This is a genomic window from Streptomyces coryli (genome assembly GCF_011044975.1).
Lineage (GTDB): Bacteria > Actinomycetota > Actinomycetes > Streptomycetales > Streptomycetaceae > Streptomyces > Streptomyces coryli.
Genome location: NZ_JAAKZV010000005.1, coordinates 1 through 56,703, shown reverse-complemented (window position 1 = coordinate 56,703; position 56,703 = coordinate 1). Strand labels below are relative to the sequence as shown.

Genomic DNA, 56,703 nt, shown 5'->3' with positions numbered 1-56,703 from the left:
TGGCGCACTTCGCGCTGATGCTCGTCACGCCGGTGCCGCTGCTGGCGGTGGCGGCGCTGATCCCGGCCATGCGCACCGCCGAGTCGGTGCAGGTGGACCTGCTGCTCTATCCCGGTGACCGGCCGCACCCGGACATCGCGAGGTCGCCGTCGCAGTCCTGGGGCGACAAGGTGCGGGTCTTCGGCTGGCTGGTGACGCGGCTGTGGCTGGGCTTCGTGACCGTCACGGTGACGGTCAACGGGGCCGCGGGCGTGGTCGGGATGCTCGTGCCGTCGGTGTGGGACGGGCTGACGGCGGAGCCGCTGGGGCTCCATGAGCACTGGCAGTGGTGGTATCGCCTGCTCGCCCCCGTCGCCGCGGTCCTGGTGTACGCCGCCTTGTGGGCCTCCGGTGCCGCCATGGCCGCGCTGGCCCCGAAGCTGCTCGGCCCCTCCCCCGCGGAGCGGCTGGCCAAGCTGGAGGAGCGCACCGAGCGGCTGCTGGAGCACAACCGGCTGGCGCGCGAGCTGCACGACACCATCGGGCACGCCCTCACGGTCGCGGTCGTGCAGGCGGGCGCGGCGCGGGCGGCGGGGTCGCCGGAGTTCACCGAGCGGGCCCTGGCGGCGATCGAGGACACCGGGCGGGAGGCGCTGAACGACCTCGACCGAGTGCTGAAGGTGCTGCGCGAGGACGCCGCCCCGGTCAGCCGGCGGCCGACGCTCGCGGACGCCGGGCGGCTGGTCGAGTCGGCGCGCGGAGCGGGGGCCGAGGTCCGTACGGACATCAGCGGGGACCTCGACGCCGTTCCCGGGCCCGTATCGCGGGAGGGCTATCGGATGCTGCAGGAGTGCCTGACCAATGTGCTGCGGCATGCCGGTCCGGTGCCGACCACGGTCCGGATCGCCGCGGGGGGCGGGCGGCTGGAGCTGGAGGTGCGCAGCAAGCTGCCCGCGGAGTCGGCGGCGGGCACCGGCGGATCCGGGCTGCGCGGGATCCGGGAGCGGGCCGAGCTGCTCGGCGGCGCGGCGGAGTGCGGGCCGTGTGACGGCGAGTGGCGGGTGCGGGTGGAGCTGCCGATAGCCGGGTGAGTCCGAGCCGACGGCGGGGGTTCGGACTCACCCGGCTACAGTGATCGCGTGCCGATCACCGTCCTGCTCGTCGACGACGACGCGCTTGTGCGCGCCGGGCTGCGCGCGATTCTGGAGGCGCAGCCGGACATTGAGGTCGTGGGCGAGGCGGCGGATGGGGCGGCGGTGATTCCGCTCGTACGGCAGCTGCGGCCGGATGTCGTCGCGATGGATGTGCGGATGCCGCTGATGGACGGCATCGAGGCGACGCGGGCGGTGCTGCGCACCGTTCCGGAGCCGCCGAAGATCCTCGTGGTGACGACGTTCGAGGAGGACGAGTACGTCTACGGGGCGCTGCGCGCCGGTGCCGACGGATTCCTGCTGAAGCGGGCCCGGCCCGCGGAGATCGTGCACGCGGTGCGGCTGGTCGCCGAGGGCGAGTCGCTGCTCTTCCCGGCGGCGCTACGGAATCTGGCCGCCGCGCACGGCAACGAGCAGGCCCGGCAGTCCTTCGACAAGGCGGCGCTCACCGAACGCGAGGGCGAGGTGCTGCGGCTGATCGCCCGAGGGCTCACCAACGCCGAGATCGCCGCGCGCCTTCACCTCGGCACCGAGACCGTGAAGACCCATGTCAGCGCCGTCCTGGCGAAGCTGGGCGCGCGGGACCGCACGCAGGCGGTGATCGCGGCGTACGAGTCGGGCTTCGTCGCTCCCGGGTCCGGCGAATAGCGGTTACCATCCCGGGCGTACATGATTCGTGAGGGAGGCGGGCGTTGGCGCAGCTCACGGGTGGGGATCCGTCCCTGCTGCGGCGCATCAACTCCGCCGTGGTGCTGCACGCGCTGCGCGGGGTGGACGCGGCCACGCTGACCGAACTCGTCGGCGTCACCGGGCTGTCGCGGCCGACGCTTGAGGGCGTCATCGAGGGGCTCGTCGACACGGGTGTGGTCGGGCCCGCGGCCGCTGACGCCGGATCCGAGCGCAAGCAGGGGCGGCCCGCGCGGCGGTTCCGCTTCCGCGCCGAGTCCGGGTATCTGCTCGGCATCGAGATCGGCCCGCACCGGGTCGCCGGACTGCTGTCGGACCTCGAGGGCCGCATGGTCGGCTCGGCCGCGCGCGAAGTCGACGAGGAGGCCCCGGCCGAGGAGCGTCTCGAGCGCACCCGTGCGGTCGTCGGCGAGGTGCTGCGGCATTCGGGCGTGCCCCGCGACGCGCTCCGCGCGGTCGGCGTCGGCAGCCCCGGGATCATCGAGGCCGACGGCACGGTGCGCCTGGGCACGGCGCTGCCCGGCTGGACCGGGCTCAAGCTCGGCGACCGCCTGCGCCGCTCCTTCCGCTGCCCGGTGCTGGTGGAGAACGACGCCAACGCGGCCGCCGTGGCCGAGCACTGGAAGGGCGCCGCCCGCGACTGTGACGACCTCGTGTTCGTCCTGGCCGGGCTGAGCCCCGGCGCCGGGTCGCTGATCGGCGGCCGGCTGCACCGCGGTTACGGCGGGGCCGCCGGCGAGATCGGGGCGCTGCACCTGCTGGGCCGGGAGGCGCTCCCGGAGAAGCTGCTGTCGACCACCGGCGAGCCGCTGCACAAGCTCGACGAGGCCGCGGTGGCGCGGGTGTTCGCGCTGGCGCGGGGCGGCGACGCGAAGGCGCGGGACGCGGTGCAGCGCTTCATCCAGCGCCTCGTCCACGACGTCGCCGCGCTGGTCCTGGCCCTGGACCCGCAGCGCGTGGTGGTCGGCGGCTGGGCGGCGGGCCTGGACGGCGTCCTCGACCCGCTGCGCACCGAACTGGCCCGCTACTGCCTGCGCCCACCACAGGTGAAGCTCTCCCTCCTGGGCGAGGCGGCAATCGCGACAGGCGCGCTGCGGCTGGCCCTCGACCACGTCGAGGAGGAGCTCTTCGCGGTGGAGTCGACGGTGACGGCGCGACGCTAGCCGCCCAGCTTCTCCCCCAGTTCGGCGGTGTCCGTCACGAACCAGGTCTGGCGGCCGCGGTTGCATTCGCGGACGAAGTCGCGCAGGGCGTCACTCGCTTCGATGTGCTGGGAGATGTCGCCGACGATGGCGAGGCCCATGCCGTACTGGACGAACTTCTGGATGATGTCGCCGGCTACGCGCGTGCGCAGCCGGAAGAAGTCCGCGCCGAAGCGCTCCGCGGGGACCGCGACCCAGCGGGCGCCCTGGTAACCCGCGTCGCCGATGAGGTCGAGGGCGTCGCGCTCGGCGGCGATCGGGTCGCCGTCGGCCGGGCACAGCAGGACTGGGACTCCGTTGATCTTCTCCAGGTTCATGGGAGCCAAGGTTAAGGGACGCCGCCCGTAATGATCTCAAGCTGCGATGTCGGCCTCGGGTTGCAGCGCAGGGCCGAGCAGCAGGCCGCCGTCCAGGACGAATTCCGAGCCCGTGGCGAAGGATGCGTCCTGGGAGGTGATGAAGAGCAGCAGGCGGGTGATGTCGGCAGGTTCGGCCAGGCGTGGGATGGCGAAGGGGGCGGGTGAGTAGAAGTCGGCGATGGCCGGCTGGCCGGCGAGGGTGGGTTCGTTGATCAGTGGTGTGGAGACGACGCCGGGGTGGATGGAGTTGACCCGGATGTTGTCCCGTCCCAGCTCCAGCGCGGCCGTCCTGGTCAGCCCGCGCACGGCCCATTTGCTGGCGGTGTAGGGGGCGTAGAAGGCCGTGCCGCCGTGGGCCATGGTCGAGGCGATGTTGACGATGCTTCCGCCACCGCCTTTGCGCATCGACGGAGCCACGGCCCTGATGCCGAGGAACTGGCCGGTGACATTGACGCTGAAGATGCGCTCCCAGGTGCCGAGTTCGGTGTGCTCGATAGGGGCCGCCGGGTTCTGGATGCCCGCGTTGTTCACCAGGATGGTGATCGGCCCGAAGTGGCCTTCGACGTCTCGCACCGCCGCCGCCCAGTCCTCCTCGCCGGCGACATCCAGGCGCACGGACAGAGCCCGATCACCGAGCTGTGCAGCGAGATCGCGGCCGGCGTCGTCGTCGCGGCCGGCGATGACGACGTTCGCCCCCTCGGCGTGGTAGCCCTGCACATGGCTGCTGCCCATGCCCCCGCTGCCGCCCGTGACCATGACGGTCTGGCCCTCAAAGCGCCCCATAATGCGTCCTTCCAGGTTTCCATTAATGGTGAGTCGAGCGACTCACCTCTTCCCTCAAGGTAAGAGCAGGACCAGAGGTGAGTCAAGTGACTCACCTCGTAGCAAGAGGCATACTGGAGCGCATGACGGCACAGCCTTCGGGATACCACCGGCGCGTAGCAGCGCAGAAGCGGACGGCCATCGTCGAGGCGGCGACGAAGCTGTTCCTCGACTCCGGCTACGATGGCACCTCGCTGGCCCGCATCGCCGAGGCGGCCGGGGTGTCGAGGGCGACTCTGTTCAAGCAGTTCGCCACCAAGGCGGCCCTGTTCGAGGCGATCGTCACCGAATACTGGAAGGTCGACGACGAGGAGGCGCCCCTCCCCGAGCCAGGGGACCTCCGCGCGGGGCTTGAGACCATCGCACGCCGGTACGTGGACCTTCTCACCCAGCCCGGCATGGCCGCCCTCTTCCGCATCGTCATCGCCGAGGTGCCACGCTTCCCCGAGCTCGGCGAGACCCAGTTCAAGCTCGGCAAGATGCCCTACTTCGAATCGGTCCGCCGCTACCTGGAAGCGGCAAACGACGCCGGCACAGCCCGGCTCGACGACGCCGAGATGGCGGCTACCCAATTCCTCGGGATGATCTCCAACTACGTGTTCTGGCCGCGGATGCTGCTCGCACGCTGGGAGCCCGACGACTCCGCCATCACCAACGCGGTCGACCAAGCGGTGCTGACCATGCTCGCCCGCTACGGCACACAGGCAGACCCTCGCCCCCGCTGAGTTCACCGTCGCTCACGCGCAAGTTCCCTGTGGTCATCCATTCGGCGCCGGGCGTATGCGGCACCTGCCCTGGGCGGGGGTGAATGGGGGGATGTACTACAGCAGCGGGAACTATGAGGCCTTCGCGCGGCCGCGCAAGCCGGAGGGCGCCGAGCGCAAGAGCGCCTGGTTCGTCGGCGCCGGGCTTGCCTCCCTGGCCGGGGCGGCCTTTCTCGTACGGGATGCGCAGGTGCCCGGCGAGCGGATCACCGTGCTGGAGCGGCTGCCGCTGCCCGGCGGCGCGCTGGACGGGATCAAGGAGCCGAAGAAGGGGTTCGTGATCCGGGGCGGGCGGGAGCTGGAGAACCACATGGAGTGCCTGTGGGATCTGTTCCGCTCGGTGCCGTCGCTGGAGGTCGAGGGAGCCTCCGTGCTGGACGAGTTCTACTGGCTCAACAAGGACGACCCCAACAGGTCGCTGCAGCGCGTCACCGAGCGGCGCGGGCAGGACGCCGGCACCGACGGGCTCTTCGCGCTCAGCGACCGGGCGCAGAAGGACATCGCGAAGCTCTTCCTCACCGGCCGGGAGGAGCTCGAGGGCAAGCGGATCAACGAGGTCGTCGGGCAGGACTTCCTGGACAGCAACTTCTGGCTGTACTGGCGCACCATGTTCGCCTTCGAGGAGTGGCACAGCGCTCTGGAGATGAAGCTGTATCTGCACCGCTTCATCCACCACGTCGGCGGGCTGCCCGACCTGTCCGCGCTGAAGTTCACCAAGTACAACCAGTACGAGTCGATGGTGCTGCCGCTCACCCGCTGGCTGATGGACCAGGGCGTGACCTTCCGCTTCGGCGTCGAGGTCACCGACATCGACTTCGACCTGGCGCCCGGGCGCAAGCAGGCGACCCGTATCCACTGGACCGAGGACGGGGCGGAGGGCGGCGTCGATCTGGGCGAGGACGAGCTGGTGCTCACGACCATCGGCTCGCTCACCGAGAATTCCGACAACGGCGACCAGCACACCCCGGCCCGGCTCAACGAAGGCCCGGCGCCCGCCTGGGACCTGTGGCGGCGGATCGCGGCGAAGGACCCGGCTTTCGGCCGGCCCGAGGTCTTCTGCGGCAACATCCCCGAGAGCAAGTGGGAGTCGGCCACCGTCACCACCCTCGATCCGCGCATCCCCGGCTACATCGAGCGGGTCTGCAAGCGCGACCCGTTCAGCGGCAAGGTCGTCACCGGCGGCATCGTCACCGCCCGCGACTCCAGCTGGCTGCTGAGCTGGACGGTGAACCGGCAGCCGCACTTCAAGCAGCAGCCGGCGGACCAGATCGTGGTGTGGGTCTATTCGCTGTTCGTCGACCGGCCCGGGGATTACGTCCGCAAGCCGATGCAGGAGTGCACCGGCGAGGAGATCACGCAGGAGTGGCTGTACCACCTCGGCGTGCCGGAGGACGAGATCGCCGGGCTGGCGGCGGAGGGCGCCCGGTGCGTGCCGGTGATGATGCCGTACGTGACCGCGTTCTTCCTGCCGCGGCGGGCGGGCGACCGGCCCGATGTGGTGCCGGAGGGGGCGGTGAACTTCGCGTTCATCGGCCAGTTCGCCGAGACCACCCGGGACACCATCTTCACGACCGAGTACTCGGCGCGCACCGGCATGGAGGCGGCGTACCGGCTGCTGGGTGTCGAGCGCGGGGTGCCCGAGGTCTTCAACTCCACCTACGACGTGCGCGAGCTGCTGGCCGCGGTCAGCCACCTACGGGACGGGGCCGAGCTGCGGCTGCCCGGGCCCGGGTTCGTACGGGAGCGGCTGCTGAAGCGGCTGGACGCGACCGAAGTGGGCGCGCTGCTGACGGAGTTCGGGCTGCTGGATGACGACCGGCGGGCCGGTTAGCCGGCCAGCAGGCCGCCGTCCTCGCCGAAGGTGAGGCGGCAGGTGTCGGCGCGATACGTGCCGACCGCGACGGCCGCGGTGGCGTCGCCGGAGGTGTAGCGCGCGGTGACGACCAGCACCGGGGCGCCCGGCAGCCGGTCCAGCTCCTTGGCGTCGTCGGCCGTGGCCGAGCCCAGCTCGACCGTGCGCTCCTGGCCCTGCAGCTCGAGGCGCTGCAGCTCGCGCAGCACGGCGCGGGCCAGGGCGGGGCCCTCGGCGTCTATGCGGGTGAGGCCGGGGACGGAAGCGGCCGGGACGTAGACGAGCTCGGCGGCGACCGGCTGGCCGTGGCGGGCGCGGACGCGGCGTACGACATGGACCTTGTCGTCGGCAGCCGCGCCCAGCAGGCGGGTCACGGCGGCGGGCGGCTGCTGCTCGACATATCCGACCGGCTCCCAGGCCTCGTCGCTGTCGCCGGGCCAGCGCGGCTCGGTGTCGCCGACCGCGACGCCCACCCGGGGCGGCGCGACCGTGGTGCCGACGCCGCGGCGGCGCTGCAGCCGGCCCTCCAGCTCGAGCTGGTCGAGCGCCTGCCTCAGGGTGGCGCGGGCGACGCCGAAGCGGGCGGCGAGGTCGCGCTCGTTCGGCAGGATCTCGCCGACCTCGAAGTCGCTCTCCAGCGCGTCGCTGAGCACGCTCTTCAGGTGCCAGTACTTCGGCTCCGGCACTGCAGCCGGCGTGGTCGTCCCCACCCTGTCCTCCGCGTGCGTCTTAAGTGCGTCTTAATCAGAGGTCTTTAAGAAAGGTTGTTGCAGTTTCACTGCGACCCTAGGACGGGGCCGGGACTTGGTCAAGACCAATGCCCGGGCAGGGGGTGTGAGCAGGGATAATGCGGAGCGATCAGCGAGAGATCAGCGGGCGACGCCGGCCAGCTTGTCCGGGTTGCGCTGGATCAGGATCCGCTGGATGCGGCCGTCCAGGATCTCCACGGTCAGGACGTTGTCGATCTTGTCGCCGTCGTACGTGACGAGCGCCGGGGCGCCGTTCACCTCGCGCATCTCCATGCGGATGTCCATCCGCTCCATGCTGGTCTCCGCGACCCCGAGGATGAAGCGGCCGACCTTGTCGGCGGTGACCAGCTCGCGCAGTGGCGCCCTGGACTTGCCGCCGCTGTCGCCGACCAGGGTGACGTCCGGGGCGAGCAGCTCCATCAGCCCCTGCATGTCGCCGCCGGTGGCGGCGGCGATGAAGCGCTCGGTGATGTCGCGGCGCGCGGCCGGGTCGACGTCGTAGCGCGGCTTGCGCTCCTCGACGTGCTTGCGGGCGCGGCCGGAGAGCTGGCGGACGGCCGCCTCGGAGCGCTCCAGCATGGCGGCGATGTCGGCGAACGGATAGCCGAAGGCCTCCCGCAGCACGAAGACGGCGCGCTCCAGCGGCGACAGCGACTCCAGCACGACGAGGACGGCGAGGCTCACCGAATCGGCAAGCACGGCCTGCTCGGCCGTGTCGGGCACCTCGCCGCCGAGGTCGGTGGCGAGCGGCTCCGGCAGCCACGGCCCGACATAGGCCTCGCGCCGGGACTGCACCTGCCGCAGCCGGTCGATGGCGAGGCGCGTGGTGATCCGTACGAGGAAGGCCCGCGGCTCGCGCACCTCGCTGCGGTCGGCGGCCGACCAGCGCAGCCAGGCGTCCTGGACGACATCCTCGGCGTCGGCGATGCGGCCCAGCATGCGGTAGGCCACCTGGGTCAGGAGCGGACGGTGCTCCTCGAAGGCGGCGGCGTCATCGGCTGCTTCGTCTGCTGTGTCGAGCGCGTCTGCGGGCACTCCGCCATCTCAGCCGATGAGGTGCGGCGTTGTCCAGCGAGCAGGCCGGAGCCGATGGCGACGCCGAGACCGACCAGCAGGCTGCCCGCCGCCTGCGGCAGCCCGTAGCCGCCGGTGCCGACGAGGGGGGCGGTCATGGCGGCGGAGACGGGGATCAGGCCCGAGAAGAGGGTGGCGCGCTCGGCGCCGATGCGCTGGATGCCGGAGTACCAGCAGACGAAGCCGATCACCGTGACGATCACGGTCTGCCAGGCGAGCGCCAGGGCCTCGCCGCCGTTGGGGAGTTGCAGGACGCCGGTGCCGCCGTGCACCAGTCCGGCGGCCATGGACTCCAGCGCGGCCAGGCCGGTCGCCGCGGTGGACAGCAGCTTGGGGCCGAGCGGGCGGATCAGCGGCACCGCGATCAGGGCGAAGCCGGTCTCGCCGAGCAGCGCGAGCACGGAGTAGATCATGCCGGCCAGGTCCGTACGCCCCAGGCCCTGGACGATCAGCGCCCCCATCGCGACCAGCAGGGCCCCGCCGAGCACCGCCCGGGTGGGGCGGCGCCCGGCCAGCAGCGGGCCGAGGACGGCGACCAGGATCGGGGCGCAGCCCACGACGACACCGGGCACGGCAGGCTCCGCGGTCCGCTCGGCCGCCAGCACCGCGAAGTTGAAGCCCGCCATGCCGACCGCGGCGAGCAGCGCGAGGCGCAGCCACTGCCGCGGCGCGAGGCGCTTCAGCGGCGCCAGGCCGCCGCGGCCCAGCAGCGGGAGCAGCAGCAGGCAGGCGCCGCCGTAGCGCAGCGCCTGCCCGGTGGCGTACGGGTAGTCGCCGAGCACGGAGTTGACCGTGAAGGACCCGCCGACGAGGAAGCAGGCGATGCCGGCGAGGAGCGCGCCCTGAGCTTGCGGTTTCATCATGTGAACGACGCTACGAGCGCGACCGGACCGCGATTAAGGTCCACCTCCATGACGCTATCGGGGACCAATTCGGCGGCGGAGAAAGCGGAGACGCCCGGCTGGACCGCCGCCTGGGAGCTGCTGCTGCCCGCCGCCGCCGCGCCCGCGCGCCGCCGCGGGCAGACGCTGCAGGCGGCGCTGCGGGACGCGGTGCGCTCCGGGCGGCTCGCGGCGGGCACCCGGCTGCCGGCGAGCCGGGAGCTGGCGGCGGACCTCGGGGTGTCGCGCGGGCTGGTCACGGACGCGTACGAGCAGCTGACGGCGGAGGGCTATCTGCGCGCCGGGCGCGGCTCGGGGACGTGGGTGAGCGAGATCGCCGGCGCGGCGCCGGCCCCGGCCGCGCCCGCACCGGGTCCCGCGCCCGCTCTGAGCTTCAAGCCCGGCACCCCGGACCTGTCGCTGTTTCCCCGCGCCACCTGGGGAGCCGCGCAGCGCCGGGTGCTGTCCGAGCTGCCGCACGGCGGGCTCGGCTACCCGGACCCGCGCGGCCTGCCCCGGCTGCGCACCGCGCTCGCCGCGCTGCTGGCCCGGCGGCGCGGGGTGGTCGCGGATCCGGAGCGGGTGCTGGTGTGCTCCGGGGTGTCCCAGGCGTTGACGCTGACCGGGATGGTGATGCGGGCGCGCGGGCACCGCACGATGGCGCTGGAGGATCCGGGGAGCCCGCCGCACGGGCTGCAGTTCGAGGCCACCGGCATAGCGGCGACGAGTGTCGCCATCGACGCGGAGGGCATCGACCTGCGTGCGCTGCGCCGCAGCGGCGCGCGGATCGCGGTGCTGACGCCGTCGCACCAGTTCCCGTCCGGGATCGCGTACTCGCCGGAGCGCCGGGCCGGACTGCTGCAGTGGCTGCGGGAAGGGGAGCACCTGGTCGTCGAGGACGACTACGACGGCGAGTTCCGCTACGACCGCGAGCCGGTCGGCGCGCTGCAGGGCCTGGACCCCGAGCGGGTCCTCTACACCGGCTCGGTCAGCAAGTCCCTCGCCCCCGGCCTGCGGCTGGGCTGGATGGTGGCGCCTTCGTGGCTGGCCGCGGAGCTGGCGGAGCGCAAGTTCCGCCTCGACCTCGGCAATTCCGTCCTCGACCAGGCCGCCTTCGCCGACCTCGTCGAGCGCGGCGAATACGACCGCCACCTGCGCCGCACCCGCCGCGAGTACAAGACCCGCAGGGACACCCTGGTGGCCGCCCTCGCCGAGCACTTCCCCGGCGCCGAGGTCTCCGGCATCGCCGCCGGGCTGCACGTGATCGCGGCGCTCCCCGAGGGATACGGCCCCGAGCGGGAGTTCACCGCCCGGGCGCTGCGGGCCGGCGTCGAGGTGCTGGGGCTGTCCTCGTACGGCAGCGCGTCCGCGGACGATCCGCGGGTGCGGCTGGTGCTCGGATACGCCCATCTGGCGCCCTCGGACATCGCACGCGGTGTCGAACGGCTCCGCACCGCGAGTGGCACTCGGGTACGGAACGACTGATTCCCACGCGCCGGACTTCCCCTGGAGTTGCGGGAGTTGTTCACTTGTCGTTCGCGTCCAGGGCACGGCCCTGTTGCGGACGCGGGGTCACGATGTGAGCCGCCGTCGCTAGAGAAGATGAGGTGCGGAGCTTGAACAGCAACGACCAGGCAGACCGGAGGCCGAGCAGACGAGCCCTGCTGCGCGGGAGCGCGGCCGCGTCCGCGGCGCTGGCGCTGCCCGGCGTCACCGGCCTCGCCCCGGCGCAGGCGCTGAGCGGCCGCCCGGCGGCGAAGTGGGGCGTGCAGGTGGGCGACGTCCGGGCCGGCTCCGGGCTGGTGTGGGTGCGCTCCGACCGGGCCGCGCGGATGATCGTGGAGACCTCGGCCACCGAGTCGTTCAAGAACGCCCGCCGCTGGCACGGGCCCATTGTTGGCCCGGACACCGACTTCACCGGCCGCACCCAGCTGCGCGGCCTGCCGCCGGGCGAGCAGATCCACTACCGCGTCACCCTCGCCGACCCCGACGACCCGCGCCGCAAGGGCGAGCCGGTCACCGGCACGTTCCGTACCGCACCGGCGTCCCGCCGCAAGGACATCCGCTTCACCTGGTCCGCGGACCTCGCCGGGCAGGGCTGGGGCATCAACCCCGACCGAGGCGGCTACACGATCTTCGAGGAGATGCGCGGCCTCGATCCGGACTTCTTCCTCTGCAGCGGCGACAACATCTACGCCGACAACCCGATCCTGCCGTCCGTCACGCTGCCCGACGGCAGCACCTGGCGGAATGTCACCACGGACGAGAAGGCGCAGGTCGCGCAGACGCTGGACCAATTCCGCGGCAACTTCCGCTACAACCTCCTCGACGACAACCTGCGCCGCTTCAACGCCCAGATCCCGTGGATCAACCAGTGGGACGACCACGAGGTGCGCAACAACTGGTTCCCCGGCCAGATCATCGAGGACGCCCGCTATACGGAGAAGAACGCGGACGTGCTGGCGGCGCGGGCGAAGCGGGCCTTCGCCGAGTACTTCCCGGTGTCCTCGCTGCACCCGGACGCGAGCGGCCAGGTCCAGCGGGTGATCCGGCGCGGCCCGCTGCTGGACGTCTTCGTGCTCGACATGCGGACGTACCGCAACCAGAACTCCGCCAACAACCAGCCGGACGACCCCACCGGCATCCTCGGCACCGAGCAGCTCGCCTGGCTGAAGAGGGAGCTGTCGCGGTCCAAGGCGGTCTGGAAGGTGATCGCCTCGGACATGCCGCTCGGCCTGGTCGTCCCGGACAGCACCACCCGCTTCGAGGCCATCGCGCAGGGCGAGAGCGGCATGCCGCTCGGGCGCGAGCTGCAGATCGCCGACCTGCTGCGGCACATCAAGCACGAGCGGATCACCGGCACGGTCTGGTTCACCGCGGATGTGCACTACACGTCGGCGCAGTACTACGACCCGTCGAAGGCGGCGTTCACCGACTTCGAGCCCTTCTGGGAGTTCGTCTCCGGGCCGCTGAACGCGGGCGGCTTCCCGGCGCTGAAGCTGGACGGCACCTTCGGCGCGACGCAGCCGTTCGTGAAGGCGCCCACGTCCGCGAACGTACCGCCGTCGGCCGGCGGCCAGTACTACGGCCAGGTGGACATCGACGGCGGCAGCGGCGAGATGACCGTCCGGCTCCGGGAAGAGGGCGGCGCGGTGCTGTTCACCAAGGTGCTGCAGCCGGGACGGGTCGGACAATAGCCACTCTTTACGCACCGGTCACAGCGCATTCGTGATCACGCAACAACGTTCGCCGAGGCTGTGACCATGATGAAAAGGAAGACTCAGCACACCTGGCGCCGGGACGTCGTCGAGCTGGCGGCGCTGTTCACCGCCGTGGTGGTGGCGGACAGCGTCGCCAAGACCGTACTCAAGGGTCCGGAGGGCCCACCCATGCTCGCCGTGTCCGCGATCGTGCTGCTCATCACGGTCGGGTTCCACACATGGTGGGCACACCGCAGGACCCACGCACCCCCTGATCCGGCCGCCGCGGCGGTCGCGGCCTCGGGCGGCGAGACGGCGCTGTGGCGGATGCGGACCACGGTGCGCGACGAGCCGGGGACCCTGGCCGCCGTCTGCGCGGCGCTGGCCGAGCACGCGGCCGACATCCTGACGCTGCAGACGCATCCGCTGGGTGACGGGACGGTGGACGAGTTCCTGCTGCGGGCCCCGGTGGCCGTGGACGGGGACGCCATCAAGGACGCCGTGGCGGGCGCCGGCGGCCGCGACACATGGCTGGAGCGGGCCGATCCGCACGACCTGGTCGACACCCCGACCCGGGTGCTGGGCCTGGCGACCCGTACCGCCATGGATCCGTCCGAGCTGCCGCTCGCGCTGCGCCGGCTGCTCGGCCGCTGCACCATCCACTCGGTGCCCGCCCTCTCCCCCGCCGGCCGCCCGCCGGCCGCGGAGGTGCCCGAGGAGGGCGTGCTCGAAGGCACCGTGATCCGGCTGCGCGACCCGTCGGGCGGGCAGCTGGCGATCGAGCGGCCGTATCTGCCGTTCACGCCGACCGAGTTCGCGCGGGCCCGGGCGCTGGTGGAGCTGGACACCCGGCTCGGGCCGCGGATGCCCACCTCCCGCGAGCAGGCCACGCTGCGGACCGGCAGCGATGTGTCCGTACGCCGCGCCGAGCCCGGCGACGTGGCAGCGGCGCGGGCGATGCACGACCGCTGCTCCCCCGACACCCTGGCGCTGCGCTACCACGGCCCGGTCGGCGACGCCGACCGCTACCTCAACCACCTGCTCAGCCCGCGCTTCGGCCGCACCCTCGCCGTCGAATCCGCCTCCGGCCGCCTCGTCGCCCTCGGGCATCTGCTGTGGGACGGCGACGAGGCGGAGGTGGCGGTGCTGGTCGAGGACGCCTGGCAGCGCCGCGGCATCGGCGCCGAGCTGCTGCGGAGACTGCTGGTGCTGGCGGACGAGGCCGGCTACGCGAGCGCGTACGCCGTCACCCAGTCGTCCAACACCGGCATGGTCGCCGCCATGCGCGGCCTCGGGCTGCCGCTCGACTACCAGGTCGAGGAGGGCACCCTCGTGATCACCGCACGGCTTCAGCCGGAGCCCGTACGGCGGCACTGAGCGCGGCGTCCAGGTCCGCCCACAGGTCCTCGACGTCCTCCAGGCCCACCGACATCCGCAGCAGCCGGTCGCTGATCCCGCCGCTGCGGCGGCCGTCCGCGCCGATGACGCGGTGGCTGATCGAGCCCGGGTGCTGGATCAGCGTGTCCACGCTGCCGAGGCTGACCGCCGGGGTGATCAGCTCGACCCCGGCGATCACCTCGTGCGGGTCGCCGTCGACCTCGAAGGCGACCATCGCGCCGCCGACCTTCGGGTAGTGGACCTTGGTGATACGGGGGTCCGCCTTGAGGCGGCGCACCAGCTCGGCGGCCGTGGCGGACTGGGCCTTCACGCGTACGGGCAGCGTCGACAGGCCGCGCAGCAGCAGATAGCCGGCGAGCGGGTGCAGGATGCCGCCGGTGGCGAAGCGGATCTGGCGCAGCTGCCGCGCGAACTCCTCGTCGCAGGCCACCACGCCGCCGAGGACGTCGCCGTGGCCGCCGAGGTACTTGGTCGCGCTGTGCAGCACGGCGCGGGCGCCGAGGGTCGCCGGGCGCTGCAGCACCGGGGTCGCGAAGGTGTTGTCGACCAGCAGCGGCACCTCGCCGCAGGAGTACGCCACCGCGCGCAGGTCCACCTCGGCGAGGGTCGGGTTCGCCGGGGTCTCGACCATCACCAGGCCGGTGTCGGGGCGGATCGCGTCGGCGATGCCCGCCGGGTCGGTCCAAGTCACCTCGGTGCCGAGCAGCCCAGCGGTCAGCAGGTGGTCGCTGCAGCCGTACAGCGGGCGGACGGCGACGATGTGCTTGAGGCCCTGCGAGGCCCGGACGAGAAGGGTCGCCGTCAGCGCCGCCATGCCGCTGGCGAAGGCGACCGCGGACTCGGTGCCCTCCAGGCGGGCGAGGGCGGTCTCGAAGCGGTCGACGGTCTCGTTGCCGAGCCGGCCGTAGACCGGCGGGCCCGCGGGCAGCGCGCCGGTGGCGGCGAACTCGTCGAGGCGGGCGGCCTCGGCGCGGCTGTCGGCGGACGGGTAGGTGGTCGACAGGTCGAGCGGGGCGGCGTGCAGGCCGCGGGCGGCGAGGTCTTCGCGCCCGGCGTGCACGGCCTCCGTGGCGAGGTTGCGCAGCGGGGTCTCCATGGAGATCAGGATGAATTCTCAGCGGGTGCTACCGGGCGGTTGCCGTGCTACGTTCGGCCGATGTCCGATAATCCCGCTCTCGATCCGGTAGACCTGGAGATTCTGCGGCTGCTGCAGAACGACGCCCGGATGACGAACCGCGACCTCGCCGCGGCCGCCGGCATCGCGCCCTCCACCTGCCTGGACCGGGTGGCGCGGCTGCGCCGGGCCGGGGTGATCGTCGGGCAGCGGCTGCGGGTCGATCCGGCGAAGCTGGGGCGGGGCCTGGAGGCGCTGCTGATGGTGCAGGTGCGGCCGCACCGGCGGGAGCTGATCGGCCCGTTCGTGGAGCGGGTGCGCGGTCTTGCGGAGTCGCGGGCGCTGTTCCATCTGACCGGGCCCGACGACTATCTGGTGCACGTGGCGGTGGCGGACACGGCCGATCTGCAGCGGCTCGTACTGGACGAGTTCACCTCCCGGCCCGAGGTGGCGCGGGTGGAGACCCGGCTGATCTTCCAGCAGTGGGAGTGCGGCCCGCTGCTCCCGTACGAACCCGCGTGACGTGCCCGCTGGTGATGTACGAGACTGGCCAGCATGTCCGAAACGAACGCGAATCCGCTGCCCCGCCAGGTCGCCGACGCCTACGTCGACGAGCTCGTCGCCCTCGACCCGATCACCGGCACCTACCTCGGCGTCCCCGGGAGCGAGACGAAGCTCCCCGACTTCTCCCCGGCCGGCCAGGAGACTCTTGCCGAGCTGTCCCGCACCACCCTGCGGAAGCTGGCCGAGGCGGAGGCCAGGCCCGGCGGTGACGCGGACGCCGAGCGGCGGTGCGCGCGGCTGCTGCGCGAGCGGCTGCAGGCGGAGCTGGCGGTGCACGAGGCCGACGAGGGGCTGCGCTCGGTCAGCAACCTCAACTCCCCCGCGCACTCGGTCCGCCAGGCCTTCACGCTGATGCCGACGGAGTCCGCGCAGGACTGGTCCGACATCGGCGCGCGGCTGCGTGCGGTACCGGCGTCGCTGGAGGGCTATCAGGAGTCGCTCGCGCTCGGCTTGGATCGCAAGCTGCCGGGCGGGCCGCGGCAGGTGACCGCCATGGTGGAGCAGCTCGGCGAGTGGGCCGGGGACAGCGAGGGCGGCGAGAGCTGGTTCACGCAGCTCGTGTCCGAGGGGCCGGCGGAGCAGTCCGCCGAGCTCGCCTCGTCCGCGCAGGCCGCGACCGACGCGGTGCTGCGGCTCCGCGACTGGCTGCGGGACGTCTACGCGCCGGGCATCGAGGGCGCGCCGGACGTCGTCGGCCGCGAGCGCTACGCCCGCTTCTCGCGCTACTGGAACGGCACCGACCTGGACCTCGACGAGGCGTACACGTACGGCTGGTCCGAGTACCACCGGCTGCTCGCCGAGATGAAGACCGAGGCGGAGAAGGTGCTGCCGGGCGCCAAGACCCCCTGGGAGGCGCTTGCTTGGCTGGAGGACCACGGGCAGGCGGTCGAGGGCGTCGAGGAGACGCGCGAGTGGCTGCAGTCGCTGATGGACGAGGCGATCGAGAAGCTGGACGGCACCCACTTCGAGCTCGCCGAGCGGGTCAAGCGGGTCGAGTCCCGGATCGCGCCGCCCGGTTCGGCCGCGGCGCCGTACTACACCGGCCCGTCGCTGGACTTCTCGCGCCCCGGCCGCACCTGGCTGCCGACGATGGGGCAGACCCGCTTCCCGGTCTACGACCTCGTCTCGACCTGGTACCACGAGGGCGTGCCGGGCCACCATCTGCAGCTGGCGCAGTGGACGCATGTCGCCGAGCAGCTCTCCCGCTACCAGACGACCGTCGGCATGGTGTCGGCGAATGCCGAGGGCTGGGCGCTGTACGCCGAGCGGCTGATGGACGAGCTCGGGTTCCTGACGTCGGCCGAGACCCGGCTCGGCTATCTCGACGCGCAGATGATGCGCGCGGTGCGGGTCATCATCGACATCGGGATGCACCTGCAGCTGACCGTCCCCGCCGACTCGCCGTTCCACCCGGGCGAGACCTGGACGCCGGAGCTGGCGCAGGAGTTCTTCGGCATGCACAGCGGGCGGCCCGCGGACTTCGTGCAGAGCGAGCTGATCCGCTACCAGGGCATGGCGGGCCAGGCGATCGGCTACAAGCTCGGCGAACGCGCCTGGCTGCAGGGCCGGGACGCCGCTCGTACCGCACACGGCGACGCCTTCGACGCGAAGACGTGGCACATGGCGGCGCTGTCGCTCGGATCCCTCGGCCTCGACGATCTGGTCGCGGAGCTGTCGGCGCTGTGACGACGCGCGATGCCGGCCCGCAGGTGCTCACCGCGGGCCGGGTCACCCTGCGCGAGCTGGCTCCCACCCAGCTCGCGCAGGTCGCCGATGGCCAGAGCGGCGGCCTGGTCTGGATCGACGGGGCGCCGCCGGAGGGTACGTCCACCGGCGCACGGATGATGGTCAAGGCCGTGCTGCTGGGCACGCACCGGCCGGGGTGGGGCTCGTACGCGATCACCAGGACCGAGGACGGGGTGGCGCTGGGCGGGATCGGATTCCACGCGGCGCCGGATGCGGACGGGGCGGTGGAGATCGGCTACGACCTGTCGGTGTCCGCGCGCGGCGGCGGTTGGGCCACGGACGCCGTCCGGCTGCTGTGCGGGTGGGCCGCCGGGCAGCCCGGGGTGCGACTGCTGCGGGCGAAGACCGAGCCGGGCAACGCCGCTTCGCAGCGGGTGCTGGCGCGGGCCGGATTCCGGCAGATCGGGGTGGAGTGCGGGGCGGACGAGGAGTGGTTCTTGTACGAGTTGCCCGGGGCGACCGTTCGCTCGTCCGGTTGACGAGTACGCGCCGAACCGCATCTGCTCCGCGGATACGTCGTTTTATCTGATACAGCCGCATGCGGGGGTGCGCGGCCGGGTCGCCTTCCTCCCGCCTGGCCCGCCGCCCCCGCTACGGCCGGCTCCGGGCGGCCGAGACGTTCGCCGGGTACATCGCGACCATCAGCGCGATCAGGCAGGCAGCGGTGACGCGCGCGGTCGCGGGGATGAGAACGCCGACGGCCCCGGCGAGTTCGAGGATGCCGGTGAGCGTGACGAGCAGGCCGGGGTTGGGGAGTGTCCCGCCAGGAGCGCGATAAGTGGTTCCATCAGAGCCTCCGCCCTTCGGCGGCCGGCGAAGCTGCGGTGAGTGACGGCTGGTGGTCGTCGAGGGTCATCGCGTCGTAGAGGCGCGCGCTCTTGGTGGTGAGGCGGACGAGGGCGCGGCTGGGGCCCGGGGGCAGGGCGGAGATCAGGCGGGTGCCCTGGGCCAGTCCCCACACGCCGAGGCGGGAGGTGGGGACCAGGGTCTTGGCGGCGCTCCGGGCGACCTCGCGGCTGCCGCGTACGTGCGCTGCCATCGCCCGCTCATAGGCGGGGAAGGCGCGTTCGTGGTCGCCGCCCGCCCGTGCCAGTTCCCGGGCGAGGATGTAGGCGCCGACTATCGCCAGGGTGGTGCCGCCGCCGACGGCCGGGCCGGGGCAGTAGCCCGCGTCGCCGACGAGCGTCACCCGTCCCCTCGACCAGGTGTCCATGCGGAGCTGGGTGATGGAGTCGAAGTAGAACGCCGGGGTACGGTCGAGCTCGGCCAGCCAGCGGTCCACGTCGGGGTGCAGGCCGGCGAACGCGCCGCGCAGCAGCTCCTTTTGCCGGGAGACGTCGCGATGGTGGCAGTCGAGCTCGTGCTCGCTGCGGAAGAGGAACAGTGCCCGTGCGTCGTCGAGATGTCGGGCGCCGAAGATGCCGGCCGTACGGCCGACGCCGACGTGGATGTGGAGTTCGCCGTCGAGGGCGTAGGCGGCCGGCAGGGTCAGCACCCCGAGATAGGCGCCGATGAAGCTGCCGAAGCGGGATTCGTCGCCGAAGGTGAGGCGGCGCACGTTGGAGTGCAGCCCGTCCGCGCCGACGACGAGGCCGAAACGGCGGGGCGCGGCGCTCTCGAACCGCACCTCGCCGTCGGGTGAGATCGCGGTGATCGAGTCGTTGAAGACGTACTCGACGTCGTCGCGCGTGGCGTCGTAGTAGATCTCGCTCAGGTCGTCACGCATGATCTCGAGGTGCCGGTCGGAGGTGGCACTGAAGATCTTGGCGAGGTCCACGCGGACGGGCTTCTTCCTGCCCTCCCGGTGGAGGCTCAACCGGCGGGCGCCGGTGGCCCATTCCTCGGCGTCCCGGAGCACGCCCATCTTCTCCGTGATGTCCATCGCGGGCCGGAACAGGTCGATCGCGTGGCCACCGGTCCTGCGTAACGCTGCCGCGCGCTCGACGACGGTGACGGAGAAGCCGTGCCTGGTGAGCCAGTACGCCAGCACCGGACCGGCGATGCTGGCGCCGGAGATGAGGATCCGCATGATCCGCCTCCTTACTTAACGATAGGTAAGTACACGGTACTTACCTATCGTTAAGTCAGATAGGGTGCCGACATGCCTCGTCCTTCGGCCACTCGACAGCGGATCCTGGAGGTCGCCCGCGAGCTGTTCGTCCAGCAGGGTGTGCAGCGGACCAGCCTGCAGGCGATCGCCGACCGGCTGGGCATCACCAAGCCGGCGCTCTACTACCACTTCTCGTCACGCGAGGACCTGGTCCGCAGCATCGTGCAGCCGATCCTCGACGAGGAAGAGGCGTTCCTGGCGCGCCAGGAGGCGCTGGATGAAGTCGCGCCCCGGGCCCTGCTCGAGGGCTACTTCGACTTCCACTACCGCCACCGCAAAGAGATGGTGCTCATCCTCAGCGAGCTGACCACGCTCGCCGATCTTGGCCTGATCGACCGCGTGATGGACTGGCGCGGGCGGCTGACGAAGCTGCTGCACGGCCCCGAACCCACCCTGGAGCAGGCCACTCGGGCCGCAATAGCCATCGGCGGCCTCCAGGACTGCACGCTCCAATTCGCCGACGTCCCCGAAGACGAGCTCCGCCGGGCGGCGTTGGACGGCGCCTGCGCCGCCCTGGGCTTGGAGCCGTAGCACCGCTCAGCCGCGCCCCCCGAACCGCACAAAGCCCGTGTGCCGCGGCGCGATCCGCAGGTCGGCGCCGGTCGCGTCACGTATCCCCGCGAGCACGTCGGGGTCCGGCTCGCCGAAGATCTCGAAGCGCTCGATGCTGCAGTGCTTCATGACCTCTTGGATGTACGGGTCCGACATCTTCCAGTGGGCGCGGACGGCGTCCGAGTCGCGGAAGAGCTGGAAGCTGTGGGCGAGGTGCTGCTCCTCGTCGATGAAGACCTCCACCATCAGCTGCGGGCCATGCTCTTCGACATAGCCCACCCCCTGCTCGATGGCGCGGCGGAATGCGTCTAGGTGCCCCTCGGTGATGCGCATCGTGTTGCGGAAGAGGAGGAGTCCGCTGTCCGGTGTATCCATGCCATGAGCGTCACACCTCAACCGCGCTTGAGGTCAAGGCCGTCGTGTGGTGGCGGACCTCCGAGCCGGAGCGGCCCTTGAGCACCTCGAGTTGGACGGGGATGCGGCGCCGCAGGTCCGGCACGTGGCTGACGATGCCCACCGTGCGGTCGCGTTCGCGCAGGCCGTCGAGGACGTCGAGGACCTCGTCGAGAGTCTGCTCGTCGAGGCTGCCGAAGCCCTCATCGATGAAGAGCGTGTCCAGGCGGACGCCGCCGGCCTCCTCGGTGACGACATCGGCCAGGCCCAGGGCGAGGGCGAGGGAGGCGAAGAAGGACTCGCCGCCGGAGAGGGTGGCGGTGTCCCGCTCGGCGCCGGTCCAGGCGTCGATGACATGCAGGCCGAGGCCGCTGCGGCCGCGGCCGCTGGCCTTGTCGCGGGTGTCGGAGTGGACGAGGGTGTAGCGGCCGCCGGACATCCGGGCCAGCCGCACGGACGCGGCGTGCGCGACCTGTTCGAGCCGGGCGGCCAGGACGTAGGACTCCAGGCGCATCTTCCGCTCGTTCTCCGCGGAGGTGCCGGCGGCGAGGCCGGCGAGCCGGGCGATGCGGTCGTACGCGGCGCGCACCGGGGCCAGTTCGCGGATGCCGTCCGCGGTGTCCGCCGAGAGCCGGTCCAGGTCGGCGCAGCGCTGCTCTGACGCGTGCTCGGCGGCGGAGGCGGCGCGCAGCCGCCGGGTGGCGATGTCGGCGGCGGTCTGCGCGGCGGGCACATCCGCGGGCGGGCGGGCGGCGGCCGCGGTCGTACGGGCGTCGCCGAGCACCGCCGCGACGGCGGCCTCCTCGCGCTGCCAGCCGTCCAGGCGATGCTGCAGCGCGCGCCGGCCTTCGGCGTCGAGCCAGGCGTCGGCGGCGGCCATCGGCGTGTCGAACCCGGCCCGGTACGCGGCGTCGGCGAGTCGCGCGTCGGCCTCCTTCAGCCGCAGCGCCGAGAGCTCCAGGCGGCGCGCCGCCTCCGCCCCCTGCAGCAGCAGCTCCGCCTGCCGGTCGAGCTCGGCGGTGCGGGCGGCCACGGACGGGGCGTCGCCGCGGGCCTTGGCCACCTCGTGCTCCACCGTGGCGCGTTCGGCGAGGAGCGCTTCGCGGCGGGAGGTGCGGGCGGCGGCCCGCCGGCGGGCTTCCTGGGCGCGGGCCGTACGACGGTCGTGCTCGGCCGTGGCGGCGTCCAGGGCCTCGCGGGCGGCGAAGGCGTCGCCGGCCGCGAGGCGGGCGGCGCGCTCGTCGGCTGCCAGTTGGTCGGCGACGGCGGCGAGGGCGGCGGCGGATGGTTCGGCTGTGCGGTCGGCCGCCGGTTCCGCGCCCGTGCGGCCGGCAGCCGGAAGCACGGTATCCGTGGGGCCCTCGGCCACCTCCTGCTCAGCTGCCGCCAGCGCTTCGGAGAGTGAGCGCAGCCGCTGCTGGGCGTCCTCGCGCAGTCGCTCCAGGCGGCGGTGCTCGGCGAGGGCCCGTTCCTCCGTCTCCTTGTCGACGTGGTCGTCCTGCGGCCGGGCGGGCGCGGGGTGTTCGGCGGAACCGCACACGGGGCAGTCGGCGCCGGGCTCCAGACCTGCGGCCAGTTCGGCGGCGATGGACAGCAGCCGGGCCTCGCGCATGTCGAGCCAGGCCTGGTGGGCGGCGGCGGCCGTCTCGCGCGCGTCGAGCAAATGCCGTTCTGCGTCGGTTACCTGGTCGCGCAGCGTGTCGCGGCGGTGTGCGGCCTCGGCCGTGCGGCGTGCCGGTGCCAGCCGGGCGGCGAGCTGCTCGGCGCGGGTCGCGGCCTCCTGGGCGGCATCGAGGCGGCGCTGCAGGCCTTCCCGGGTGGCGTCCCAGCTCTCCAGCCAGGCATCGGCCTCGCGGGCGATCTCCTCGTCGGCGGACGACTCCCGCTCCAGGCCGTCGAGTTCGGCGGCGAGGTCGGCGCTGCGGGATTCCGCGCGGCGGGCCGCCTCGAGGGAGCCGAGCTCCCGGCGGACCCGGCGCTCGCGGGCGGCGAGCTGGTCGGCGGGTTCGGTGTCGATCCCGTCGGGCAGCAGCGCGCGGGCCTGCTGCTCGGCGGCGGCGGCCGAGCGGTGCTCGGTGTCGGCGGCGGCGCGCAGGTCGAGTGCGGGGGTGACGGCGTCGGCGGCGCGGGCGCGGTCCAGGCGGGCGGCGGCCCGGTCCCGTTCGGGGCGCTGCCCGTCGAGGGCGGCCTCGCGGCGGCGGGCGTCGGCGTGCGCCTGCTGGAGCCGGGCGAGGTCCCGTGCCTCCTCGAGGGAGTCCGTCGCCGCCGCGTGCGCCTGCTCGGCGGTCCTGGCGGCCAGCAGGTCGATGTCGCGGCGCTCGCGGGCGCCCGTACGGACCTGGGCCGCCCACTGCAGCAGCTCCTCGCCGATCCCCGGGTCGCCGGGGGCGAGTTCGGGGCGGGGCGCCTCCGGAGAGTCGGCGGCCTGCTCGATGCGGTGGGCCAGGCCGAGGAGCCGCTCGTCGCCCGCGCGCACGTCGTCGTGCGCGCCGCGGCGCAGCTCGGCGAGGCGGTCCTCGACGGCGGCGAAGCGGCGGGTGTCGAAGAGCCGGCCGAGGAGGGTGGCGCGGGCCTGGGCGTCGGCGCGCAGGAAGCGCGCGAAGTCCCCTTGCGGCAGCAGCACGACCTGGCAGAACTGCTCCCGGGTCATGCCCAGCAGCTGTCCGATCTCCTCGCCGATCTCCTGGTGGGAGCGGCTGAGCCCCTTCCAGTCGTCGGCGGCCGCGTCCCACTCGACCAGCAGACTGACGGCCTTCTCCTCGGTGAACCCGCTGCCGCGCTTCTTCGGCCGCGGCTGCGCGGGACGGCGGGTCAGGCGCAACCGCCGCCCGGCGACGGTCAGTTCGAGCTCCACCTCGGTCGGCGTCCCGGCATCGGCATGGTCGCTGCGCAGCGACCCGCCCTGGCGGGCGCCGGGGACGCCGCCGTAGAGGGCGAAGCAGACGGCGTCCAGGACAGAGGTCTTGCCCGCGCCCGTAGCCCCGTGCAGCAGGAAGATGCCGGCGCCGGACAGCGCGTCGAAGTCGATCTCCTGGACGGCGGCGAACGGCCCGAAGGCGCGGACGGCGAGCCGGTGCAGCCTCAACGCACCGCCTCCTCGCGCGCCATGGCGGCTCTGACGCTGTCGAAGGCGCCGCCGAGCACCTCCCGCTCCCCCGCGGTGGGCCCTTCGCCCGCCCGTACGTGCCGCACGAAGTCCTCCGCGATCTCGGTGTCACTGCGCCCGCGCAGCCGCTCGGCATACGACTCCTGGGCCTCCTCATCCTGCCGCTCCGGCTCGAAGACGAGGCTGATCACATGCGGGAAGCGCGCGGCGAGCCGGGCCATCGGCTCGGCAGGCCGCGCCGGGTCGGTGATGACGGCCTCCACCCACGCGTCCTCGTGCGCCTCGTGCACCGGGTCGTCGAGCAGGTCGTCGAGGCGGCCGCGGAGGCGGGCGAGCGGTCGCGGCACGGGGCAGTCGATGCGCTCGGCTGCGATGTCGCCGGCCTCGTCGAGGTCGATCTGCCACACCGTCTTGCGGTGCGCGGCCTCGGAGAAGGAGTACGCGAGCGGCGAGCCCGAATAGCGCACCCGCTCGCTGAGGGTCTGGCAGCCGTGGAGATGGCCCAGGGCCACGTAATCGACACCGGCGAAGACGCCGGCGGGCACGGACGCGACGCCGCCGACGGTGATGTCCCGCTCGCTGTCGGAGCCCTGGCCGCCGGTGACGAAGGCGTGCGCGAGCACGACGGTGCGGGTGCCTTGTGCCCGCCCGGCGAGGTCCGCCCGCACCCGGTCCATGGCGGCGGTCAGCACGGCCGCGTGCCCGTTCTCCTCGACGCCCAGGTCCGCGCGCACCAGGGCGGGCTCGAGATACGGCAGCCCGTAGAGCGCCACGTCGCCGTGCGCGTCCCGCAGCAGCACCGGTTCGCCGCAGCGGGCCGGGTCCGTACGCAGATGGATGCCCGCCCGCTCGATCAGCCGGGAGCCGACGCCGAGACGGCGGGCCGAGTCATGATTCCCGGGCGTCATCACCACCGGGATGCCCAGCTCCGCGAGCCGCTGCAGCGCGTCGTCGTACAGCTCGACCGCGGCCAGCGGGGGCACCGCCCGGTCGTACACATCCCCGGCCACCAGCACCGCGTCGACCTCGCGCTCGGCCGCGGCGGCCACCAGGAAGTCGATGAACTGCCGCTGCGCGGCAAGCAGGTTCACCCGGTGGAAGGAGCGGCCGAGATGCCAGTCCGACGTGTGCAGGAATCTCATGACGCACGACTGTATCGACGGGGTCTGACAACGCCGTTCAGAACCCCCGCATCAGCCGCTCCCGTACGTCTCCCCGCCCAGCTCCACCCGCGCGGACCCGGCGGTCACGTCCGCAAGCCAGGCGCGGAAGGCGGGCAGCTCCGGCTCCGGCAGGGCGACGTCGATGTCCACCTCGGCGCCGTAGCGCACGCCCCGCACCGAGCGGCCAGTGGCGCGCAGATCGTTCTCCACCTTCCCGGCCCGCTGATGGTCGACGGTGACGGTGAGCAGCCGGAAGCGCTGCCGGGTAACCGTGCCGACGGCGTCGAGCGCCGCGCCGACCGCGCCGCCGTACGCGCGGATGAGCCCACCGGCGCCCAGCTTCGTACCGCCGAAATAGCGGGTGACGACCGCGACGACATTACGGACCTCGCGCCGGAGCAGCATCTGCAGCATGGGCAGCCCCGCGGTCCCGCCCGGCTCGCCGTCGTCGTCGCCCTTCTGGATCGCGCCGTCGGCGCCGATGACGTAGGCGGTGCAGTGGTGCGAGGCGGCCGGGTGCTCCTTGCGGACGCGCGCGATGAAGTCCTGCGCCTCGGCCTCGGTCGCCACCGGCGCCAGCGCGCAGATGAACCGCGACCGGTTCACCTCGGTCTCGTGCACGCCCTCCCGGGCGACCGTCTCGTACTGCTCCTGCATCCCGTCACCCTAATGCGGGCAGGTCCGGGAATCGGGAGGGCGGGGTCGTCGTTGTGACGGGCATGTATGGAGACGCGGAGACGGTACGCAAGATCCTGACCGAGACGGGCGACACCTGGGCGGTGGTCGGCCTCTCCAACAACCAGTCACGAGCCGCCTACGGCGTGGCCGACGTCCTGCAGCGCTTCGGCAAGCGCATCGTGCCGGTCCACCCGAAGGCCGAGCCCGTCCACGGTGAGCAGGGGTACGCGAGCCTGGCGGATATCCCCTTTCCGGTGGATGTGGTGGATGTCTTCGTGAACAGCGACCTGGCCGGCCCGGTGGCCGACGAGGCGGCGGCGATCGGCGCGAAGGCGGTGTGGTTCCAGCTCGGCGTCATCGACGAGGCGGCGTATGAGCGGACGCGGGCGGCGGGGCTGGAGATGGTGATGGACCGGTGCCCGGCGATCGAGATCCCGCGATTGAGCTGAGGGAGCAAGCGCAGCGCACAGCGCCAGGAGCTTGTGCTGGTCGCCCTCAGTGCGAGGTCAGCTCGCCGGCCAGCTCTTCGTGCATCTCGGCGCTGGGCTTGTTCAGGCCGGTGATGGTGACCTTCTTGCCGCGCTGGGTGTACTTGGTCTCGATCGCGTCCAGGGCGGCGACCGACGATGCGTCCCAGATGTGCGCGCAGGACAGATCGATGACGACGTCGTCCGGGTCGTCCTGGTAATTGAACTGGTGGACCAGGTCGTTGGACGAGGCGAAGAAGAGCTCGCCGGTGACGGAGTAGACGACCTGCTTGCCGTCCGGGTCCAGTACCCCGGAGACGTTCGCCAGGTGGGCGACTCGGCGGGCGAAGATCACCATGGCGGTGAGGGAGCCGGCGACGACGCCGATGGCGAGGTTGTGGGTGGCCACCACGCAGGCGACGGTGACGGTCATGACCAGGGTCTCGCCGAGCGGCATCCGCTTGAGCGTCTTCGGCCGGACGGAGTGCCAGTCGAAGGTGGCGACCGAGACCATGATCATGACGGCGACCAGGGCGCCCATCGGGATGTCGGAGACGAGCGGGCCGAAGACGATGCACAGCACCATCAGGAAGCTGCCGGCCAGGAACGTCGACAGCCGGGTGCGGGCCCCGGACACCTTCACGTTGATCATCGTCTGACCGATCATCGCGCAGCCGCCCATGCCGCCGAAGAAGCCGGTGACGATGTTGGCGATGCCCTGGCCGATCGACTCGCGGGTCTTGCCGGAGCGGGTATCGGTGATGTCGTCGACCAGCTTCGCGGTCATCAGCGACTCCATCAGCCCGACCAGCGCGAAGGCGAGCGCGTACGGGGCGATGGTGGTCAGGGTCTCCAGGGTGAACGGCACGTCCGGCAGGCCCGGCGTCGGCAGCGAGGAGGGCAGCTCGCCCTTGTCGCCGACGGTGGGCACGGCGATGCCGGCGCCCACGGTGATCACGGTGAGGATGACGATGGAGACGAGCGGCGCGGGCACGGTCTTCGTAAGGCGGGGGAAGAGCACCATCAGCGCCAGCCCGCCGGCGATCAGCGGATACACGGCCCAGGGCACGTCGCGCATCTCCGGCACCTGCGCCATGAAGATCAGGATCGCGAGGGCGTTGACGAAGCCAACCATGACGCTGCGCGGCACGAACCGCATCAGCTTGGCCACCCCGAGGGCTCCCATGGCCATCTGGAAGATGCCGCCGAGGATGACGGCGGCGATCAGGTAGCCGAGGCCGTGCTCGCGGTTGAGCGGGGCGATGACCAGGGCTATCGCTCCCGTAGCGGCGGAGATCATCGCCTTGCGGCCGCCGACTATGGAGATCACTACGGCCATGGTGAAGGACGCGAAGAGGCCGACGCTCGGGTCGACCCCGGCAATGATCGAGAACGAGATCGCCTCAGGTATCAAGGCCAGGGCGACCACCAGGCCGGCCAGCACCTCGGTGCGGAGGATCTTCGGGGACCGCAGGAAGTCGGGGCGCGACAGACGCAGCCGCGGGGACGCGGAGACTGTGGACATGCAACCGTTCTTCGTTCAGGCGCACCCGTCCCAGCGGACGTACTTGCGCGGTCGTGCGCGACTCCACGCTGGGAGCGGGCGGAGTCCTCGGCCACCCGGGCCGCCCGCGGGGCGAGCGTCCTGCCGACTGGAGCGGGCAGCTTCATCGCTGCCGGTCGGGCGTCATTACCCGGAGGTCTGCGGATGCCACCGGGCCCGATTCGGGACCGTGAGCCGATGTACGGCGTGGGTGGCTGCGTAAAGACTCTACCCCCCTCCGGCCTGCAGCAAGAACGGCTGCCGTCCCTCCGGCTGACGAACGGGAGCGGCTGCGCGACCGGCCTGGCGCCCGCGGCTGACGGCAGCGCCGTGACGCACGGACCTCGGCAGGGTAGAAGCAAGTCAAAGCTTGGTAGATAAGGCGTGTTTGAGGGATTCTCACATCGAACACCCAAGGTTTAGCTTGGTTATGTGGATGCTGACGAAGAAGATCTGTACACCGCCGAGCAGCTTCGGTGGGGCGTCTCGCGGCTGGCTTCCCGGATGCGTGCCGAGCACCAGGGCAGCCCCGAACCGCTGACCCGGCTGTCCTCATCGATTCTGGCCAACCTCAAGCACCGCGGCCCGCTTGCGATCAGTGAACTGGCGGCGATCGAAGGGGTGCAGGCCCAGTCGCTGACTCGGGTGGTGCAGGAACTCGAGCGCCAGGGCAGGGTGGCCCGCCGCCGCAGCAGCACCGACAAGCGGCGTCAGGACATCGCCGTAACCGAAGCGGGCGAGCAGGCACTCCGGGAGCACGTGAGGGACGGCAATGCCTGGCTGGCGTCGGCACTGGCGCGGACCTTGACTCCCGCGGAGCGCGGCCTGCTGCGGCTGGCCGGTGAGCTCATGCAGCAACTCGCGTTGGTTGACTTGGATTTGACGGAGCGAACGGCACCTGAAGAAGACGGACGGCGGCCGGGTGAGGAAGGGCGCGCACGGTGACGCCCGGACGCACGCGTCGGCCACGGGGGCCGGTCCGAGCGGCGTCGAATTCCGGCTCTCGCACCGTGTTCCTGGCGGTCATAGCCGGCCTCGGCGGCGTGAGCCCGCTGGCGACGGACATGTACGTGCCGGGGTTACCGGACATGGCGCGCTCCTTGGGCACGAGCAGTGCCGGGGCGCAGGCGACACTGACGGCGTTCCTGCTCGGCGTGATCGCCGGACAGCTCGTCCTGGGGCCCCTGAGCGACCTGGTGGGGCGCCGGCCCGTCCTGCTGCTGGGCACCTCCGCGTTCGCGGTCTTCAGCTTTGGGTGCGCGTGCGCGCCGACCATCGAGGTGATGACGGCGCTGCGGTTCGGCCAGGGCGTCAGCGGAGCCGCGGGCATCGTCGTCGGGCGGGCAGTGATCGTTGATCTCTACCGCGGGGTCGAACTCTCCCGGGCCTACGCCACGCTGTCCGCGATCGGAGCGCTCGGGCCGGTGATCGCGCCGGTCCTGGGCGGCGCCCTCCTGGCTGTGGCGCCCTGGCGGTTCGTGTTCGTGGCGCTCGCCCTGGCCGGCGCGATCCTCGCCATGGGAGCCGCGCGGGTCGTACCCGAGTCACTGCCACCCGAACTGCGGATCAGAGGCGGAGCCGGCGGAGCGCTGCGCGCCGCCGGGACACTGCTGTCGCGGCCCACTGTCCTGGCGCCGGTGCTGACCATGGGCTGCCTGGGCGCCGCCGTCTTCTCCTACATCGCCGGGGCGACATTCGTCCTCCACGACCTGCTGCACCTGCCGGCCACGATGAGCAGCCTCGTCTACGGGGTGAACGCCGTCGCCAACCTCGGCGCGGCCCTCCTGTACAGGCGGTTGGTCCGCAGGCTGCGTGCCGAGACGCTCATGGTCATCGGCGCCGTGCTGGGGCTGGGCGGCCAGCTCCTCCTTCTGGTCCTCACCGCGGCGGTGGGGTCGCAGCTCTGGTCCTTCTGCCTGTGCCTGCTCATCAGCGTCCCGTCCTTCGGGTTCCTGTTTCCCGCGGCAAGTGCCGTGGGACAGAGCCGCGGCCGGCAGGCCCCGGGCACGATGTCCGCGCTGCTGGGCGTGGCCCAGTTCTCCTTCGGCGCCGCAGCCTCCCCCCTCATCGGCCTCTTCGGCACCCGCAGCACCGCCCCCATGGCCGTGGTGATGGGCGGCTTCCTGGCGCTGGCGACCGCGGGAGCGCTGGTCTGCCGGCACCAGAGCCGGGCAACTGCGGGTCAATGACCGTGTGCCGGAACCAGCAGTCAGGCGTACAGCTCGGCAATACCGGTGGAACACGGCACCCCGGGCCTGATCAGCGGCGTGAACGTCGACGAGGACGTAGAAGGCGAGTCCCACGGCGCAGGCGGTGAGGGGCACAGCCACGTCCGCCGGGTCGAGGCCGGGGCGACTCGGCCGGCGGCCCCCTTCCGTCACCACCTCATGTCCGCGCGGCTCCAGTCGATCCTCCGTGTCAACCGCGAAGTACTCCGTGGCCCTGCCGGCTTGGATTGCGGCCAGATCGGCCCGGAAGTCGCGCATCAACCGGGTCATCCACCTGCTCGGCAGAGATAAACACGGAGAAGGGAGGTAACCCACCGTGGCAACCCCGACAGCGGCACCCAGCCGCCCCGTTCCGGTCGAGCTCACCACCCGCCCCCTCGCCCAGGACGAGCTGGAGATCGTCGGCGACCTCGACACCATGGTCGAGACCGTCATGTGCTCCTGCAGCGCCGGCGACGACCAGCCGTACTGACGCACCATGCTTCCCCGCAGGCCGCCACGACTCGTCATTGGGTCGTGGCGGTCGACCGCACAACACCCAGGAATCCGATCATGTCCATGGCCCGCCAATTGTGGCGCGACCTGCCCCCAGCCGTCCGATACGACGTCGAGCAGCACACCGGCCTGATCTTGAAGGCCGTGTCGGCGTCCGCGGGTGTGAACTCCGGTATCGCGACCACCCTCCACACGGCCACCGAGGTCTACTTCGCCAAAGGCGTCCCGGCCGACCATCCACAGATCCGCACCCAGCAGCGCGAGGCGGACATCAACCCGCATCTGCCCGCTGCTTGCCCTCGTCTGCTCTGGCACGTGCAGTCCGGCGGCTGGGATCTCCTCATCTACGATCATCTCGACGGCCGGCATGCCGACTACCGCCCCGGCTCCCCCGACCTGTCACTCGTCGCGCAGGCGATCGACGAACTCCAGCAGACCCCGTGCCCGGAAAAGACAGGGAAGCGCGCGGAGCAACGATGGGCCTCGTACCTCACCCCGGCAGAGGCCGGACAGCTCGCGGGCGACTCCTTGCTGCACACCGACCTTGCCCCGCACAACGTCCTGATCACGGACCAGGCGCACCTCATCGACTGGGCCTGGCCCACCCGCGGCGCCGCCTGGATCGACCCCGCGGTGCTCATCCTCCGCCTCATGGAAGCCGGCCACACCGCCGCCGAAGCGGACGCCTGGTGCCACCGCTTCCCCTCCTGGGCCGGCGCCCCTCACGCAGCAGTCGCCGCCTTCGCCAAGGCCAACGCGCACCTATGGGACGAGATCGCCCGCAACGCTCCCGTCACCTGGATGAAGAACATGGCCCACCACGCCGACGAGTGGGCCACCTACCAGCATCAGAACGGCTGATGGCCGGGCCTCGGCAGCTACCTCACACAGGGGCGCCGACCGACGGAACCTGACGCTGATACCGGCCCGGTCGGGCGCCGGCTACGGGCAGCTCCGGTGACCCGACACTACGGTCGTTGGCATGACAGCCAACTCCCTGCGCTCCGTGACCGTCGAGCGGACCGGCCCCGGCGAGTTCACCGCAACCAACGCCCGCGGAGGCACGCTCACCTTCGCCACCGGCACCGGACCCGGCTTCACCCCGGTCGAGCTCTTCCTCGCCGCGATCGGCGGCTGCACCGCGGCCGACGTGGACGTCGCCACCAGCCGCCATACGGAGCCCGTCGAATTCACCGTCACGGTGACCGGCAACAAGACCGACGACGATCTCGGCAACCGGATGACGGACCTTGAGATCACCTTCTCCGTCCAATTCCCCGACGGGGAATCCGGCGACCGCGCCCGGGCAATCCTGCCCAGGGCGGTCAAGACCTCCCACGACCGCCTCTGCACCGTCAGCCGCACCGTCGAGACGGGCACCCCGGTCACCGCGACCGTCTCCCCCGCCACCCGCTAGACCTTCGCGTCGGCGACGGGGTCTTCCGCGTACCAGAAGGTCTCGGGCAAAGCCGGGCTCGACTCGGTGATTCTCTCCTGAAGCGGGGGGCCCGGCAGCCAAGGGGTTCACGACCTCGAACACCGAGGCCCTCGCCGCCACCGTGATCAAGGCGCTCACCGACTATGGGGTGGAGACCGATGTCGTACGCGCCGTCGGCCTGACGCTCAAGCCCGGGGTCGAGACCGACATGGGTGCGGGCGACGACTGGCCGCAGGTGCACGAAAAGCTGCTGGCTTCGCAGATTCTGATCATCGCCTCCCCCACCTGGCTGGGCCGCCCGTCCTCGGTGGCGCAGCGGGTCCTGGAAGGCATCAACGCCATGATGAGCGAGACCGACGACGAGGAACGCCCCGTCGCCTACAACAGGGTGGCCGGCGTCCTGGTCACCGGCAACGAGGACGGCGCCCATCACGTGATCAGCGAGATCTCCGGCGCCCTCGGCGACGTCGGCTTCACCGTCCCGGGTCAGGCATGGACGTACTGGCATCTCGGCCCCGGGCCCGGCCCCGACTACCTCGACGACGACCGCGGCCACGACTGGTCGGCGTCGACCGGGCGGGCGATGGCGGCCAACCTCGTCCACACGGCGCGGGCGCTGGCGTCGATGCCGATTCCAGCTCCGCCGTCCTGAGCCGGGGCGCCGCGCTACCCCCGCCGGGACCGGCTTCATCTGCCCTGCCGCGGGCACTCGGGCAGCGCCTGACATGCACCAGGAGGGGTCGCATGACCGTAGTGCCTGCCCAGCAAGGCAGCGGAGGCAGCAGCAGTAGCCTCTACGACGTCCTAGAGCTCATCCTCGATCGCGGATTGGTGATCGACGCCTTCATCCGCGTCTCCGTCGTGGGGATCGAGCTGCTGAAGATCGACATCCGCATTGTGGTCGCGAGCGTCGACACGTATCTCCGCTTCGCGGAGGCGGTCGGGCGCCTGGACCTGGAGGCCGGACCGAAGAAGCCGGCCGGGCTGCCTGAACTGCCCGGCAAGATGACCGAGTCCGGTGCGCGCGGCAAGACCAAGGGCGCTTTGTCCGGCGCCGCGCAGACCCTCGCCGACGCCTTCCAACAGGCCCGCGACGAAGGGCAGCGGGCAACAGCCGACGAATCCGACCGGCCTCGCGCGAAGCGCGCAGCCGGGCGGCGTAATCCGGAAGATGAGTGAGCTCCAGGCGCTGCGACCGGTGTGGCCGTCGAGCGGTGCTCCGGAGGAGGGAAGCGGCGGAAGCGGCCGGAACACCCGGTGCCGCCCCGGCCCTTCTCTCACTCGCCGGCGAGGGCCCGGTGGATCGCGCCGATGAAGTCGTCGAGGCCCTTCGGCGTACGGGAGGTCACCAGGGTGTAGCCGCCTTCGGTGTCGCTCACCACGGGTTCGTCCACCCAGGACTTGGCTCCCGCATTGCGGATGTCGGTCCGCAGCGACGCGTAGGACGTGAGCGTCTTGTCCTTCAGGACATCCGCCTCGACCAGCGCCCAGGGACCGTGGCAGATCGCCGCGATGGGACGCCCCGAAGCCGCGAAGGCCTTCACCATGCCGATCGCGTGGTTATCCAGTCGAAGACTGTCGGCGTTGAGCGTGCCGCCGGGGAGCAGCAGAAGTTCGTAGTCGGTGCCGTTTACCGTATCGAAGGTGGCATCAGGCTGTACGGTCTGGCCGGGATCCTTGTCACTTACCAGGGTGTGAATGGGATCCATCGAGGCGGCAGCGATAGTGAAGTCCGCGCCGTCCTCGCGCAGCCGTGTGTTGCGCCTTTCTGTTCTGCGTGTGGTTCGCGAAATTCACCCTTTCCCTATCCAGTGGGTGTTGCCTCGAGCGGAAAGGTCAGGTATCGATCGGATGGGCGAGCCGGTGTGCGCCGGCATTAGCTGCGCCGGCTACGGAATAAGGGCCTACGACGTTTGGCTCGAGCGGCGGCGGGTGCCCCCAGCGGCCGAGGCCCAGAACGCCGATTCCGCGACGCCAGCGGCTACGGGAGCGGAGGGCCTCCTCACTCTTCTCCCCAGGACGGCCATGCCTCTGCCTTACCCCTGTTGCCGGCGCTGGCGGCGTCCGTAATTCTTGGATGAGAACTGGAAGGATCCATTCCGCCGGAGGGCGGCATCATGGGCCAGGAAGCCACGCCACCCCGGGCCGACCGGGGAACGACCGACGCACAGGCGGAGCCGGACGTCCTGCTCGACGTTCCGAAGCTGCAAGTGGACGAGATCGACCTGGAAGTCGAGGACCTGCGAGCGCGGGTCTCGCTGCGCACCGAGGTCCTGGATGTGCTGCGCCTGAACGTGGGCGCCGACGTCGCGCTCGGCCGGGTGAAACTGACGATCAAGGGCGTGGAGGCCGAGGCACACCTCAAGGTGCGGCTCGACAACGTCGCCCGGATCGTCGAGCGGGTGCTGGATACCGTCGACCGCAATCCGGAGATCCTCACGAGTCTGACCCGCGGGGTCGAGGACACCCTGGAGGGGGTGGGCACTGGCACCGAGGATGCGCTGCGTGCGGTCGGCAGCGGCGCCGGGAACGCGGTTGAGCAAGTAAGCGACGGTGCGGGAGATGCGGTGCGGCACGTCGGGCGCGGGGCTGGGGATGCCACGACCGCCCTCGGTACGGCCGGCAAGACCGCGGCCGGCGTTACCGGCGCCCTGAGCGGATTGCGCGAACGCGCCAAAGGAGCACTACGCGACCGCTCCCCGGGCGTGGGCGAGCGTCTTTCCGGGATCTTCAACCGTGGCCGGGACGGCTCGCGCTCGCACCGCGAGGCCGGTGGACGCGCCCGGAGGCGACGCGGGGACGGGCGGGACGTGCCGCCCGACAAGCGGCGAAGCGCGCGGCAGACCAGACGCGACCTACCGCCCTGAAGGCCGTCGTCCAGCCCACCACCGGACCCGGACACCGCCGACATTGTCTTCGAAGCGTCCGTCCACATGCGTGAGGTGACGTTCACCGACGTACCGGAGGTGGATGTCCGCTTCCTCCACGGACCCTCTCACCACTCCGGCGCACAGAGCACCCGCGCGCACCTCCCCCACCGGGTGGCGCCGGGTGAGACATATACCGACGCAAAGGTGGACTACGTGCTGTCGACCCGGCTGCAGCCGGGAACCACCCAGTGACCCGAAGGCGAGAAGAGCGGCGCGCGTAGTCGACTCAACCCCAGGTCTTGGTTCGTCCCCTGCGGGGCTTCGGTGGTATGGATCTACCGCCGCCGACTCTTGCCCAGCGTGAGTACTACGTTGACCTGGCCACTTCTGGCCCTGCTCTTGCCGGTCCTGATCGTGCGGGCCTTGTCCTGGCGCAGCCGACGCCGCGACGACGCAGGGTGCTGGCGGATGACATAGGAGGAGTACGCGTTGTCCGCCAGCACCCGAACGGGATCCCCCGAACCGAAGCGGCTTGTGGTTCGAGCCGAGGAACGCTATCGGCGATCCACCTCAGCAGGTGAAACGGCGGCTTTCACTCTCGTAGACGCCCAGTTGGCTGTCGATGGAGACGACCGTCTTGTAGGTGTAGGTGCCGCTTCCGGTGCACTTGTGCATCAGACCGGCGGATGTGCCCGTCAGCCGGCGCTCGTCCACAACTTCCCAGCCCCACCAGCGGTGCCGCTGCAGCATAGCCAGCCCGTCCCTGCAGTCGCCCTTCTTGCTGACTTTGCCCATGATCTCGTTGAAGCCCTTGTAGGGGGCCGTGATGCCGTAGCACTTCCGGTCCCAGCTTTCCGCGGCAGCCGGGGTGGCGAGAGCGAATGGCACGGCCGCACAGGCCAGGGCGACGACGACGCCCACCTTGCGGGCGGGCTTGAGGATTCTCACTCAGGTCTCTCCTTTGGTACGCAATTGGGCCACCGTCCTGGACGGTCCCCGTTTCTTGCTGCCGCACCGCCCACAGCGCGGCCAGCATGGCTTGGTCACTAGCAAGCAAGATCGTAAACAGCTTGGAGACCGTCCCGACAAGTCCTTGGCGTCGGGGAATCCTGTCGGCGCACGCTGCAGGTCGCGGCCGCGGCCGCCCCGGTGCACGATGGAGTCGCCTCACGCTCCTTCGCCTTGATCGCGTGGAAGATGACCAGCGCGACGACGGATACCGGCAGCGGAAGCGGAAGCGCCCGCCGGCCCGCGGCGGGCTTGGCGGCCTTCTCGACGACCTTGTTCCGCTCCCCGCGCTCGCGGGTGCGTTCGTACACGATCGTGCGGGGTGCTGGGCGGGCGGCCCCGCAGCGCGCCTCGATGCTGCCGGGAGCACCGAGGCGCGCGCACCTTTCAGTCGCCGGTTTTCTTCGGCCCCCGGTAATCCGGGTGCCCGAGATGACCGGGCCGGGCCTGCGGTGTCCAGGTCTTCGATCACGGATGTCGACAACAGCGCGGCAGCGAACTGTGCCGGATCACCCGGGCCGTTGTCGGCTGAGATGATCATGCCGTGGTCGCGGTATACGGCGGACCCGAGGCGGTTGACAACGGCGCCTCGAGGTCGATGACGAGCTCGTACCACACACCTTGATCATCCACGGACGGCTGAAAACTCGGCAATGTACTGGGCGTACTCGTCGCTCAGGGGCACTTCGGTTCGACTCCCTTGGCTGCGAAGCAGCCGATTGATTGTCGCTGGCATTGTCGTGACGCCCCCAGCGCAGACACTGAGAGTGCCGACCGGCGTATCCGTGCAGCCCGCCCAGGATCCGTGTGTACGGAGAAACCGCGGTCTACACGGGGCGGGTGACGAACACGGCCCAGTACAAGTGCCAAGGCTGTGCGTGCTGAGCCACATCACGGCGGCAGCCCCGGGCTGAGGGTCGACGCCTTGCAGGTGCCCGACGCCGACCGCATCAGCCCAGAATCCCGCGGTCGTATCCCACGGCCACCGCGGCTGCCCGGTCCTTGACGCCCAACTTCGTGTACAGGTGGGTCAGATGGGTCTTGACCGTCGCCTCGCTGATGAAGAGTTCCCGGGCGATCTCGCGGTTCGAGGTTCCCTTGGCGACCAGTTCGAGCACCTCGCGTTCGCGGGCCGACAGCGCCCCTGCGGCCGAGGTGGGTTTCCTGACCGCGCCGACGAGGCGGGATGCGACGGCGGGCGACAGGACGGTGCGGCCCTCCGCGGCCGCGCGGACCGCCGCGAAGAGCTCGTCGCGGGGCGCGTCCTTGAGCAGGTAGCCGGTGGCTCCCGACTCGATCGCGGGGATCGTGTCGGCGTCCGTGTCGTACGTGGTGAGGACGAGGATCTTGGCGTGGGAGCCGCGCCGGGTGAGTTCGGCGATGGCCTCGACTCCACTGCCGGCGGGCATCCGCAGGTCCATCAGCACGACGTCCGGGTCGAGGCGCAGGGCGAGAGCGACCGCCTCGACGCCGCCCGCGGCCTCGCCGAGAACGTCGAAGCCGGGATCGGCGGCGAACATGCCGCGCAGACCGTCCCGGACGACCGGGTGGTCGTCGACGATCAGCAGGGTGATGGTCCGCTCAGCCATGGCGCACCAACGGTACGCGGGCGCTGATCGCGGTGCCCTGACCGGGTTCGGACTCGACGGCGACGGTGCCGGCGATGCGTTCGGCGCGGGTACGCATCCCGGCGAGGCCGAAGCCGCCGTTGCTGGTGCGCGGTGCCGCGGTTTGCGGGTCGAAGCCCCGCCCGTCATCGCGTACGTCCAAGGTGACCTCGTCGCCCATGTAGGAGAGGGTGACGCCCGCGCGGGCGGCGCCGGCGTGCCGGGCGGTGTTGGCGAGGGCTTCCTGGGCGATCCGCAGAAGGGTGGTGGCGACCTCGTCGTGCAGCGGCTCCTCGGTGCCGGTGATGGTGAGCCGGGCCGGGACACCGGTGCGCTCGGACCACTCGGCGACGGCCGTCCCCAGCGCCTGGGGCAGTGCGTCGTGCTCCAGGGCCGCCGGAGCCAGGTTCTGTACGGACCGGCGGGCCTCGCCCAGGGAGCGGCGGGCCAGCGCCTGGGCGCGGTCCAGGTGCGCGCGGGCCACGTCTGGAGCCGCTGTGGAGGCGACCACCTGGAGCTGGGCGATGATGCCGGTCAGCCCCTGGGCGATGGTGTCGTGGATCTCGGCGGCGAGGCGGCGGCGCTCGTCGGCGACCCCTGCCTCCCGCGCCTGGAGAACCAGCTGCGCGTGCAGGGCGGCGTTCTCGGCGAGGGCCTTTTCCAGGGCGGCGATGGTCTCGGCGCGCTCCCTGGTCTTCTCGGCCTCCTTGATGCCGAGCTCGTTGAGACCGATGAAGATCGCCGCGTTGAAGACGAACAGCGCACCGAAGGCGAACCACCGCATCAGCGAGTCGGGTGGCAGACCGCCGGACTGCGATCCCGCCATGATGACGGCGGTGATCAACAGCCCGACCCGGGCGGTGCGTGGCGGCAGCAGGTGCCCGGCCTCGAAGCAGCCGAGGCAGGCATAGAGGGCGAAGAAGGGGTTGAGCCAGGTGAGGACGAAGGCAAGGGCGGTGCGGAGCGCGAAATAGACGCCACCTGCGACGGTCCGCTCGGGCAGCAGCGGGGCGCCGGCAGGGTCCTGGGCCGGGGAATCGCGGTCCGCTCCTGCCCCGGCCGCGGCTGCCGCCAGCAACCGCGGAGCGGCCCGGGACCACCACGCCTGCAGGGCCAGTGCGGCGAGGAGCAGGGCCGCCGCCGCGTACATCTCCCGCCGGGTCATCACGAGGGGCGCGGCCACGCCGCCGAGGAGCGTGGCGAGACCCAGCAGAGCGTACGGGCCGTACCGGAAGAACTGCGCCCAGCGCTCCTCGACCGATCTCGTCATGGATGAGCTACTCCCACTTGAACCAGCGCCGGGCCGCGGCGATCAGCAGGACCGACCACAGCGCCGCGACCCCCAGATGCGTCCAGCTGGGCCATTCTCCCGCAGCGGCCTCATCGAGGGCTTGCGCGGCGGCGCCCAGCGGCGTGAGGGTCACGATGCGCTGCAGCACCTCGGGCATGCTCGCGACCGGCAGCCAGACGCCGGCGGTGAACATCCCCGGGAAGAACACGGCCGATCCCACCGCCTGGGTGATCTTGGTGGTGCGGCAGACGGCGGAGATGGTGGCACCGAGCGCCAGGCTGGCCAGCGTGGCGAGCGCGAGCGCCACCACGTACCCGAAGACCTGGCGGGGCAGGGCCACGTCGAACACGAGCCGGCCCACAGCGAGCGCGAGCAGTGCGGAGAGGGCGATGGCGGCGCCATGCAGCGCGATCTGTGCGCCGATGAGGGAGCCCGGCCGCATCGGGGTGGTGGACATCCGGCGCAGGATGCCGCGCTCCCGATAGCCGGTGAGTACGGGCGGCATGGCCTGGAGGCCGGCCACGATCACGGCGAGCAGGATGGCGACGGGGACGTAGTAGTCCACGACGCGCAGTCCGCCCAGGTCGTCCGAGTGTTCCCGGTTGGACGGGATGGCGCCCAGGATGCACAGCAGGATCGTGGGGAAGGCCAAGACCCAGAACAGGGAAGCCGGTTCACGCAGGAGGAGCCGCGCCTCTGTCTTGAGGACCGCGGTGGCGCTGCCTTTGACGGCGGTCGTGCGGGCGGGGATGAGGGTGTTCATGCGTCCGGTCCCGTCAGATTGAGATAGGCGTCGTCCAAGGTGGCCTCGGTGACGCGGAGTTGATGGGCATTGATGCCTCGGCCGGCGAGCAGTGAGAGCACGGCGTGGACGGTCTCGTCGGTGCCGTTGACCACGATTCGGCCGTCCTGGTGAGTTACGGACGCCACCGAGGGCAGGTCCGCCAGCAGCTGGGTCTCCAGCGGTGCGGAGGGCGTGAAGGAGATCGCCGTGCCGTTCGCGGTGCGACCGATCAGCCCGGAGGGAGTGTCAAGAGCGGTGATCCGACCCTTGTCGATCAAGGCGATCCGGTCGCACAGGCGCTGTGCTTCCTCCATGAAGTGCGTGACCAGCAGCACGGTGACGCCGCTGTCGCGGACGTCCTTGATCAGCCCCCAGGTGTCGCGGCGGGCGCGCGGGTCGAGGCCGGTCGTCAGCTCGTCCAGCACGACGATACGGGGCCGGCCGACCAGCGCGAGGGCAATGGACAGGCGCTGCTTCTGGCCGCCGGAGAGCTTCGCGAACCGGGTGCTGAGCTTTTCGGTGAGTTCGAGGCGCTCGGTGAGGGCGCGCCAGTCGGCGGGATCCGGATAGCACGCCGCGTACAGCTCGAGCGCCTCGCGAACGGTGATCTTCGGCTGCAGTTCGCTCTCCTGGAGCTGCGCGCCCAGAATGCGGGTGACGGAGTGACGGTCGACGGCGGGGTCGTACCCGGCGACACGGACGCTGCCGCCGTCGGGACGCCGCAGCCCCTCCACGCACTCGACGGTGGTGGTCTTGCCGGCGCCGTTGGGGCCGAGGATCCCGAAGATCTCTCCCTCCTCGACGTCGAAGGACACGTCGTCGACGGCTCTCTTGTCCCCGTAGTCCTTGCGCAGGTCACTGACTTCGACGATTGCCATGCGTACGAGCGTGCCGCGGCGGGACGTGGGCGGGCATCGTCCTTCGCGCTCGAAGGAGCATCAGCCGATTGGTTGATGGCCGAGTACGACACCACCGCCGCCGTCAGCGGCGGTGGTCCGGACATGATTCGTGTGGGGCAGGAGTGGTTACCCGCACCGGTCAGCGGATGTAGGAGGAATCTGTGATCGGCGAGGCGGTGTGACGGTTGCCGGGAGTGGCGGTGGGCCCGTCACGGTTGCGGTTACCCGGGTGGTGCGTCCTGGGCGGGAGGAGGAGTTTGCGCGGTGGGCCGATGAGGTCGATGCGGCGGCTGCTCGGTTTCCCGGTCATCTCGGTGGGGTTCGGCTGCATGATGCTCAGGGGCTTCATCACCTGGTGTATCAGTTCGAGACGCCCGGGCATCTGCGGGCGTGGGAGGACTCCCAGGTCCGGCACGATCTGCTGCGCCGTGTGGAGCGTATCTCCGAGGAGCGCCGGATCACTGTGCCTGGCATGAATAGCTGGTTCACGGTCACCGGCGGATCGTTCCGGCAGCGCGCTAAGACCTTTCTGCTGACCTGGGCCGCCGCGTACCCCACCCTGCTGGTGCTCTCGCTCAGCATTCAGGCCGTCGCGCCCGGGCTGCCGCGGCCGGTCTCGCTGGCCGCCACCAGTGGGGTGCTTACGGCGCTGCTCACTTGGCTGATCCTGCCGCGGCTGACCCGGCGGACGCGGCCCTGGCTGCTGCGTGGGAGCCGACCGCGGCCGGCCGAGCGGCCATGATGCCGAGGGGGCCGGGGAGCCGGGCGGATCATCGGTCGCTGTCCGGCGGGGGCTCGTTCGTGATCCGTTCATTCAGTTCGGTGGCGGCCCGGTGGCCCTTGCCTGCGAAGATCACGCTGTTCATGAGGGCGGGCAGCCTGTGCAGGGGCACGTTCAGGAAGGGTTCCAGGCGGTGGGCCAGGGCTGTCGCCGGTACCCCGTGTTCGGCGAAGATCCGGACCGCCTCGTCCCAGTGGGCGCGGTCGTCGATCAGTTCCCGGACGGTGGTCACCCTTGAGCGTTCCCGCGCATCAGGGTCGTCGGTCGCCCAGCGGCTCGTGCCGTGGCTTACGGACTCGGGCGAGTGTTCTCCGCCGGGGAGGTACACCGAGGCGCTGGCTCCCGGTGGCACCACCACCTCCAGGTGGAAGCGGCCATCGGCGCGTCGCCAGCTCACCGATGCCTCGCCGTACGGCGTCAGGTGGCGGGCCGAGGCGTGTGTGAGGGTCCCGGGCGGCTGTGGGCGCACCGTGATCCGCCGGTATCCGGGCTCGGCGGGGGCGAGGCCCGCCACCGTCCGGTGCATCCAGTCGGCGACGGCGCCCAGCGCGTAGTGGTTGAACGACGTCATCTGGCCAGGGTTCACCGTGCCGTCGGGCAGCATGCTGTCCCAGCGTTCCCAGACTGAGGTGGCGCCCATGGTCACGGGGTAGAGCCAGGACGGGCAGGTCTTGGACAGCAGCAGCCGGTGGGCGAGTTCGGGGTGGCCGGCGTTCGTCAGCGCGTCGGTCATCAGTGGGGTGCCGACGAAGCCGGTGGCGATGTGGAAGCCGTTCGTACGGACCAGGTCGGCCAGGCGGTCGCCGGCAGCCGTACGCTGCCCGGCCGTCGGCAGCAGATCCCATTCCAACGCTATGGCGTAGGCGGTGGGTGAGTCGCCCAGGATGCGGCCGGCCTCGGTGACGAAGGCGCGGGTGAAGGCCTGCCGGGTGCGGTTGGCCAGCGTCGCGTACGTGGCCGCGTCCTCGGTGCGGCTGAGCACCCGGGCGGTGCGGGCGACGAGGTCCGCGCAGCGGGCCAGGCATGCGGTGGCGACGACGTCCGGGGGCGTACGGGCGGCGAAGGGGTCGTCCGGCGGGGCCGCCGGGTCGAGCCAGTCGCCGAACTGGAAGCCCTCCGCCCAGACTCCGCCGGTAGTCAGCGAGGCCGCCTTGTCGACCCACGCACGCGCACTCGCGTACTGCCGCTCCAGCACCCCTACGTCGCCGTATCGCTCGTGGAGCACCCACGGCACCACCGCGGCCGCGTCTCCCCAGGCCGCTGCGGCGGGCACTTCGGTGCCGAGGACGTCCGGGATCACCCACGGGACCGCGCCGTCGGCGTGCTGGTCGGCCGTCAGGTCGCGCAGCCAGTTGGACAGGAAGCCGGCGGTGTCGAAGAGGAAGGCGGCGGTCGGCGCGAAGATCTGGATGTCGCCGGTCCAGCCCATCCGCTCGTCGCGCTGGGGGCAATCCGTCGGTACGTCGAGGAAGTTGCCCAGCGTGCTTCGGACGACGTTCTCGTGGAATTGCGTCAGCTCAGGGTCGGAGCACGAGAACCAGCCGGTCCGCCGCAGTTCGCTCCCGGTCACCACTGCCTGCAGATCCTCGGGGCGGAGCCCGGTCATCCCGGTGATCTCGGCGTAGCGGAAGCCGTGGAAGGTGAAGGACGGCTCCAGGATCAACTCGTCGGCCTCGGTGAGGAGATACGAGTCGGTGGCATCGGCCGTCCGCAGCGGTCTCGTGCACAGCTCCCCGTCCTCCAGGACTTCGGCGTGCCGGACCGTGACCTCCTGCCCGCCCGTGGCGCCGCGCACGCGCAGCCGCACCCAGCCCACCACGTTCTGCCCGAAGTCGACGAGGGTGCGCCCGGACGGGGACTGCAGGACCTCGACCGCGGGCAGCACCTCGGTGACGCGGACGGGCGGGCCGACCGGGGCGACCAGCCGGTCCAGGGGCGCTTCCCGGGTGGACAGCACCTCCACCTTGCCGGTCGCCGCGCCGGGCGCGTGCCGCAGATCGGTGCGCTGCCCGTTGTACAAGTCGTCGGCGAGGATCGCCGAGTCCCGGGCCCGCCAGTCCTCGTCGGTGCCGATCACGTCGACTGTCCCGTCGCGGTAGCGGATCTCCAACTGCGCGAGCAGGGCCAGGCGGTCGCCGTAGTGGGCCCTAGCGCCCCACCAGCCGAGATAGCCGCGGTACCAGCCGTTTCCGAGCACCGCGGCGAGCGTGTTCTCGCCCTCGCGCAGCAGTCCGGTCACGTCGTACGTCTGGTAGCGGAGGCGGTGTCGGTAGCTGGTCCACCCGGGCGCGAGTACCTGGTCACCGATCCGGCTGGCGTTCAGGGAGGCGGTGTACAGGCCGTGGGCGGTGGCGTAGAGGCGGGCGGAGGCCACGCCGGGGCGCACCGTGAAGGTGCGGAGGAGTTCGGGGGCCGGGGCGTCCAGAGCGCCGTGGTCCCGTGGGGTGATGAAGCGGGCGGTCCAGTCCTCGGGCCGCAGCAGCCCCGTCTCCGCGGTGGCGGGGTCGCTCCAGTCGCTCCACTGTCCGCCGCACGCCACGCGGATCCGGACCCTCACACGGGTGCGTGAGCCCAGCGGCTCGAACGGCCACGGGACGAGCACCTGCGCCTCGGACGCGACCCGCTCGACCGTGTCCCCGTCCCGCTCGATCTCGTACGCCGTCTGCCGCCAGCCGGGGTCGTCCGTACCCACCTGCCAGGACAAACGCGGCTCCGAGACGCCTAAGACCTCGTCCACGTACTCGAATCGGACGCCCACCACGCTGGTGTTCGCTGCTTCATGCTTCGGACTCACGGGAACAGACCTCATTTCATCCGAGAAGGGTCGCCACAACCACCAGAACCGGCGCAGACACGAGCGTGGAAAGGAGCACGGCGTCGCGCGCGAAGCGCTCCGCGACGCGGTAGTGGGCGGCGTACGTGTAGATGTTCTGCGCCGCCGGCAAGGCCGAGGTGACGACGACATCCCGCAGGGCCGTGCCGCCGAGGTGGAAGACCCCGGTGGCCAGGGCCCAGACGATGAGCGGCTGGGCGATGGTCTTGAGCGTGGTGGCCAGCAGGACGGCGGGGCCGTCGCGGCCGCGGCCGGGCACGCCGCTTCCGTAGAGGGAGATGCCGAAGGCCAGCAGCACCGCCGGTACGGCCATGTTCCCGATGAGGACCACGGGTTCCAGCACGGGGCCGGGGACCGTCCATCCGGTCGCCGCCACGGCGACGCCGGTCAGTGCGCCGATCGTCACCGGATTGCGCACCGGTGCCGTGAGGCGGCGGAGCAGCGAGACCCGGTCGCCCTCCCGCGTCAGGTCCAGCACCGCCAGGGCGATGGGCGCGGCGATGAGTTGCTGGAAGAGCATCACCGGGGCGATGAGCGAGGCGTCGCCGAGGACGTAGGCGGCGATCGGGATGCCGAGGTTTCCCGCGTTCACGTAGGCGGAGCACAGCGCGCCCACCGTCGTGTAACCGATGCTCCAGCTCCGTATCGCCGCGACCGCGATGAAGAGCGCCGCCGCGGCGGCGGTGCCGATCGCGGTGATCAGCAGGCGCCCGGAAAGGATCATGGACAGTTCCGCGTCCAGCAGCGTGCTGAACAGCAGGGCCGGGGTGGCCACGTTGAAGGCCAGCCGGGTCAGGACGGCGGCTCCGTCGGGTCCCAGGTGGCCGCGGCGGCCGAGGACGTAGCCGACCGCGATCACCGTGGCGAGCACGGCGAAGCCGGTGAGGACTCCTTGCATGTCCGTTCCCGCCGGGGGTCAGGCACTCGGCTCCCCGGCGGGCAGCGGTATGTCCGGGGGCAGCAGGCCCTCGTCGGCGAGGGCTCGCCACAGCGCCTCCGGGATGGGGTGCGCGAAGTACGTGGCGTTCGACCGCACTTCCTCGGCGGTGCGTGCCCCTACCACTTCGGCGGCCACCGCCGGATGGCCGAAGCCGAAGCGCAGCGCGGCCGCCTGGAGCGGGACGTCGAACGCCGCGCACACCCGGTCCAGTTCGCGGGCCCGGGCGACCAGGGCGGGCGGGGCCTCCCGGTAGTCGTAGCTGGCGCCGGGACGGGGGTCGGCCAGCAGGCCGCTGTTGTAGACGCCGCCGAGGACGACCGCCGTGCCGCGCCGCTCGCACAGCGGCAGCAGCGTGTCGTGCGCGCTGGTGTCCAGGAGCGTGTAGCGGCCGGCGCACAGCACCACGTCGGCGTCGAGGTCCGATACGTAACGGGCCAGCGCCGCTGCGTCGTTCATGCCGAAGCCGATCGCCTTGACCAGCTTCTCGTCGCGCAGCTCGGCGAGCGCCGGGAAGCCGGTCTCGTAGACCTCGCGGGCATGGTGGTCGACGTCGTGCAGCAGCAGGATGTCGAGGCGGTCGGTGCCGAGCCGACGCAGCGAGTCCTCGACGGTGGCGCGGATGCCGTCGCGGCTCAGGTCCCATACACGGGCGCCACCGCCGGTCAGCCGCCGGCCGGCCTTCGTGGAGAGCACGTACGCGTCGCGGTCGCGGCCGGCCAGCGCGCGGCCCAGCCGCTCCTCGGAGACGCCGGCGCCGTAGTGCGGCGCGGTGTCCAGGTAGCCGCAGCCGGCCGCGAGCGCCGCCTCCACCACGGCGGCCGAGCGCTGCTCCGCACCCGGCGCGGCATCGTCGCCGAGCGGGGCGCAGCCGAGCCCGAGCGGCGGGACGTGGACGCCGGTCCGGCCGAGCTCGCGCGGTCCGCTGGGTATGCCTGTCATGCGGGTGTCCTCTCGCCTGCCGGTGATCCACTGCGTACGAGACGATTCGTACCAGCCGGATCACTCGATCCGCAGCACCTGCACATGCTCGGTCGGCGGCGTCTCCGGCAGCTCGACGTGCAGCGCCTCGGGGTGCCGGGTGAAGCGCAAGGGCGTGCCGTCGCCGAGGAGTTCGACCCGGCGCGGTGCGCGGCCGAGCAGGCCGGCGGCGGTGCCGAGGCTGCGGAGGACGGCGGTACGGGCGGGCGGCCAGGCCATGAGGTGGGCGTACACGGTCTCGCCGCGGCAGGTGAAGCGCACGTCCTCCGGCGTGTACGCGATGGTCTTCTCGCGCGCCTTCGCGCCCTCGACGCCGCTCGGGCCCTCGCCGTAGACCCGCCAGGGCCGGGTGTCGAAGACGCCCTCGCCGCAGGCGTCCGTCCAGGCGGACAGGGCGTCGAGGACGGCCGCCGTCTCGTCGTCGATGGTGCCGTCCGGCAGCTGGGGGACGTTGAGCAGCAGGCAGCCGTTCTTGCTGACGGTGTCGATGAGCAGGTGCACGATCTCGCCCGCGGTCTTGTAGCGCTCGCCGTCGCGGTAGTACCAGTCGCCGATGCTCGTGTCGTACTGCCACGGCTCCGGGTCCGTAGCGCCGAGCTGATGCCGCTCGACGTCCAGGAGCACGGCCTGACGGTCGGCCGCGGGCACCGTCTTGATGCTCACCACGCCCTCGGGCGCCGCCGCGTAGTAGTCGGCGAGGTAGGCCAGGCCCTCCCCGCTGGGCGGGTTCGCCGGGCAGACGCTGCCCTCGTCGAAGGGCAGCCGGGAGTCGTCGAGGTAGACCAGCTCCGGCGTGTGCCGATCGGTGACGTCGCGCAGCCGGGCGTAGAAGTTGCCGATGAAATCCGGTGGCGGCGGGTCGCCGGGGCTGCGCGGCGGTCCGTACAGCGCGCGCGGGTCCAGGCCCTCCCACCAGGTGCCGCGGCCGTCCGCTGCGGTGAGGCGGCCGTCGTACGGGACGCCGGCATACGGGCCTTCGGTGTCGGCCGCGTGCGCGGCGTCCAGCCAGCGCCAGGTCCACGATCCGGCGTGCATGCTGATCCCGAAGCGCAGCCCCGCGCCGCGGGCGGCGTCCGCCCAGCGGGCGACGATGTCGGAGCGGGGGCCGATGCTGACGGCGTTCCACGGCTGGTGGGCCGAGTCCCAGAGGTCGAAGTTGTCGCAGTGCGCGGCCATCGAGACGAAGTAGCGCGCGCCGGTGCGCCGGAAGCGGTCCATCAGCGCCTCCGGGTCGAACTTCTCGGCGCGCCACAGCCGGCACAGGTCCTTGTGGCCGAACTCGGTGGGGTGCCCGTACCGCTCCCGGTGCAGGGCGGTCTGGCGGCGGGAGCGCTTCTGCTCGAAGCCCTCGGTGCCGGCGAACGGGCCGTAGAGGTGCCGGGCGTACCAGTCGCCGGCCCGCGCCACCGACTGCGGTCCCCAGTGGGCCCAGATGCCGAGCTTGGCCTCCTGGAACCAGCGCGGGATGCGATGGCGGCGCAGGGAGTCCCAGGCAGGTGCGTACGTATCCATAAATTCCTATCCATTTACGGGGATATTGACCGCGGGCAGCGGCCTCTGCCAGCTTCGGGCGATGCCGACAGTCCGCCTGGGTGCCGCCTATTACGCCGAGTACATGCCGTACGACCGCCTCGAGGCGGACCTCGACCTGATGGCCGAGACGGGCCTGACGCTCATCCGCGTCGGCGAGTCCGTCTGGTCGACGTGGGAGCCCCGGGACGGGGTCTTCGACCTGGACTGGCTGCGGCCGGTGCTCGACGGGGCGCGGGCGCGCGGGATCGGCGTGCTGCTCGGCACCCCGACGTACGCGGTCCCGCCGTGGCTGCAGCGCAAACACCCGGAGCTGGCGGTGCAGTTGCGCGGCGGGCGCCGGGTGGCGTGGGGCGCGCGGCAGGAGGTGGACTTCACCAGTCCGGTCTTCCGCGGCTATGCGGAGCGGGTGGTGCGGCAGGTCGTCGGCCGGTACGCGGACCATCCGGCCGTCATCGGCTACCAGGTGGACAACGAGCCGGGGCTGCATCTGATCCACAATCCGGAGGTGTTCGCCGGCTTCGTGGCCCGGCTCGAGGAGCGCTACGGCAGCGTGGAGGTGCTCAACGCGCGCTGGGGGCTTGCCTATTGGTCGCACCGGATCGGTTCGTGGGACGAACTGTGGCCGCCGGACGGCAACACCACCCCCGCGTACGACCTGGCGTGGCGCCGCTATCAGGCGGACCTGACCACGGAGTTCATCGCGTGGCAGGCCGGACTCGTACGCGAGCTGGCGCGCCCCGGCCAGTACGTCACGACCTGTCTCGCCTACACCCGCCCGGCGGTCGACGACGTGGCGCTCAACCGCGGCCTCGACGTGGCCTCCGCGAACGTCTACTACGCGACCCAGGACGAGCTGGCGCTGCCGGACCCGGGCCGGCGCCACGACGGCGGCTGGTTCGGGCAGGGCGTGGCGCAGCTGTACCAGGCCGCGGACCGCGCCCGCGGCTCGAAGCAGGCGCCGTTCCACGTCACCGAGACGGGCGCCACCTCCATCGGCGGGGCGCACACCAACCACCCGCCGTACGAGGGCCAGTTGCGCCAGGCGGCGTGGGCGCTGGTCGCGCGTGGGGCCCGGCAGGTGGCCTATTGGCACTGGCACACGCTGCACTCCGGGCACGAGACGTACTGGGGCGGGCTGCTCGGCCACTCGCTGCGCCCCGGCCGGGTGCTGCGGGAGGCCGGGCGGATCGCCCGGGAGCTGGCGGCCGCGGACGAGGCGCTGCGCGGGCTGGTGCCGGATGCGGACGTGGCGTTCGTGCGGTCGGCGGAGAGCGACTGGGCCTTCCAGCATCAGCCGCCGCTGGCCCGGCCGGGTGGCGGGTACGAGCCGGACCCGGGCTCGTACACCCGGATCTTCGGGGCCTTCTACCAGGGCTTCTTCGACGCCGGGCGGCAGGCGGCCGTGCTGAACGTGCCGCAGCTGCCGCGGTCGGCGGAGGAGCTGGCGCGGGCCTGGCCGGTGCTGGTGGCGCCGGCGCTGTACGCGGCGGACGACGCCGTGCTGGAACTCCTCGAAGGGTACGCGCGGGCCGGCGGGCACCTGCTGCTCACCTTCCGCACCGGGTACGGCGACGGCGAGGCGCGGGCGCGGGCGGAGGTCGCGCCCGGGCCGCTGCGGGCGGCGGCGGGTCTGCGCTACGAGGAGTACGCCAACCTGCGGGAGCCGGTGCCGGTGCGGCCCGCCGACGGCTCCGGGCTGCGGCTGCCGGCGAGGGCCGAGGCGACGGCGTGGGCGGACGGCCTGATTCCCGAGGGAGCCGAGGCACTGGCCTGGTACGAGCACCCGCACTTCGGCCGCTGGCCGGCCGCTACGACGCATGCCCACGGGGCGGGCCGGGTGACGTATGTGGGAACGCTGCCGGACGCCGCGTTCGCGGCGGCGCTGGCCGAGTTCGTCGCGCCGGGTGCCGGGGTGCGGCAACTGTGGTCCGGCCTGCCGGACTCGATGACCGTAACCTCGGCCCGTAACGCCGCCGGCGAGCGCCTGTGGTTCGCGCACAACTGGAGCTGGACGCCGGCCCGGATCGTGGCGCCGGAGGCGCTCGCGGACGTGCTCACCGGCGAGCGGATCGCGGCAGGCGCCGGGATCGGGCTCGGCGGCTGGGACGTCCGGGTGCTGCGGTCGGAGGGCTGAGCCGCACGCCCGGGTGTCGACGGCGCTCACGGCGCACCGCCGGACGGGAGGGTGCGGAAGACCAGGGTGAACGTCGACTCCGCGGGCGTCAGTCGGTGTTCCGCCAGCGGCCCCGGGCCGCAGGAGGCGCTGCCCAGGCCGTGCTGGGCGTGGTCGAGGTTGACGTACAGCGCGTCCCGTTCCACCAGGTCGGTGGGGTGCCGGGCGGCGTCCAGGTCGGCGCTGGTCCAGCGGCGGGCGGTGAGGCCGAAGTGCGGCTCGCCCTCGATCCGCAGCCCGCACGGGGCGTCGGCGCCGGTCAGTTCGGCCCAGCGCAGCTCGGCGCGGTGGCCGTTCTCCTGCGGGACGACGTAGGGGGTCTGCAGCTCGGCGACGGTGGCCGTGAACAGCCCGACTCTGGCGGCTTCCCTGCTGTCCGGGTACGCCTCCCCCGGGCCCAGCCCGTACCAGCGCACCGCGTCGTACGCCGCGGGCAGCGTCAGCCGGACGCCGAGCCGCGGGAGGCAGAGTCCGTCCCACGGGCCTTCCGGGACGACGCGGAGGGCGAGCCGGAGCGCGCTGCCGGTGGCGGTCCACTTCCAGTGGGCGCGCAGCGCGCGGTCCGTTCCGGCCGGGCCGGTGTGGGTCTCGACCAGGACGCGGGCACCGGTGGCGCGGACGGCGACGGTGCGCGTCTCCATGCGGTCGAGGCCGGCACGGTGCCAGTCCTTGGCGGCGGAGTTGGGGCCCATCCCCCGGTCGTTGTCGGTGGGGGCGCGCCAGATGTCGAGGCGGGGCCCGTCGAGCTCCAGCGGGCCGAGGCGGCGCAGGACGCCGGTGCGGGCGTCGAAGGCCGCGTCTTCCATGAGCACGTCGTGGTCCGTACGGCGCGGACGTCCGGAGAAGGCCGCGGGCTTGGTCCTCGCCGTCCTCGCCCGCACCCGGGCCTGCGTCCACGCCACCTCGTGCCCGGCCGGCGCCCAGGGCTCGTCCGCCGCCAGCACGGCGCGTACGGTCAGCCACACCTCGCCCGCCGCCCGCGCCGGCACCGGGAGTTCAGGGAGCTCGGCCACCGCCTCGCCGCGCGCGGGTACGTCCGGCGCCTTCAGCTCGCCGGAGCCGAGCGCCGTCCCCGCGTCCTCCAGCGTCCACGTGAACCGCAGGTGCGCCAGGTCGCGCAGGTCGTGGCGGTTGGCGATGTGCACCTCGCGCGCCGCCGGGTCGGCGGTGAGGGTCACCGGCTCGTACGCCTTCTTCAGCTCGGCCAGGCCCGGTGACGGGGCCCGGTCGGGGAAGAGCAGGCCGTCGATGCAGAAGGTGCCGCCGTGCGGCTGGTCGCCGAAGTCGCCGCCGTAGCCGAAGTATTCGCGTCCGTCGGCGGTGCGGCGGCGGAAGCCGTGGTCGATCCACTCCCAGACGAAGCCGCCCTGGCAGCGCGGGTGCGCCTCGAAGGCGCGCCGGTACGCGGCCAGGGAGCCGGGTCCGTTGCCCATGGCGTGCGCGTACTCGATGAGCAGGAAGGGCAGCGAGCGCCGTCTGGCCTCCAGCTCCGGGTCGTCGGCGGTCTCCGGCGGGACGACCTCCTCGCGCCGGCCGATGCGCTCGACCTCCGGGACCGGGGCGTACATCAGGCTGTAGAAGTCGGAGTGCCGGTAGCTGCGGTCGCGCTCGTAATGCAGCGGGCGGTCGGGGTCGCGGGTGCGGGTCCAGTCGCCGAGGGCGGCGAAGTTGCTGCCGTGGTGGCTCTCGTTGCCGAGCGACCAGATGACGACGCTGGGGTGGTTCTTGTCCCGCTCGACCATGCGGCGCATGCGGTCGAGGAACATCGGCTCCCAGCGCGGATCGTCGGCCGGATTGCCGCGCCAGTCGGCGAGGATGAAGCCGTGCGTCTCGATGTCGCACTCGTCGACGACCCAGAGGCCGAGCTCGTCGCAGAGGTCGAGGAAGGCGGGGTGCGGCGGGTAGTGCGCGGTGCGTACGGCGTTGATGTTGTGCCGCTTCATCTGCAGCACGTCTTCGCGCATCGTGGCCAGGTCGAGGGCGCGGCCGCGGTCGCAGTCGTGCTCGTGCCGGTTGACGCCGCGGAGCAGCAGGGGGCGGCCGTTGGCGGTGAGCAGGCCGTCCGTGATGGCGACGGTGCGGAAGCCGATGCGCAGCGGGATGCGCTCGCCCGGTGCTTCGAGGAGTCCGTCGTAGAGGCGGGGCAGCTCCGCCGACCACGGCTCGACGCCGCCGATCGACGTCTCCTCTCCTACGGGCAGGCCCTCGATGCCGAGCTCCGGGACGTGCACGTGGGCGGGGGCGTCGGCGTCCACGTGCAGCGTGCCGCGGCCGGTGGCGTGGTCGTAACCGGCGTGGACGAAGAAGTCGGCGACGCCGCCGGCCGGGCGCTCCAGCAGGCTCACCTCGCGGAAGATCCCGGGCAGCCACCACATGTCCTGGTCCTCCAGGTAGCTGCCGGACGACCAGCGGTGGACGCGGACGGCGAGGACGTTGCGGCCGGGGTGCAGCGCCGGGCCGGCGGCGAACTCGGCGGGCAGCCGGCTGCCCTTGGACGTGCCGAGCTCCCGGCCGTTGAGCCATACCCGGAAGCAGGAGTCGACGCCCTCGAAGCGCAGCACGCTGCCGGCCCGCCGCCAGTCGGCGGGCAGCTCGAAGTCGAGGCGGTGGTCGCCGGTGGGGTTGGCGTCCGGGACGTGCGGCGGGTCGATCGGGAACGGGTAGGCGGTGTTGGTGTAGCGGGGGGTGCCGTGGCCGTGCAGCACCCAGTGCGAGGGCACGGGCAGCTCGGTGAAGCCCTCGCCCGGCGGCTCCGGGCCGAGGAAGTTCAGGGGTGCTCCGGTCGCCGTGTCCGAGAGCCGGAACAGCCAGGTCCCGGAGAGGTCGAGCCGGCCCGCGTCCGAGGTGAAGGCGGCGCGGGGCCGGCGGCGCCGGGTGCCGGGGGCGAAGTCCGCGTAATAGGGCAACAACTTATGCCTCCATGCCAGGGTATTGACAGACAAAGGCTGTTACGGGCTGTCTGAAGCGATGCCATCGCTGCCGCCGCTCACCGCGTTCCCGCCCGACCGCGTCCGCCTGCTGCCCGGCCTCGGGCGCATCGACTACACCGAGCTGCCGAACCCGTTCCGGCGCCGCCGAGACCTGGTGCGGCGCTATCTGATGAGCCTGGAGAGCGGGCAGCTGCTGCGCCCGTACGTGCACGAGGCCGCGCTCTTCACGCCCGCCGCCGCGCCCGAACCGGGCCGGCGGTACGGCGGCTGGGAGGGCCTCGACTCGCAGCTGCGCGGCCACTTCCTGGGCCACTGGCTGTCCGCCGCCGCCCGGCTCGTCTCCGCCACCGGCGATGCGGAACTGCGCGCCAAGGCCGAGGGCATCGTGGACCGGCTGGCGGCGCTGCAGCGTGAGAACGGCGGCGAGTGGGTGTTCTCGATCCCGGAGAAGTACCTGCACCGGATCGCGGCCGGGAAGGCGGTGTGGGCGCCGCACTACACCGTGCACAAGACGCTGATGGGGTTGCTCGACGCGTATCGCTACCTGGGGAGCGCGACGGCGCTGGAGACTGTGGTGAATGCCGCCCGCTGGTTTTGCCGCTGGACCGCGGCCTTCTCCCGCGAGCAGCTGGACGACATCCTCGACCACGAGACGGGCGGCATGCTCGAGGTGTGGGCGGACCTGTACGGGATCACCGGCGACGCCGCCCACCTGGAGCTGATGCGGCGCTACGACCGGCCGCGGCTTTTCGAGCCGCTGCTGAAGGGGGAGGATCCGCTCACCAACCGGCATGCCAACACCACCATTCCGGAGGCGCTGGGCGCCGCCCGCGCCTACGAGGTGACCGGCGAGCGGCGCTGGCGGGAGGTGGTGGAGGCGTACTGGCGGTGCGCGGTGACCGACCGCGGGCAGTTCGCCACCGGCGGCCAGACGAGCTTCGAGGTGTGGACGCCGCCGCATGAGTTCGCGGCGCGGCTGGGCCTGAAGACACAGGAGCACTGCTCGGTCCACAACATGCTGCGGCTCGCGGATGTGCTGCTGCGCTGGACCGGCGAGGCGCAGTATGCCGACTACATCGAACTCGGGCTCTACAACGGCCTGCTGGCCCAGCAGCACCCGCGGACCGGCATGGCCGCGTACTACCTGCCGCTGCGCCCTGGCGCGCGGAAGGAGTGGGGCACGGCGACGGAGAGCTTCTGGTGCTGCTACGGCACGATGGTGCAGGCGCATACCTTGCACGACGCCCGGGCCTTTTACGGCTTCGACGGGGGTGTGGCCGTCGGCCAGTACATCCCGTCGGTGCTGACCTGGGACGGGGTGGAGATCACCCAGCGGCCCGACCCCGAGGTGGGTACGCATATCGCGGCGGGCGGCGACCGGGGCGCGACCCGCCGGCCGGAGCGCTGGAGCATCGAGCTGACCGTGCGGGCCGCTGTCCCAGTGGAGTTCGCGCTGGCGCTGCGGGTGCCGGAGTGGGCGGGCGGCCCGGTGGAGCTGACGGTCAACGGCGAGCCGCAGCCGCTCCCGGACGGCTCCGGCTGGGTGACGCTGCGTCGCGAGTGGCGCGACGATGTCGTACGGCTGCGGCTGCCGCGATCGCTGCGCGCCGTGCCGCTGCCGGACCGGCCCGAGGCGGTGGCCTTCCGCGACGGGCCGGTGGTGCTGGCCGGGCTGTGCGAGGAGGAGCGGCGGCTGGTCGGCGACCCCGGGCGGCCGGAGACGGTCCTGGTCCCGGACGAGGAGCGCGACCCGTTCGCCTGGCGCGGCTCGTGGCGGGCCCGCGGCCAGGACCGGGGGCTGCGCTTTGTGCCGCTGCACGAGGTGGAGGACGAGCCGTACGCGGTGTACTTCCCGCTCACGCCGGAGCGGTGAACCGCCGGGTGCCGGGCGCGGCTTCGTGGATGGCGCGGCCGCCGTCAGGCAGCGGCAGCTCGATCCTGGCGGGCGCGCCCGGCGGCACGGTGACGTCGAGGGTGAAGCCGCCGTCCGCGGACCGCTGCCAGCTGCTGCGGACCCGGCCGCGCGGGGTGTCGTACCAGGCGTCGGCATGCGAGAGGTCTCCAACGGGGGTGGGGCGGATGACGATCCGGGCGAAGGCGACCGAGTCGGCGGCCTGGCCGATGCCGGCGAGGGAGCCGTAGAACCACTCCTCGATCGCGCCGAGCATCAGGTGGTTCTGCGAGGAGCCGCGGGTGGGGCCGTCCCAGCGCTCGGTGAGCGCGGTGGCGCCGTGCACCACCTGGTAGCCGTAACTGGGGCTGTCCGTGCGGCTGACGAGGTCGTACACGACGTCGTCCCGGCCGTACGCGGAGAGCACCCGCAGCAGCGAGGGCAGCGCGATCTCGCCGACGGTGACGTGGTCGCCGGCCGCCCGGACGGAGTCGACGAGGTGGGCGAGGACCGCGTCGCGCTCGGCTTCCGGGACGGCGCCGAGGTCGAAGGCGAGGGCGTCGGCGGCCTGGCTGCCAGTGGCGTAGGTGTGTCCGGCCGGGTCGAAGAAGGCGTCGTGGAAGGCGCGGCGGAGGCGCTCGGCCAGGGCGGCGTACGTGCGTTCGCCGTCGGTGTCGCCGAGGACCGCGGCAATACGGGACAGCGCGGCGGCGGCGCGGCCGTAGCCGAAGGTGGCGGTGACCGCCTTCGGGGTGGTCATGTCGAAGGCCATCCAGTCGCCGAGGCCGTGGGTCAGGAGGCCGTCGCCGTCGGCGCGGGAGGCGAGGTGGTCCAGGTAGCGCCGCATGTGGGGGTAGTGGGTGCGCAGCGTGGCGGTGTCGCCGTAGGTGCGGTACAGCTGCCAGGGGGTGAGGATGATGGCGCCGCCCCAGTTGGGGTCGTCGCGGAACTTGTCCTCGAAGACCTTGTATTCGGGCGCGATGCTCGGCACCAGGCCGGTGTCGGTCTGGGCGTCCGCCATGTCGCGTACCAGCTTGCGGAAGTAGGCGGCGACGTCGTAGTTGTTCGCGACGGCGGGGAAGACCAGGTGGGCCTGCTCCAGCCAGCCGAGCTTTTCGCGGTGCGGGCAGTCGGTGAGGAGGCTGTACATGTTCGACTGCACCGCCCGGTCGGTGATCCGGTGCACGGCGGAGAGCAGCTCGTCGGAGCAGGAGAAGCCGCCTGCGGGGTGGTTGGCGGCGCGGAGGACGTGGGCGCGGACGGTGTCGTGGTCGGCGGGGTGGGGCAGGCCTTCGATCTGGACGTAGCGGAAGCCGTGGTAGACGGTCTGCGGCTGCCAGGTCTCGGGGGTGGCGGCGCCTTTGAGGGTGTACGCGTCGTAGCAGGGGCGGCCGGTGAAGCGCTGGTTGACGGTGCCGTCGTCATGGAGCAGCTCGGCGGGGCGGAGGGTGACGGTGGTGTCGGCGGGGCCGGTGACGCGGAGCTCGGGGCGGCCGGCGATGTTGGTGCCGAAGTCGGCGACGTAGATGCCTGGTTGGGGTTGGGTGATGGTGGTCGGGGTGAGCTCGTCGACGGCTTCGACCGGGGGGTGCGCGATCGCTGAGAGCTGCGCGTCGGAGGCTGGTGCGGTGACGACGGGCTGCCAGCCGGTGAGGTCCGCGCCGGGTGCGTCCCAGCCGGGGTGCTCGCGCCGGGCGTCGTGGTCCTCGCCGCCGAACCAGTCGGAGACGGTGACGGGGCCGGGTGCCGTACGCCATTGCTCGTCGGTGCCGATGGTCGTTACGGAGCCGTCGTCGTGCTCGACGCGGAGCAGGGCCAGCAGCCTCGGCAGGCCGTAGTCGACGCGGAGCTTCTGGTAGCGGCCGGGCACGTCGGGGACGTGGGCGAGGCCGCCGGCGAGGAGGCAGCCGAGGGTGTTGGGGCCTGGGGTGAGGGCGTGGGTGACGTCGTAGGTGGTGTAGAGGAGGCGTTTGTCGTAGGCGGTGTTGGCGGGTTCGAGGACGGCGGCTGCGATGGGGCGGCCGTTGAGGGTGGGGACGTAGAGGCCGAGTGCGGTGGCGTAGAGGCGCGCCTTCACTACGGGGCGGGGCAGCTCGAAGTCCCGGGCCAGCAGCGGTAGGGCGCGTTCGGGGTCGTGCGCGTCGGTGGCGGGCGGGGCCCACTCGGGGGCGGTCACCCAGCGGGCACCGGCCCAGTCGGCGGCGGTCGGCAGCCCGGTCTCCCAGGTCGCGGTGGCGCTCCAGGCGGAGGGCTCGCCGTGCTCGTCCCAGACGCGGACCCGCCAGTGGGCGCGCTGGGCGGCGGCGAGGGGCTTGCCGGCGTAGGGCACGGAGGTGCTGTGCGGGGCGGTGACCTGGCCGCTGTCCCAGAGGTCGGGGGTGTTGTGGGTCAGGAGGTCGGGGGTGGTGGCGACCTGGATGCGGTAGGCGTGCTGGGCGTTGGCGGCGGGGCGCCAGGAGAGGTCGGGTGG

Annotated in this window: 48 protein-coding genes and 2 pseudogenes (1 of these 50 only partly in view); 25 read left to right on the top strand and 25 right to left on the bottom strand. The window is 72.0% G+C overall.

Translation table 11 applies throughout. From position 1 onward, the window contains the following. The 3 genes in view from G5C51_RS02710 to G5C51_RS02700 are tightly spaced (at most 48 nt apart) and all read left to right on the top strand, a layout consistent with a single transcriptional unit that may run on beyond the window. Nucleotides 1-1,070, top strand: partial view of a sensor histidine kinase gene (locus G5C51_RS02710; protein ID WP_165230897.1) — the 3' portion only. Its footprint begins 145 nt before the window's first position; only the last 1,070 of its 1,215 coding nucleotides appear in the window; its start codon lies beyond the left edge, outside the window; its stop codon occupies nt 1,068-1,070. A 48-nt stretch (nt 1,071-1,118) separates the two neighbouring features. Next, on the top strand, nt 1,119-1,778 hold the full coding sequence (locus tag G5C51_RS02705) for a response regulator (protein WP_165230894.1): 660 nt from the start codon (nt 1,119-1,121) through the stop codon (nt 1,776-1,778). 44 nt (nt 1,779-1,822) lie between these two features. Further along, nucleotides 1,823-2,980, top strand: coding sequence for an ROK family protein (locus tag G5C51_RS02700; RefSeq protein WP_165230891.1), 1,158 nt, complete (start codon nt 1,823-1,825; stop codon nt 2,978-2,980). Here the strand turns inward: G5C51_RS02700 and G5C51_RS02695 are convergent. Next, nucleotides 2,977-3,336, bottom strand: coding sequence for a DUF4180 domain-containing protein (locus G5C51_RS02695; protein WP_165230888.1), 360 nt, complete (start codon nt 3,334-3,336; stop codon nt 2,977-2,979). The genes G5C51_RS02700 and G5C51_RS02695 overlap by 4 nt on opposite strands. Nucleotides 3,337-3,372: 36 nt before the next feature. Further along, complete coding sequence (locus G5C51_RS02690) at nt 3,373-4,161, bottom strand: SDR family oxidoreductase (protein WP_165230885.1); 789 nt, start codon at nt 4,159-4,161, stop codon at nt 3,373-3,375. Nucleotides 4,162-4,283: 122 nt separating this feature from the next. Between G5C51_RS02690 and G5C51_RS02685 the strand changes: the two genes are divergently transcribed. Together G5C51_RS02685 and G5C51_RS02680 are read left to right on the top strand one after the other, a co-directional pair. Next, nucleotides 4,284-4,925: a TetR/AcrR family transcriptional regulator gene (locus tag G5C51_RS02685; protein WP_165230882.1), complete on the top strand. Its 642-nt coding sequence runs from the start codon at nt 4,284-4,286 to the stop codon at nt 4,923-4,925. A gap of 91 nt (nt 4,926-5,016) precedes the next feature. Beyond that, nucleotides 5,017-6,795, top strand: coding sequence for an oleate hydratase (locus G5C51_RS02680; protein ID WP_165230879.1), 1,779 nt, complete (start codon nt 5,017-5,019; stop codon nt 6,793-6,795). On the opposite strand, the gene G5C51_RS02675 is transcribed toward G5C51_RS02680, so the two are convergent. From G5C51_RS02675 to G5C51_RS02665, 3 genes are all read right to left on the bottom strand, one after another. Beyond that, nucleotides 6,792-7,526, bottom strand: a complete 735-nt coding sequence (locus G5C51_RS02675) for a UTRA domain-containing protein (RefSeq protein ID WP_165230876.1) — start codon at nt 7,524-7,526, stop codon at nt 6,792-6,794. The two genes, G5C51_RS02680 and G5C51_RS02675, sit on opposite strands and share 4 nt — an antisense overlap. Before the next feature lie 159 nt (nt 7,527-7,685). Then, the gene (gene sigJ, locus G5C51_RS02670) at nt 7,686-8,504 is read right to left on the bottom strand and encodes an RNA polymerase sigma factor SigJ (protein ID WP_240929342.1); all 819 of its coding nucleotides are present in this window, start codon (nt 8,502-8,504) and stop codon (nt 7,686-7,688) included. Between the two features lie 17 nt (nt 8,505-8,521). Then, complete coding sequence (locus G5C51_RS02665; RefSeq protein ID WP_165230870.1) at nt 8,522-9,502, bottom strand: DMT family transporter; 981 nt, start codon at nt 9,500-9,502, stop codon at nt 8,522-8,524. A 48-nt stretch (nt 9,503-9,550) separates the two neighbouring features. Between G5C51_RS02665 and pdxR the strand changes: the two genes are divergently transcribed. The 3 genes from pdxR (at nt 9,551) to G5C51_RS02650 (ending at nt 14,097) form a co-directional block, all read left to right on the top strand. After that, nucleotides 9,551-11,005: a MocR-like pyridoxine biosynthesis transcription factor PdxR gene (gene pdxR / locus G5C51_RS02660; protein ID WP_165230867.1), complete on the top strand. Its 1,455-nt coding sequence runs from the start codon at nt 9,551-9,553 to the stop codon at nt 11,003-11,005. A 131-nt stretch (nt 11,006-11,136) separates the two neighbouring features. Then, the gene (locus G5C51_RS02655; RefSeq protein WP_240929336.1) at nt 11,137-12,717 is read left to right on the top strand and encodes an alkaline phosphatase D family protein; all 1,581 of its coding nucleotides are present in this window, start codon (nt 11,137-11,139) and stop codon (nt 12,715-12,717) included. 66 nt (nt 12,718-12,783) lie between these two features. Continuing rightward, a complete protein-coding gene (locus G5C51_RS02650) occupies nt 12,784-14,097 on the top strand; it encodes a GNAT family N-acetyltransferase (RefSeq protein ID WP_165230864.1) in 1,314 nt (437 codons plus the stop codon). On the opposite strand, the gene G5C51_RS02645 is transcribed toward G5C51_RS02650, so the two are convergent. Next, the gene (locus G5C51_RS02645; RefSeq protein ID WP_165230861.1) at nt 14,057-15,214 is read right to left on the bottom strand and encodes a trans-sulfuration enzyme family protein; all 1,158 of its coding nucleotides are present in this window, start codon (nt 15,212-15,214) and stop codon (nt 14,057-14,059) included. The genes G5C51_RS02650 and G5C51_RS02645 overlap by 41 nt on opposite strands. Before the next feature lie 60 nt (nt 15,215-15,274). Between G5C51_RS02645 and G5C51_RS02640 the strand changes: the two genes are divergently transcribed. The 3 genes from G5C51_RS02640 to G5C51_RS02630 are packed head-to-tail and all read left to right on the top strand — an operon-like array spanning nt 15,275 to nt 18,021. Further along, nucleotides 15,275-15,754 (top strand): Lrp/AsnC family transcriptional regulator, encoded by a 480-nt coding sequence (locus G5C51_RS02640; protein ID WP_165230858.1) that lies wholly within the window; start codon nt 15,275-15,277, stop codon nt 15,752-15,754. 33 nt (nt 15,755-15,787) lie between these two features. Further along, a complete protein-coding gene (locus tag G5C51_RS02635) occupies nt 15,788-17,482 on the top strand; it encodes a DUF885 domain-containing protein (protein ID WP_165230855.1) in 1,695 nt (564 codons plus the stop codon). Beyond that, the gene (locus G5C51_RS02630; RefSeq protein WP_338117988.1) at nt 17,479-18,021 is read left to right on the top strand and encodes a GNAT family N-acetyltransferase; all 543 of its coding nucleotides are present in this window, start codon (nt 17,479-17,481) and stop codon (nt 18,019-18,021) included. The genes G5C51_RS02635 and G5C51_RS02630 overlap by 4 nt, the downstream gene beginning before the upstream one ends. A gap of 112 nt (nt 18,022-18,133) precedes the next feature. Here the strand turns inward: G5C51_RS02630 and G5C51_RS43940 are convergent, their stop codons facing one another. Then, nucleotides 18,134-18,283 carry a hypothetical protein gene (locus G5C51_RS43940; protein ID WP_165231022.1) on the bottom strand — a complete coding sequence of 50 codons (150 nt, stop codon included), beginning with the start codon at nt 18,281-18,283 and terminating at the stop codon, nt 18,134-18,136. Nucleotides 18,284-18,329: 46 nt separating this feature from the next. Further along, entirely contained in the window at nt 18,330-19,571 is a 1,242-nt protein-coding gene (locus G5C51_RS02620; RefSeq protein WP_165230853.1) for an FAD-dependent monooxygenase, read from the bottom strand. Between the two features lie 72 nt (nt 19,572-19,643). Between G5C51_RS02620 and G5C51_RS02615 the strand changes: the two genes are divergently transcribed. Further along, nucleotides 19,644-20,183 carry a TetR/AcrR family transcriptional regulator gene (locus tag G5C51_RS02615; protein WP_165230850.1) on the top strand — a complete coding sequence of 180 codons (540 nt, stop codon included), beginning with the start codon at nt 19,644-19,646 and terminating at the stop codon, nt 20,181-20,183. A gap of 6 nt (nt 20,184-20,189) precedes the next feature. On the opposite strand, the gene G5C51_RS02610 is transcribed toward G5C51_RS02615, so the two are convergent. From G5C51_RS02610 to G5C51_RS02595, 4 genes are read right to left on the bottom strand one after another with little or no spacing between them, the layout of a single operon-like run. Beyond that, nucleotides 20,190-20,579, bottom strand: a complete 390-nt coding sequence (locus tag G5C51_RS02610; RefSeq protein WP_165230847.1) for an antibiotic biosynthesis monooxygenase family protein — start codon at nt 20,577-20,579, stop codon at nt 20,190-20,192. A gap of 10 nt (nt 20,580-20,589) precedes the next feature. Further along, complete coding sequence (locus tag G5C51_RS02605) at nt 20,590-23,682, bottom strand: AAA family ATPase (RefSeq protein ID WP_165230843.1); 3,093 nt, start codon at nt 23,680-23,682, stop codon at nt 20,590-20,592. Then, complete coding sequence (locus tag G5C51_RS02600; protein ID WP_165230840.1) at nt 23,679-24,845, bottom strand: exonuclease SbcCD subunit D; 1,167 nt, start codon at nt 24,843-24,845, stop codon at nt 23,679-23,681. The genes G5C51_RS02605 and G5C51_RS02600 overlap by 4 nt, the downstream gene beginning before the upstream one ends. Nucleotides 24,846-24,896: 51 nt before the next feature. Then, nucleotides 24,897-25,523 carry a YigZ family protein gene (locus G5C51_RS02595; RefSeq protein WP_165230837.1) on the bottom strand — a complete coding sequence of 209 codons (627 nt, stop codon included), beginning with the start codon at nt 25,521-25,523 and terminating at the stop codon, nt 24,897-24,899. A 62-nt stretch (nt 25,524-25,585) separates the two neighbouring features. On the opposite strand from G5C51_RS02595, the gene G5C51_RS02590 reads away from it, so the two are divergent. Then, on the top strand, nt 25,586-25,993 hold the full coding sequence (locus tag G5C51_RS02590) for a CoA-binding protein (protein ID WP_165230834.1): 408 nt from the start codon (nt 25,586-25,588) through the stop codon (nt 25,991-25,993). Nucleotides 25,994-26,039: 46 nt separating this feature from the next. Here G5C51_RS02590 and G5C51_RS02585 read toward each other — a convergent pair whose 3' ends face one another. Continuing rightward, nucleotides 26,040-27,536, bottom strand: coding sequence for a SulP family inorganic anion transporter (locus tag G5C51_RS02585; RefSeq protein ID WP_165230831.1), 1,497 nt, complete (start codon nt 27,534-27,536; stop codon nt 26,040-26,042). Nucleotides 27,537-27,986: 450 nt separating this feature from the next. On the opposite strand from G5C51_RS02585, the gene G5C51_RS02580 reads away from it, so the two are divergent. The 7 genes and pseudogenes from G5C51_RS02580 (at nt 27,987) to G5C51_RS02550 (ending at nt 32,894) form a co-directional block, all read left to right on the top strand. Beyond that, nucleotides 27,987-28,499, top strand: coding sequence for a MarR family winged helix-turn-helix transcriptional regulator (locus tag G5C51_RS02580; RefSeq protein ID WP_338117987.1), 513 nt, complete (start codon nt 27,987-27,989; stop codon nt 28,497-28,499). Between the two features lie 65 nt (nt 28,500-28,564). After that, nucleotides 28,565-29,743: a Bcr/CflA family efflux MFS transporter gene (locus G5C51_RS02575; RefSeq protein ID WP_338117986.1), complete on the top strand. Its 1,179-nt coding sequence runs from the start codon at nt 28,565-28,567 to the stop codon at nt 29,741-29,743. A gap of 355 nt (nt 29,744-30,098) precedes the next feature. Continuing rightward, a complete protein-coding gene (locus G5C51_RS02570) occupies nt 30,099-30,254 on the top strand; it encodes a hypothetical protein (protein ID WP_165230775.1) in 156 nt (51 codons plus the stop codon). An 86-nt stretch (nt 30,255-30,340) separates the two neighbouring features. Next, nucleotides 30,341-31,138, top strand: a complete 798-nt coding sequence (locus G5C51_RS02565) for a protein kinase family protein (RefSeq protein ID WP_206313334.1) — start codon at nt 30,341-30,343, stop codon at nt 31,136-31,138. A gap of 121 nt (nt 31,139-31,259) precedes the next feature. Beyond that, complete coding sequence (locus G5C51_RS02560; RefSeq protein ID WP_165230825.1) at nt 31,260-31,694, top strand: OsmC family protein; 435 nt, start codon at nt 31,260-31,262, stop codon at nt 31,692-31,694. A 115-nt stretch (nt 31,695-31,809) separates the two neighbouring features. Beyond that, nucleotides 31,810-32,367: pseudogene (locus tag G5C51_RS02555) on the top strand (flavodoxin family protein); the annotation flags it as partial. A 92-nt stretch (nt 32,368-32,459) separates the two neighbouring features. Continuing rightward, on the top strand, nt 32,460-32,894 hold the full coding sequence (locus G5C51_RS02550; RefSeq protein ID WP_165230819.1) for a gas vesicle structural protein GvpA: 435 nt from the start codon (nt 32,460-32,462) through the stop codon (nt 32,892-32,894). A gap of 98 nt (nt 32,895-32,992) precedes the next feature. Here G5C51_RS02550 and G5C51_RS02545 read toward each other — a convergent pair. Beyond that, nucleotides 32,993-33,466, bottom strand: a pseudogene (locus G5C51_RS02545) (DJ-1/PfpI family protein); the annotation flags it as partial. 366 nt (nt 33,467-33,832) lie between these two features. Here G5C51_RS02545 and G5C51_RS42475 point away from each other — a divergent pair. Then, nucleotides 33,833-34,582, top strand: a complete 750-nt coding sequence (locus G5C51_RS42475; RefSeq protein ID WP_206313333.1) for a TrbL/VirB6 family protein — start codon at nt 33,833-33,835, stop codon at nt 34,580-34,582. Between the two features lie 66 nt (nt 34,583-34,648). Next, a complete protein-coding gene (locus tag G5C51_RS02535; RefSeq protein WP_165230813.1) occupies nt 34,649-34,837 on the top strand; it encodes a hypothetical protein in 189 nt (62 codons plus the stop codon). Nucleotides 34,838-35,155: 318 nt separating this feature from the next. Here G5C51_RS02535 and G5C51_RS02530 read toward each other — a convergent pair whose 3' ends face one another. The 5 genes from G5C51_RS02530 to G5C51_RS02510 all read right to left on the bottom strand — a co-directional run bounded on the left by G5C51_RS02530 (nt 35,156) and on the right by G5C51_RS02510 (nt 40,153). Next, complete coding sequence (locus G5C51_RS02530) at nt 35,156-35,533, bottom strand: hypothetical protein (protein WP_338117985.1); 378 nt, start codon at nt 35,531-35,533, stop codon at nt 35,156-35,158. Nucleotides 35,534-36,543: 1,010 nt separating this feature from the next. Next, the gene (locus tag G5C51_RS02525) at nt 36,544-37,182 is read right to left on the bottom strand and encodes a response regulator (protein ID WP_165230810.1); all 639 of its coding nucleotides are present in this window, start codon (nt 37,180-37,182) and stop codon (nt 36,544-36,546) included. After that, nucleotides 37,175-38,470, bottom strand: coding sequence for a sensor histidine kinase (locus tag G5C51_RS02520; RefSeq protein WP_165230807.1), 1,296 nt, complete (start codon nt 38,468-38,470; stop codon nt 37,175-37,177). Before G5C51_RS02520 ends, G5C51_RS02525 begins: the two co-directional genes overlap by 8 nt. 7 nt (nt 38,471-38,477) lie before the next feature. Then, nucleotides 38,478-39,254 carry an ABC transporter permease gene (locus tag G5C51_RS02515; protein WP_165230804.1) on the bottom strand — a complete coding sequence of 259 codons (777 nt, stop codon included), beginning with the start codon at nt 39,252-39,254 and terminating at the stop codon, nt 38,478-38,480. After that, nucleotides 39,251-40,153, bottom strand: coding sequence for an ABC transporter ATP-binding protein (locus G5C51_RS02510; RefSeq protein ID WP_165230801.1), 903 nt, complete (start codon nt 40,151-40,153; stop codon nt 39,251-39,253). Before G5C51_RS02510 ends, G5C51_RS02515 begins: the two co-directional genes overlap by 4 nt. A gap of 376 nt (nt 40,154-40,529) precedes the next feature. On the opposite strand from G5C51_RS02510, the gene G5C51_RS02505 reads away from it, so the two are divergent. Beyond that, entirely contained in the window at nt 40,530-40,916 is a 387-nt protein-coding gene (locus G5C51_RS02505) for a putative antibiotic biosynthesis monooxygenase (protein WP_206313332.1), read from the top strand. Between the two features lie 28 nt (nt 40,917-40,944). On the opposite strand, the gene G5C51_RS02500 is transcribed toward G5C51_RS02505, so the two are convergent. From G5C51_RS02500 to G5C51_RS02485, 4 genes are read right to left on the bottom strand one after another with little or no spacing between them, the layout of a single operon-like run. Continuing rightward, a complete protein-coding gene (locus tag G5C51_RS02500; protein ID WP_338117984.1) occupies nt 40,945-43,749 on the bottom strand; it encodes a family 78 glycoside hydrolase catalytic domain in 2,805 nt (934 codons plus the stop codon). Nucleotides 43,750-43,765: 16 nt separating this feature from the next. Further along, nucleotides 43,766-44,686, bottom strand: a complete 921-nt coding sequence (locus G5C51_RS02495; RefSeq protein WP_165230792.1) for an AEC family transporter — start codon at nt 44,684-44,686, stop codon at nt 43,766-43,768. An 18-nt stretch (nt 44,687-44,704) separates the two neighbouring features. After that, nucleotides 44,705-45,667: an aldo/keto reductase gene (locus tag G5C51_RS02490; protein WP_165230790.1), complete on the bottom strand. Its 963-nt coding sequence runs from the start codon at nt 45,665-45,667 to the stop codon at nt 44,705-44,707. Between the two features lie 60 nt (nt 45,668-45,727). Next, complete coding sequence (locus tag G5C51_RS02485) at nt 45,728-47,218, bottom strand: alpha-L-fucosidase (RefSeq protein ID WP_165230787.1); 1,491 nt, start codon at nt 47,216-47,218, stop codon at nt 45,728-45,730. 61 nt (nt 47,219-47,279) lie between these two features. Here G5C51_RS02485 and G5C51_RS02480 point away from each other — a divergent pair, with 61 nt between their 5' ends. Continuing rightward, nucleotides 47,280-49,373, top strand: coding sequence for a beta-galactosidase (locus G5C51_RS02480; protein WP_165230784.1), 2,094 nt, complete (start codon nt 47,280-47,282; stop codon nt 49,371-49,373). Nucleotides 49,374-49,399: 26 nt separating this feature from the next. Here G5C51_RS02480 and G5C51_RS02475 read toward each other — a convergent pair whose 3' ends face one another. Next, nucleotides 49,400-52,321 (bottom strand): glycoside hydrolase family 2 TIM barrel-domain containing protein, encoded by a 2,922-nt coding sequence (locus G5C51_RS02475; protein ID WP_240929335.1) that lies wholly within the window; start codon nt 52,319-52,321, stop codon nt 49,400-49,402. 58 nt (nt 52,322-52,379) lie between these two features. On the opposite strand from G5C51_RS02475, the gene G5C51_RS02470 reads away from it, so the two are divergent. Further along, on the top strand, nt 52,380-54,215 hold the full coding sequence (locus G5C51_RS02470) for a beta-L-arabinofuranosidase domain-containing protein (RefSeq protein ID WP_165230781.1): 1,836 nt from the start codon (nt 52,380-52,382) through the stop codon (nt 54,213-54,215). Here the strand turns inward: G5C51_RS02470 and G5C51_RS02465 are convergent. Further along, on the bottom strand, nt 54,199-56,703 hold a 2,505-nt coding region (locus tag G5C51_RS02465; protein ID WP_165230778.1), incomplete at its 5' end, for an alpha-L-rhamnosidase. The two genes, G5C51_RS02470 and G5C51_RS02465, sit on opposite strands and share 17 nt — an antisense overlap.

What these genes read in the sequence shown, in the direction of transcription:
- G5C51_RS02695 (WP_165230888.1), bottom strand. Translation starts at nt 3,336, where the DNA reads ATGAACCTGGAGAAGATCAACGGAGTCCCAGTCCTGCTGTGCCCGGCC.
- G5C51_RS02690 (WP_165230885.1), bottom strand. Translation starts at nt 4,161, where the DNA reads ATGGGGCGCTTTGAGGGCCAGACCGTCATGGTCACGGGCGGCAGCGGG.
- G5C51_RS02685 (WP_165230882.1), top strand. Translation starts at nt 4,284, where the DNA reads ATGACGGCACAGCCTTCGGGATACCACCGGCGCGTAGCAGCGCAGAAG.
- G5C51_RS02680 (WP_165230879.1), top strand. Translation starts at nt 5,017, where the DNA reads ATGTACTACAGCAGCGGGAACTATGAGGCCTTCGCGCGGCCGCGCAAG.
- sigJ (WP_240929342.1), bottom strand. Translation starts at nt 8,504, where the DNA reads ATGCTGGGCCGCATCGCCGACGCCGAGGATGTCGTCCAGGACGCCTGG.
- G5C51_RS02665 (WP_165230870.1), bottom strand. Translation starts at nt 9,502, where the DNA reads ATGATGAAACCGCAAGCTCAGGGCGCGCTCCTCGCCGGCATCGCCTGC.
- pdxR (WP_165230867.1), top strand. Translation starts at nt 9,551, where the DNA reads ATGACGCTATCGGGGACCAATTCGGCGGCGGAGAAAGCGGAGACGCCC.
- G5C51_RS02650 (WP_165230864.1), top strand. Translation starts at nt 12,784, where the DNA reads ATGATGAAAAGGAAGACTCAGCACACCTGGCGCCGGGACGTCGTCGAG.
- G5C51_RS02645 (WP_165230861.1), bottom strand. Translation starts at nt 15,214, where the DNA reads ATGGAGACCCCGCTGCGCAACCTCGCCACGGAGGCCGTGCACGCCGGG.
- G5C51_RS02640 (WP_165230858.1), top strand. Translation starts at nt 15,275, where the DNA reads ATGTCCGATAATCCCGCTCTCGATCCGGTAGACCTGGAGATTCTGCGG.
- G5C51_RS02635 (WP_165230855.1), top strand. Translation starts at nt 15,788, where the DNA reads ATGTCCGAAACGAACGCGAATCCGCTGCCCCGCCAGGTCGCCGACGCC.
- G5C51_RS02620 (WP_165230853.1), bottom strand. Translation starts at nt 19,571, where the DNA reads ATGCGGATCCTCATCTCCGGCGCCAGCATCGCCGGTCCGGTGCTGGCG.
- G5C51_RS02615 (WP_165230850.1), top strand. Translation starts at nt 19,644, where the DNA reads ATGCCTCGTCCTTCGGCCACTCGACAGCGGATCCTGGAGGTCGCCCGC.
- G5C51_RS02610 (WP_165230847.1), bottom strand. Translation starts at nt 20,579, where the DNA reads ATGGATACACCGGACAGCGGACTCCTCCTCTTCCGCAACACGATGCGC.
- G5C51_RS02600 (WP_165230840.1), bottom strand. Translation starts at nt 24,845, where the DNA reads ATGAGATTCCTGCACACGTCGGACTGGCATCTCGGCCGCTCCTTCCAC.
- G5C51_RS02595 (WP_165230837.1), bottom strand. Translation starts at nt 25,523, where the DNA reads ATGCAGGAGCAGTACGAGACGGTCGCCCGGGAGGGCGTGCACGAGACC.
- G5C51_RS02590 (WP_165230834.1), top strand. Translation starts at nt 25,586, where the DNA reads ATGTATGGAGACGCGGAGACGGTACGCAAGATCCTGACCGAGACGGGC.
- G5C51_RS02585 (WP_165230831.1), bottom strand. Translation starts at nt 27,536, where the DNA reads ATGTCCACAGTCTCCGCGTCCCCGCGGCTGCGTCTGTCGCGCCCCGAC.
- G5C51_RS02565 (WP_206313334.1), top strand. Translation starts at nt 30,341, where the DNA reads ATGGCCCGCCAATTGTGGCGCGACCTGCCCCCAGCCGTCCGATACGAC.
- G5C51_RS02560 (WP_165230825.1), top strand. Translation starts at nt 31,260, where the DNA reads ATGACAGCCAACTCCCTGCGCTCCGTGACCGTCGAGCGGACCGGCCCC.
- G5C51_RS02550 (WP_165230819.1), top strand. Translation starts at nt 32,460, where the DNA reads ATGACCGTAGTGCCTGCCCAGCAAGGCAGCGGAGGCAGCAGCAGTAGC.
- G5C51_RS42475 (WP_206313333.1), top strand. Translation starts at nt 33,833, where the DNA reads ATGGGCCAGGAAGCCACGCCACCCCGGGCCGACCGGGGAACGACCGAC.
- G5C51_RS02535 (WP_165230813.1), top strand. Translation starts at nt 34,649, where the DNA reads ATGCGTGAGGTGACGTTCACCGACGTACCGGAGGTGGATGTCCGCTTC.
- G5C51_RS02525 (WP_165230810.1), bottom strand. Translation starts at nt 37,182, where the DNA reads ATGGCTGAGCGGACCATCACCCTGCTGATCGTCGACGACCACCCGGTC.
- G5C51_RS02520 (WP_165230807.1), bottom strand. Translation starts at nt 38,470, where the DNA reads ATGACGAGATCGGTCGAGGAGCGCTGGGCGCAGTTCTTCCGGTACGGC.
- G5C51_RS02515 (WP_165230804.1), bottom strand. Translation starts at nt 39,254, where the DNA reads ATGAACACCCTCATCCCCGCCCGCACGACCGCCGTCAAAGGCAGCGCC.
- G5C51_RS02510 (WP_165230801.1), bottom strand. Translation starts at nt 40,153, where the DNA reads ATGGCAATCGTCGAAGTCAGTGACCTGCGCAAGGACTACGGGGACAAG.
- G5C51_RS02495 (WP_165230792.1), bottom strand. Translation starts at nt 44,686, where the DNA reads ATGCAAGGAGTCCTCACCGGCTTCGCCGTGCTCGCCACGGTGATCGCG.
- G5C51_RS02490 (WP_165230790.1), bottom strand. Translation starts at nt 45,667, where the DNA reads ATGACAGGCATACCCAGCGGACCGCGCGAGCTCGGCCGGACCGGCGTC.
- G5C51_RS02485 (WP_165230787.1), bottom strand. Translation starts at nt 47,218, where the DNA reads ATGGATACGTACGCACCTGCCTGGGACTCCCTGCGCCGCCATCGCATC.
- G5C51_RS02480 (WP_165230784.1), top strand. Translation starts at nt 47,280, where the DNA reads ATGCCGACAGTCCGCCTGGGTGCCGCCTATTACGCCGAGTACATGCCG.
- G5C51_RS02470 (WP_165230781.1), top strand. Translation starts at nt 52,380, where the DNA reads ATGCCATCGCTGCCGCCGCTCACCGCGTTCCCGCCCGACCGCGTCCGC.